The following is a 53,952-nucleotide window of genomic DNA, read 5'->3' as shown; positions in this document are numbered from 1 at the left end:
CGGTCGGCCATGAAAACCAGGGTGCATACGCCGGGTGCGCTTGGGTAGCCGCGCCGCCATGGCTCCACCAACTGGGAACGACGTACACACATTCCGGTCCAGACCTGGACACACCCGGCGCTCGGTGCTCGGCGGTCTCGCCGCTCTCGGTGTGCTCGGCGCGGCGGGCTGCTCCCGGGTGGCCGAGGCGTCCGGCACCGAGGGCGGCGACCTGCTGGAACGGCTCCGTGCGCAGGGCGTCGTACGGCTCGGGATCGCCGGCGAGGTGCCGTTCGGGTACATCGACAAGGACGGCCACCTCACCGGTGAGGCGCCCGAGCTGGCCAAGGTGATCTTCAAGCGGCTCGGGGTGGACCGGGTGCAGCCCGTGCCCACCGAGTTCGGCTCGCTGATACCCGGGCTCAACTCCCAGCAGTTCGACGTCGTGGCGGCCGGGATGTACGTCAACCCGGAGCGCTGCCGGCAGGTGATCTTCGCCGACCCCGATTACCAGATGCTGGATTCGTTCATCGTCCGCAAGGGGAACCCGATGGGGTTGCACTCCTACCAGGACGTCGTGGCGAAGAAGGCGAAGTTCGCCACCGGCACCGGGTACGCCGAGATCCAGTACGCGGTCGACGCCGGCTACAAGCAGAGCGACATCCTGATCGTCCCCGACCAGGTCGCCGGGCTGAACGCCGTCGAGGCCGGACGCGTCGACGTCTTCGCCGGTACGGCGCTCACCATCCGCGCGGTGGTGAAGAAGTCGGCCAAGGCGGAGGCGATCCGTCCCTTCGCCCCGCTCGTCAAGGGCAGACCGCACGTCGACGGCGGCGCGTTCGCGTTCCGGCCGACCGAGACGAAGCTGCGGGACGCCTTCAACGTGGAGCTGCACAAGCTGAAGAAGAGCGGCGAGCTGTTCCGGATCCTCAGGCCGTTCGGCTTCACCGAGGCCGAGATGACCGACCTCACCGCGAAGGAGCTGTGCGGCGGATGACCTCGGGACTGTGGGAACTCGTACTCGAAGGCGTCTGGACCACCGTCCAGCTGCTGGTGCTGAGCGCGCTGCTGGCCGCCGCCGTGTCCTTCGTCGTCGGCATCGCCCGCACGCACCGGCTGTGGATCGTGCGCTTCCTCGCCGGCTTCTACACCGAGGTGTTCCGCGGCACCTCGGCGCTGGTGATGATCTTCTGGGTTTTCTTCGTGCTGCCGGTCGCCTTCGGCTGGCAGCTGGTGCCCCTGTGGGCGGGCACGCTGGCGCTCGGCCTGACCTACGGCGCGTACGGCTCGGAGATCGTGCGCGGCGCGCTGCAGTCGGTCGACCCGGCGCAGCAGGAGGGCGGTATCGCGCTCGGCTTCTCGCCGGCCCAGCGGATGCGGCTGATCCTGCTGCCGCAGGCGGTGCCGGAGATGATCCCGCCCTTCTGCAACCTGCTGGTCGAGCTGCTCAAGGGCACCGCGCTCGTGTCGGTGATGGGCATGGGCGATCTGACGTTCAGCGCGAACCTGGTCCGGCTGGCCCTCCAGCAGAGCGCGGAGATCTACACGTACGTGCTGCTGATCTACTTCGTGATCGCCTTCCTGATCACCCGGCTGATGCGCGGCCTGGAGAAGCGGCTGAAGGCCGGCGTCGGCAAGAGCGCGGGCACCGAGTCCGCGGCGCGTGAGCTGAAGCGGGCGCAGACGACCGGAGTAGGGGGGCGCGTCGCATGAAGTGGGACTGGAACGCCGTGAGCGGCTTCATGCCGCACTTCTGGGACGGGCTGCTGGTCACCCTTCAGGCCCTGGCCCTCGGTTCGCTGCTCTCCTTCAGCCTGGGCCTGGTGTGGACGCTGCTGATGCGGACGCCGACGCGCTGGGTGCGCTGGCCGGTCGGGGTGCTCACGGAGTTCGTGCGCAACACCCCGCTGCTGGTGCAGCTGTTCTTCCTTTTCTACGTGCTGCCCGAGTGGGGCGTGACCTTCTCCGCGCTGACCACCGGCGTCTTCGCGATCGGCCTGCACTACTCGACGTACACCATGCAGGTCTACCGGGCCGGCATCGAGGCGGTGCCGGCCGGCCAGTGGGAGGCGGCGACCGCGCTGAACCTGCCCCGGCGGCGGACCTGGACCGCGGTGATCCTGCCGCAGGCGATCCGCCGGGTGGTGCCCGCCCTCGGCAACTACGTGATCTCCATGCTGAAGGACACGCCGATGCTGATGACGATCACCGTGCTGGAGATGCTCGGCCAGGCCCGGCTCTACTCCCAGCAGCACTTCCAGTTCACCGAGCCGGTCACCGTGATCGGAGTCGCCTTCATCCTCATCTCCTACCTGGCCTCCCTTCTCCTGCGAGCCCTGGAGCGTCGCCTTGTCCGTTGAGACCCGTCCCCAGCCCTCCCCGACCGACGCCGGGCCGGCCGAGCTGGTCCGCCTGGAGAACGTCACCAAGCGGTTCGGCTCGAACACCGTGCTGGACCGGCTGGACTTCTCCGTCGACGCCGGGAAGCACGTCACCCTGATCGGCCCCTCGGGGTCCGGCAAGACCACGATCCTCAGGCTCCTGATGACCCTCACCAAACCGGACGAGGGCACGATCACCGTCGACGGCGAGCAGCTGTTCCCGGCGCCGGAGAAGCAGGTCCGGGAGGTCCGCAAGAAGATCGGCATGGTCTTCCAGCAGTTCAACCTGTTCCCGAACATGAGCGTGCTGCGGAACATCACCGAGGCGCCGGTGCGGGTCCTCGGCATGTCCAGGGACGAGGCCGAGGAGCGGGCCCGGGAGCTGCTGGAGCTGGTGGGGCTCACCGACAAGTGCGACGCGAAGCCGACCCGGCTGTCCGGCGGGCAGCAGCAGCGGGTGGCGATCGCCCGCGCCCTGGCGATGCGGCCGCAGGTGCTGCTGCTGGACGAGGTGACCTCCGCGCTCGACCCCGAGCTCGTCGCGGGCGTGCTCGACCTGCTCAGGGACATCGCGCGCAGCACCGACATCACGATGCTGTGCGTGACCCACGAGATGGGTTTCGCCCGGGACATCTCCGACCAGGTGCTGATGTTCGACGGCGGCCGGGTGATCGAGTCCGGCACCCCGGACAAGATCTTCAACGAGCCGGAGCAGGAGCGGACCCGGGAGTTTCTCAGCGCGGTGCTGTGACGGCGGGACGCGGACCGGGAAGATGCCGAGGTCCGGCCCCTGGGTCAGGACTCTGGCATATGCCAGAGGGCCTGCGTCCCAGTTGGGAGGGGACCGGCGGCCGAAACAAACTCGCCAACCCCCTCTCCCGGCACCGGGTTTGCCCGTTATCGTGGGACCGCAGGACCGACCCTACGGCCCAGTAAGCGAGCGCAGGGGGAGATCACCGTGGCACTGACGCACGAGCCGACCGCCCCGTACCACTCCGCCCAGGACGCGCTGCGCGTGCTGGAGATCGTCGCCCGCCGCTCCTGCGGTGTCACCGACGCCGAGCTGGCCCGCCGCACCGGGCTGCGCCCCGAGCGGCTCACCGCCCTGCTGCGCATGCTGCGCCGGGAGGGCTATGTGGAGCAGATCACCGGCGGGGCGTACGTCACCGGGGACACCCTGCGCCGGCTCACCTCCGCGCACGACCGGGAGCGCGCCGTGCGCGAGAAGCTCCAGCACACCCTGGACCGGCTGCGTGACTCGGTCGGCGCGGCGGTCTACATGAGCCGGTACGTCGACGGCGAGGTCAAGGTCACCCAGTACGCGGCCGGACCCACCACCCCGGCGGTCAACGAGTGGGTCGACTTCCGCACCGCGGCGCACGCCACGGCGGTCGGCAAGAGCCTGCTCACCCAGCTCGACCACAACGCCCGCCGCGACCATCTCTCCCGGCACAAGATGGCCCGTCTCACCTCGCGCACCATCACCAGCGACAAGCTGCTGCTGTCCCGCCTGGAGTCCCAGCCGCCGACGGTCCCGGTCCTGGACCTCCAGGAGTACGCGATCGGCACGGTCTGCGCGGCGGTCCCGATCACGGCCGGCTCCTCGGTGGGCTGCCTGGCGTTGTCGCTGCCCGTGGAGCACGCGCACCGGCTGAAGCAGGCGGCGGACGCGCTCAACCGCAACGCCGCACCGGTGCTGCTGTCGCTGACGATCTAGGTCCGACCGAGGATGGTCACGAGCACCCCCGGGGACCAGGTAGTATTTTCTTCGTCGCCAGCCGCGGAACGAGAAATCCACGGAGGGCGGGAGTCATGCGCCGCTAGCTCAGTTGGTTAGAGCAGCTGACTCTTAATCAGCGGGTCCGGGGTTCGAGTCCCTGGCGGCGCACTTTGACGAGGGCGGGGCATTCTGCGGAATGCCCCGCCCTCGATGGTTCTGCGCGGCTTTCTCACCCTTCCGTGAACATCATGTGGGCGGTCACCAGGAAGACGACGCAGAAGGCGATGGCCACGCCGAGGAAGGCCACCGCGAAGCCGGTGCCGGCGGCGAGCCGGGCACGGGCGGGCGGCAGCGCGGTGGCCCGCTCCGGCCGCTCGGGCAGGTACCGCACGGTGACGAAGTCGCCCTCCAGGACGGTCGCGGGCCCGTTCTTCTCCTCGAACCGGATGCTGCGGCCGTCGTGGGTGGTGAACTCGTGGACGTGGTGCACGGTCGTGTGCACCGAGGTGTCCCCGCCGCCCCCGCTGGTCGTGGTGAACATCCTCAGGCACCGGCCCTCGGCGGTCAGCCCGCGGGACCAGGTCCGGTTGATCCGCCAGGCGCGGCGCAGCAGCCCGGCCAGGGCCGCCGCGAAGCCCGCGATCATGAGGGTGGGCACGGCGTAGAAGAACAGCTCGAACATGAGGTCCCCCGAGGTCCGGTACGCCGTACCGCTCGGCCGGCGTGGGGGGAACGTACCCGGCGGCGGGGGCGGCGGCCCTCAAGGGAACCTCAGTTTCCGTGCTGTGACGCGACGGCCCTCAGAAGGTGACGTCCGAGCAGGCGTAGAACGCGTTGCCCGTGTCGGCGATCGTCCACACCGCGAGGATGACGTGGTGCCCGCTCAGCCCGGTCGGCAGGGTGCCGCTGTGGCTGAGGGTGGCCGGCGGGCGCTGGCCGTTGTACGGGACCGTCAGGAACGGGGTGAGGTTGAGGTCCGAGCGGGACAGGGGGTGGTTCTGGTTCCAGCCCTGCTTGGTGACGTAGTACTTGAAGTCGGTCGTGGCGTGCATGGCGGTGAACTGCCAGCGGAAGGTGTACGTCCGGCCGCCCGTCACCCTGGTGGTGGGCCACGCCCCGCCGGAGGGGGTGGTCGGCGAGCTGAGCTGGGCGAACCGGCTCAGCCCGCCGTTGCAGATCTGGCCGTCGGCGGGCCCCGCGGCCGGGAAGCCCTTGGGGCCCTCGACGCTCTGCGGCTCGTACTGGATGTCGCCGCAGCCCGTCACCGTGCCGTTGGCGCACAGTTTCTGCCTGCTGATGGGGAGGTCGGTGTAGCCGTGCCCGCTGGCGCCGCCGGTGGAGAGCGCGAACGCTCCGGCGGTCACCACGCCCAGCACGACCGCGGACAGCTTGGTCCTGGTGTGCATTCTGCCGCTCCTGAGAACGTGGGGAGTTCGATGAGCTGTGCAGGTACGTAGGTCTAGACCAAGTGTCAGGTTATTGCCGCTAGTTGAACATGTCCATACCAATCACAGGCCTTCCCGCGACGGCTCTGCCGCGCCGCTCACGCCGGCTCACCGCGCCCCGAGCAGAACGCGACCGTCAGGTCCCGCACCAGCGCCTTGCGCTCGTAGTCGTCGAGCTCGACCAGGCCGCGCGCGGACAGCCGGGTCACCGTGTCCTCCACCGCGTCCACCACCGCGCTGAGCATGCCGGCCCGCTGCCGGGCGTCCAGCCGGGCGATCCGGCCCCGCCGCATCGCGGCCGCGACCTCCGGGGCGTACTCCGCCCGCACCGGCTGCACCGAGAACACCTCCAGGCCGGCCGGCGCCGCGTCCTCCGCCACCAGCCGGGTCAGCGCGTCCCCCGCCGCCGACACCCCGCCCTCGGCCGCCGGCTCCACCGGCACCCGGGCCAGCGCCCCCTCCACACACGCCCGCAGATAGGCCTCGTGGTCGCCGACGCCGAGCAGGGCCCGCGCGGTGTCCCGCACCCGCCACACCACCAGCACCACCACCCGCAGCGGCAGCCCCTCGGGATCCGCGGCCGGCACCGCCTCGCTGCGCCAGTGCCGCAGCCGCACATCGGCCGGACGCCGCTGCAGCAGCGGGTTCACCCAGAACAGCCCGGTGCGCCGTACCGTCCCCCGGTAGCCGCCGAACAGGCCGAGCACCCAGGCCCGCCCGTCCCGCCCCCGGCCCAGTCCGCCGAAGCCGATCAACCCGAGGATCCAGGCCCCGGCGTACGCCGCCCACTGCGCCGCGCCGAGCCCCGCCCGCGGGGACACGGGCAGCCGCAGCGCGTGCACGACGCCCGGCGGCAGCACCCCGGCCCACCACGAGGTCGCCAGGCCGGCGGCGATCCCGGCCATCCCGGCCAGCATCCCGAACGCCCCGGGCAGCACCGGCGCCGGGCGTTCCACCAGCTTCGGGTCGGGCTGCGGCAGCGGCCGGCGGCGCACCGACTCGGCGCCCTCCGCGCGCGGCTGCTCACCGGTGCCCTGCCGGGCGGGCACCACGGCGGGCGGCAGCGGCGCCGCGGGGTTCACCGGGTCGGGGCCGTCACGGTAGAGCAGATGGGCCGGGATGTCGGTGGTGTCGTGGTGGATCAGCCGGGCGTTGCGCCCGCCCTCGTCCACGGCGCCCTCCGGGTGCCCCTCGGATTCGGGCGGTGTGTGTGACGTGGTCGTCGTCATGAGTGCCTCCAGCCTCCGCGCCAGATGCGCCGTGAAATGGGAATGGGATGTAGCCGTGAACGGTCGTGGGGAACAGGGGTGGGACGTGGCAGTGGGGTGCCGTGACGGGCGGGGCGGTCAGCGGCCGGCCGCCCGGTCCGGGGACGCCTCCAGGAAGAGCCGGCGCCAGGTCTCCGGACCCGGGTGGCCGTCCGCGGCGCCGCCCCGCCAGCCCTGGGTGCGCTGGAAGGCCTCCACCGCGCGCCGGTCCGCGTCGCCCCAGCGCGGCCCGGGACCGGTGGGGTAGAACCCGCCGAACCCCTTCTCCACCAGGCGCCGGCCCAGCTGCTCGATGAAGGCGTTCTCCGCGCCCGGACGGAAGTGGTGCCGGCCGGGGTATCCGGGCACGCCGTGCGAGGCGGGCGCCCCCTGCGCGGCGTACCCGGCGAGCCGCTCGATGTCCGCCGCGCCGGGGACCGCCGTGTCGGGCAGCGAGTCCTTGCTGGTGCCCGTGGTCAGGCCCTTGTAGCGGTAGGGGACGTACTTGTCGGCGTTGCTCCAGTAGGGATAGGGGGTGGGCTGACTGCGGGCGTGCGGGGGTGTCTGCTCGTAGACGGTGTAGGTGGTGTGGTCGTCGTCCGTCCAGCCGCCGAAGATCACCACGTGGGAGCCTTTCTCGGGGTTGTCCCGGTTGTGGTAAAGCAGGATGTCGCCGGGCTCCAGCTCCGCCTTGGTGATCTTCACGCCGAACCCGCCGAGGCTGCCCGTCCACTCGTTGCCCGGCAGCCCCCAGGCCATGGAGACATAGCCCGAGCAGTCCTGCCGGTAGCCGTCGGTCCAGTACTTGTCCATGCTGTACGGCACCTTTGCGGCCACCCAGGTCTTGGCCCGCTCGATGATCTCGGCCCGGGTGGTGGCCGGGATCGGGGCGGTGCCGGGCCCCGCCGGTGTGCCCTTGGGGCCGTGCAGCGGGCCCCTGGCGCCCTGGGGGGTCGCGGGGTCGTCGCCGGGGGCGTGCGCGCGCTGACCGGCGAGGTGGCCGACGGGTGCCGCGGCGGCCGGGGCGACCGCGCCGAGGACCGCGGACGCGGTGGCCACCGCGACGATTCCGCAGGCCGCGGCGGGACCGCCGAGGCGACCCGCCGACGGGCGGGGACGTGTCCGCCGGCCCTCGGCGCAGCCGGGGCAGTCACAGTCGGCGGCGGGGTGGAACTCCTCGAACGCCGGAGCCGTCATGCGATCCGCCTCACATTCGGTGGTGGTTTGTCCGCGAGTGTGCACGTTGATCAGTCTGCTAACTGGCCAGCGGACCGCCACTTTGACGGTCCGAATGATGTACACGGCCCCTCCCGGCCCCCGGGCGATCACCCGGGGGTGGTCAAAGGCACCCCCCGAGGTCGGGTAGAGTTCTCCACGTCAGCAGGCGCCGCTAGCTCAGTTGGTTAGAGCAGCTGACTCTTAATCAGCGGGTCCGGGGTTCGAGTCCCTGGCGGCGCACGATGACGATGGCGAGCCATGTCCGCACACAGCGCGGAGCTGGCTCGCCATCTCTGGTTTTGCGCGGCTTCGCCGCGCGCTGTGGGGGCTTCGCCACCCGCGCCCCCGAGCCGCGGTGAACGGATATCGAGAAGCCGAACCGGGCCGGATACGCTCTCGCCATGGCAGCCCGGGACCTGCAGGAACGGATCAAGAAGCTGATCGTCGACCGGCGGCTGCCCTCGGGCGCCCCGCTGCCGACCGAGCCCGAGCTGATGGAGTACCTCGGCGCGAGCCGGAACTCCGTGCGGGAGGCCCTGAAGGCGCTCCAGGCGATGGGGATCGTGGAGATCCGGCACGGATTCGGTACGTACGTGGGATCCATGTCGTTCGCACCGATGATCGAAGGCCTGGCCTTCCGCACGGTCGCGGGGCACTACCGGGGCGAGGACTCGCTGCTGCAGCTGCTGGAGCTGCGCGAGGCCGTGGAGACCGGGCTGGTCTCGCGGCTGGCCGGGCGGCTGCCCGCGGCGGACCTCGTCGAACTGGACGCCCTCGTGGACCGGATGGAACGGGAGGCCGCCGAAGGGGCGGGCCTCGCCGAGACCGACCGGGCCTTCCACGCCACTCTCTACCGGGGGCTGGACAACGCGCTGCTCAGCGAGGTGCTGGAGGCGTTCTGGGACGCCTTCCACCGGGTGCAGCGGGACCTGGTGGACGTCCCGCAGGACCCCAGGGTCACCTGCCGGCAGCACCGGGAGATCCTGGACGCGGTCCGGTCCGGCGACTCGCTGCGGGCGGAGAAGGCCATAAGGGACCACTTCGGCAACATCCGTGTCCGCCTCTCCACCACCGGCACGCCCCGGGCGTCCGGGACCACCGGCGCGTCCCAGCCTCCCGAGCCCCATGCGCGCCACAATGAACAGGTTTGAGCGGTAAACACCGCGTTTCGCGTCTTGCGATCATGCAGAGCACCGTAGAACCCTGGATGTCCAAGCTGCCGCCCTTTGACGGCAGTTGGGGGGAACCGGTAGCGAGACGGCGGGGAGGGGGCCCCGCTCCCGAATCGACGCCGAGGGGGGCGTCGCGCCACCGGAAGGCCGCCGTCGCCTGTCTCCGAGGTGGGGACGGCAGGGACCGCGGACCAGCACTGATTCCGCACGCGCGGGCGTGAGGGGAAGCCGGCCGGGCGGAAAGGAACCGACGCGACACGCGGTGACCCGCGTGTGGGGGGAATGACTCATGACGTCGACGCCGACCGGCGCCGGACAGAGCCACGTTCACGACGACTCGTCACAGACCACGCAGCTGAGGATGACCGACCACCGGACGGGCCAGTTACGCCGGATCAGGAGGACCCTGCCGAGATACGACTACGAGCACTACAGCCGGCTCGCCGGCCCCCTCACCCAGCCCGACCCGGCCACGCCGTACCGGGTGCGGTACCGGTCGCTGCTCTCGCAGGAGCCGCACCGCGTCCGTGCCGCGCTCATGCTGGGCGCGGCCCCCGTGCTCTCCCTGGTCCTGCTGTTCTGGCTGCTGCAGCCCGAGCACTGGACCGAACGCGACTATCCCGCCTACGACTTCCTGCCGGCCCTCGACGTCGTCATGCTCGTCTCGATCGGTCTGATCGAGTTCTTCCGCTGCATGAACGTGCTGTCGAACGCGCACGCCACGCTCGTCGCCCGCGACCCGGTGCCGGTGGTTCCGGAGACCGGCACCAGGGTCGCCTTCCTCACCACCTACGTGCCCGGCAAGGAGCCGCTGGAGATGGTGACGAAGACCCTCCAGGCGGCGGTGAGGCTGCGCCACCGGGGCCTGCTGCACGTGTGGCTGCTGGACGAGGGCGACGACCCGGCCGTCAAGGAGGTCTGCGCCCGGCTCGGCGTGCACCACTTCACCCGCAAGGGAGTGGAGAAGTGGAACCAGCCCAAGGGGCCGCACCGCGCGAAGACCAAGCACGGCAACTACAACGCCTGGCTGGAGGCGCACGGCGACGACTACGACTTCTTCGCCTCCGTCGACACCGACCACGTGCCGCTGCCCAACTACCTGGAGCGGATGCTCGGTTACTTCCGCGACCCGGACGTCGGCTTCGTCATCGGCCCGCAGGTCTACGGCAACTACGACACGTTCGTCACCAAGGCCGCCGAGTCCCAGCAGTTCCTCTTCCACGCCCTGATCCAGCGCGCCGGCAACCGCTACGGCGCCCCCATGTTCGTCGGCACCTCCAACGCCGTGCGCGTCAGCGCCATCAAGCAGATCGGCGGCCTGTACGACTCCATCACCGAGGACATGGCGACGGGCTTCGAGATGCACCGCGCCAAGAACCCGGCGACGGGACGGAAGTGGAAGTCGGTCTACACCCCGGACGTGCTCGCCGTCGGCGAGGGCCCGGCCGCCTGGACGGACTTCTTCACCCAGCAGCTGCGCTGGTCCCGGGGCACCTACGAGACGATCCTCAAGCAGTACTGGAAGGGCCTGTTCACCCTGGGGCCGGGCAAGCTCTTCAACTACACGATGATGATCATCTTCTACCCGATGTCCGCCCTCAACTGGATCCTCGCGGCCCTCAGCTGCGCCCTGTTCCTGGGCCTGGGCGCCTCGGGCGTGAACATCGACCCGACCGTGTGGCTGATGCTGTACGGCAACGCCTCCGCCCTCCAGATCGGCCTGTACGTCTGGAACCGGCGGCACAACGTCTCCCCGCACGAGCCGGAGGGGTCCGGCGGTGTCGCGGGCATGGTGATGTCGGCGCTGTCCGCGCCGATCTACGCACGCTCCCTGATGGACGCCGTACTGCGCCGCAGGAGCACGTTCGTGGTGACGCCCAAGGGCGAGTCGGCGAGCCCCGACACGCTGTTCGGGACGTTCCGGGTGCACTGGTTCTTCATCCTGGTCTTCGGCGGCTCGCTCGCCGCCGGATGCGCGCTCGGGCACTCCCACCCCGCGATGATCACCTGGGCTTCGCTGGCCCTGCTGATCACCGCCTCCCCGATCCTCGCCTGGCGGTACACGCTGCGGCGGGAACGCAGACGGCCCGCGCAGGCGGCGGCCGGACCGCAGGACGCGGTGCCCGCGGCGTACGCGGCCCATCTGCCGCTGCAGCGGCCCGCCTGGGCGGCCGGCACGGACGGGGAGCGGGCCGGGGAGGACGGGCAGACCATGCAGATCGCGCTGGGCGGACCGGGGGGACGTAAGGAATGAGGGACCAGGCCGGCCGCCGTCGCGTCCGCAGGCTCGCGATCGGTACGGCGGTGGTGCTCGCGCTGGCCGGGATGAACGGGCCGTGGGTCTATCGCTTCGGCACCGCGCAGTACCACGAATACAAGATCAACAGACCCGAGTACAAGGCCCAGAACGGCCACTGGGACATCATCGAGTTCCCGCCGCAGTACCGCCAGGACACCATCCACGCGGCGCTGCTGCACACCGGCAAGGTGCTGCTCGTCGCCGGCTCGGGCAACAACCAGGACAACTTCGACAGGAAGAAGTTCGACACGCGGATCTGGGACCCGGTCAAGGGCACGATCAAGAAGATCCCCACGCCCAACGACCTGTTCTGCACCGGCCACACCCAGCTCGCCGACGGCAAGCTGCTCATCGCGGGCGGCACCAAGCGCTACGAGAAGCTCAAGGGCGACGTCAAGAAGGCCGGCGGCGTCATGATCCTCTACAACGAGAACCCGGACAAGCCGATCACCCTGCCCGCGGGCACCAGGTTCACCGGGAAGAAGAACGGCAGGACGTTCCTCTCCCAGGACCCGGTGCTGGTCCCGCGCGCCACGAAGGTCTTCGACAAGACCGGCAAGTGGCTGCGGAACAACCCCGGTTACGGCCGGGTCTACGTCGAGGCGCAGAAGGAGGGCGCCGCGTACGAGACCGGCACCCAGGACAACTACCGCATCCAGGGCCTCACCGGCGCCGACGCGCGCAACACGTACGGGATCGCGCAGAAACTCGCCCTCGACAAGAAGGATTTCGAGGGGATCAGGGACGCCTACGAGTTCGATCCGGTCGCCGAGCGGTACATCAAGGTGGACCCGATGAACGAGGCCCGCTGGTACCCGACGCTCACCACGCTGTCCGACGGGAGGATCCTCAGCGTCTCCGGCCTGGACGACATCGGCCAGCTGGTGCCGGGCAAGAACGAGGTCTTCGACCCCAAGACCAGGAAGTGGACGTACACGAAGACGGTCCGGCAGTTCCCGACGTATCCGGCGCTGTTCCTGATGCAGAACGGCAAGATCTTCTACTCGGGTTCGAACGCGGGGTACGGCCCCGACAACGTCGGCCGTGACCCCGGCGTCTGGGACGTCGGCACCAACACGTTCACCAGGCTGCCCGGGCTGAGCGACCCGGACAGGATGGAGACCTCCGGGACCGTGCTGCTGCCTCCGGCGCAGGACGAGCGGTTCATGGTGATCGGCGGCGGCGGTGTCGGCGAGTCGGAGCTGTCCAGCAGGAAGACCCGGCTGATCGACCTGAAGGCGAAGCACCCGCACTTCGTGGACGGGCCCGAGCTGGAGAAGGGCACCCGGTACCCGCAGTCCTCGATCCTGCCCGACGACACCGTGCTGGTCTCCGGCGGCTCGGAGGACTACCGGGGGCGCGGTGACTCCGACATCCTGCAGGCGCGGATCTACCACCCGGACAGCAACAGCTTCACCCGGGTCGCCGATCCGCTGGTGGGCCGCAACTACCACTCCGGGTCGATCCTGCTGCCGGACGGGCGGGTGATGTTCTTCGGGTCCGACTCGCTGTACGGCGACAAGGCGAACACCAGGCCGGGGAAGTTCGAGCAGCGGATCGAGATCTACACCCCGCCGTATCTCTACCGGGGATCCCGGCCGTCGCTCGGCGGTGGCCCGCGGACGATCGCCCGCGGCGCTTCGGGGACGTTCACCTCGGATCACGCGGCGAGCATCAAGAAGGCGCGGCTGATCCGGCCCAGCGCGTCGACGCATGTCACGGATGTGGACCAGCGGTCGATCGCACTGGACTTCACGACGTCCGGGAACCGGATCACGGTGACGGTCCCGAAGAACCGGAACCTGGTCACCTCCGGCTGGTACATGCTGTTCGTGGACGACGACCAGGGGACGCCGAGCACGGCGCAGTGGGTTCGGGTGCCGTAAGGCTCACTTGCTGTTCTCGGCCAGGGCGAGTGCGTAACTCGCCCACCACTCCCCTGCCTTGGGCCCTCCCTTGCAGGTGCCGTCCGACTCCCCCGGGCGTTTGATCCACAGGTAGGCGTCCACCAGGGGGTCGGCCGTCCTGGTGGTGGGGGTTTCGCCCAGGGCCCGGCCCGGCGGGTTGCACCAGCGCTGGGCCGGGTCGCCCTGGGTGTAGGGGCCGTTGCCGTTGCGGCTGGTGTCGATGACGAAGTGCTTGCCGCCCACCTTCGCCGAGAGCTGCTTGCCGTAGGCGAGGGAGTCCCGGGTGGAGTAGAAGTTGGAGACGTTGACGGAGAAGCCGTCGGCCTGGTCGATGCCGGCCTGCTTCAGGGGCTGGAAGATCTGGTCGGGGTGGCCCCAGCCGGCGTTGCCCGCGTCCAGGTAGACCTTGGTGTTCCTCAGGGACTTCAGCCGGCTGACCGCGCCCCTGAGCAGGTCGTAGCGCTCCTCGTGGAACCGGTCGGAGGTGCAGCCGTCCACGAGGTGCAGGACGGCGTCCGGCTCCAGGATCACGATGGCGGAGCGGTCCTCGATGCCGCGGGCCACGGCGTCGATCCAGGCGCGGTAGGCGTTGCCGTCGGCCGCTCCGCCCTGGGAGTACTGGCCGCAGTCGCGGTGCGGGATGTCGTAGAGGACGAGCAGGGCCGTGCGGTCGGACTTCTCGGCGGCCTCGGTGAAGCCGCGGGCCTCCTGCTCCGGGTTCTCCGGGCCGATCCACTCCCCCACCGGCTGCTCGGCGATCTTCCGGATCTGCGCGGCCTCGGTCTTCTTGCCGGCTTTCTCGTAGGCGGCGAGCCGGCGGGCCGCGGTGCCGTCCGGGTTGACCCAGAACGGGTCGACGGCCTTGGGCTGCTGGGTGACCGGACCTCCCGGGTCCGGGGTGTCGTGCCCGCCCCCGCCTCCGGATGAGCATCCGGCGAGCAGCAGTGCCGCCCCCAGCACCAGCGCCGCCGACGCCCGCGCGGACGCACGGGCCCCCCTGCTGTCCTCCATGCGATTCCCCCCTGGGCGCACCGGTCCAGGTGTCCAATCGTGGCATATCCGGCGGCCCGTCACGAGGTCGCGCGGGGGCGCGGCGGGGCGCGCGGGGCGGGGGGTACGGCGGTCAGCCGGTGCTTCCGGTGAGGCAGGCGGAGACGCGCGTCTTTGCCCCCTGGACGCACCGGCCCAGGTGCCCGATCGCGGCACATCCGTCGGTTGCTCATGCGGTCACGCGAAGGCGCGGTCGGGCGCGCGAGGCGACGGGCACGGCCGTCAGCCCGTGCTTCCGGTGAGGTAGGCGGAGACCACGACGTTGGCCGTGTAGCGGTGGGCGGCGCGGTCGAAGGGGCCGCCGCAGGTGATGAGGCGGAGTTCGGCGCGGCCGGGGTGGTGGGGGGCGTAGGCCTGCCGGGCGTCGAAGCCGGCGCGGGGCAGGACGCGGACGTCGTCGATGGTGAACCGGGCGACCTTGCCGTCCGAGCGCACCACGCGGACGGTCTCGCCGGGCTTGAGGGTGCTGAGCTTGTAGAAGACCGCGGGCCGGGTCTCGGTGTCGACGTGCCCGACCAGGAGCGCCGCGCCGCGGGCGCCGGGCTTGGTGCCGGCGCCGTACCAGCCGACCACGCCCGGCTGGTCGTAGGGGGGCGGGTCGATGGCGCCCTGGGCGTCCAGGCCGCGGCTCACCACGGGGGCCTGCACACGCAGTTGGGGGATGTCGAGGCGCTGGGGCAGGGCGTCGCCGAGCGGCTGGGCCGGGCTGGGCAGCCGGGGTGCGACGGCGAACAGGCCGCCGGTGGCCGGGCCGTGCGGTACGCCGGTCACCCCGCGTCCCCACAGCCAGAGCCCGAACAGCAGCACGGCCCAGGTCAGGCCGGTGGTGAACCGCCCGGCGCCGGTGGTGTGCCCGCGGTCGTCGGTCATGGGGCGGCGGTCAGCGCGGGCCGCGGCCGACGCGGGCGCGCAGCGCGACGGCGAGGGCCGCGAGGGCGGCGAGGACCAGCCCGGTCACCGTCTGGACGGTGTCGGGGCCGGACTCGGTGGTGGCCACGGTCGCGAAGTGCGCGGTGCCGCCGCCGCCCGCGGGGACGGGGGCGACGGGCCAGGGGGCGTCGGTGGGCTCACGTCCCGGCAGCACGGCCGGCCCGGTGCCCGGGCCCGTGGCCCGGCCGGTGACCGTGAGGCGTCCGGTGATCACGTAGTCGGCGCAGGTCACCCTGACGGCGTAGGCGCCCGGCGTCAGGGTGGTGCGGACGCGGGTCTCGCCGGACAGGGTGTCCTGGCCGCCGGTCAGCCGGGCGTCGGAGACGAAGGCGTCCGAGACGGCGGTGCCCTGGGAGCCTGGGCAGCCGTGGACACGCACCGAGACGTCGGTGCCGGGCGCCGGGGAGGCGGGGGTCACGGAGACCGAGCCGGCGTCGGCGGCCTGGGCCGCCGGGGCGAACGCGGTGGCGGCCAGGATTCCTGTACAGACAGTGAGGCGTAGTGAGCCCATCGTGAACCTCCAGTTACCAGGAGGTTCCCCCGCCCCGGGCGCCCCCGCATCCTCGGGGGGCGCCAGATTACTCCGAACGGGTGGGTCAGGAGTTCATCACCGCAGGTCAGAGGACCAGGTCGACCAGGTCCGCGATGGAGTCGACGACCTGGGAGGGCCGGAAGGGATAGCGGTCGACCTGGTCGGGCCGGGTGACGCCGGACAGCACGAGGAAGGTGCGCATCCCGGCCTCCAGGCCCGCGAGGACGTCGGTGTCCATGCGGTCGCCGATCATCGCGGAGGTCTCGGAGTGGGCGCCGATGGCGTTGAGCCCGGCGCGCATCATCAGCGGGTTGGGCTTGCCGACGAAGTACGGCTTCTTGCCGGTCGCGGCGGTGATCAGGGCGGCGACCGAGCCGGTGGCGGGCAGGTCGCCCTCGGTGGAGGGGCCGACGTTGTCCGGGTTGGTGGCGATGAACCGGGCGCCGGCGTTGATCAGCCGCACCGCCTTGGTCAGGGCCTCGAAGGAGTAGGTGCGGGTCTCGCCGAGGATCACGAAGTCGGGGTCGTGGTCGGTGAGGATGTAGCCGATGTCGTGCAGTGCCGTGGTCAGGCCGGCCTCGCCGATGACGTAGGCGGTGCCGCCGGGCCGCTGGTCGTCCAGGAACTGGGCGGTGGCCAGCGCCGAGGTCCAGATGTTCTCCACCGGCACCTCCAGGCCCATCCGGTTCAGCCGGGCGTGCAGGTCGCGGGCGGTGTAGATGGAGTTGTTGGTCAGCACGAGGAAGGGCCGCCCGGACTCCCGCAGCTTCTTCAGGAAGGCGTCGGCCCCGGGGATCGGGACGCCCTCGTGGATCAGGACGCCGTCCATGTCGGTGAGCCACGACTCGATCGGCTTGCGGTCTGCCATGTGTGCGTCTCCTGGCGTGCGTACGGTCAAGAAGGGCGGGGGCGCCGGAACCACGGCGTACCGACGCCCCCAGCCTAATCAGCACGGCCTGATCCTGACCCCGGCCTCTCGCCGGCGGCCGGCTCAGCTTCCGGTGGCCGACTTCCCGTCCTCGACGTACCCCGTGAGGTTCTTCTCGATGTCGTTCCAGTCGGGCTGGAAGACCCCGACGCCGCCCATGAGTTTCGCGAGGGCGACGGCGTGGGCGGGGCAACCCCCGGTGCAGCCGGGCCGGTTCGGCCAGCATGCCGGAGCGCAGCCGGGCGTCCAGCGCGGACAGGGGCCCGTCCAGCAGGAGCACGTCCGGCCGGATGGCGAGCGCGCGGGCGAGGGCGGTCCTCTGCTGCTGCCCGCCGGACAGCTCGCGCGGGTACCGGCGGGCGTAGCCGGCCATGCCGGTCGGCTCCAGCGCCTCGGCGACCCGCTCTCGTGTCTCCGCCCTGCCCGCCTTGCGGGCCCTGAGCCCGAAGGCGACTGCCCGTCTCACCGGTCTCCGAGCAGCGCGGGCAGGCCGGCGACGGAGTCGAGGACGTGCGTGGCGCCGGCGGCGCGGAACTGCTCGTCGCCGTGGGCGCCGGTGCGCACCCCGGCGACCAGCCCGGCCCCGGCGCGCACTCCGCTGAGCACGTCGTAGGAGGTGTCGCCGACGACGGCGACCTGCCGGACGTCGTCGGCGGCCCGGGTGCGCAGGAACGCCTGAAGGACCATGTCCGGGTACGGCCGCCCGCGCCCGCCGGCGTCGGCGGGGCACAGGGTGAGCGGGACGAGGTCCCGCCAGCCGAGGGCGTCCAGGATCGCGTCCTGGGTGACCCTGGCGAAGCCGGTGGTCAGCACGACGGTACGGCCGCTGCCGGCCAGCTCCTCGACGGCCTCGCGGGCGCCGGGCACGGGTGCGGTCAGACCGGCGTCGACCAGTTCGCCGTACGCCTTCTCGAAGGCGGTGTTGGCGCGCCGGGCGCGTTCCTCGTCGCCGAACAGGTGCCGGAAGACGGAGATCTTGGACTCGCCCATGGTGGCGCGGACATGGGCGAGGTGCTCGGCGTGCCGCGCCGAGCCGGGCTCGACGCCCAGTTCGCGGGCCGCCGCCTCGAAGGCGCGCTCGACCAGGCCGCCGTCGGCGACGGTCGTGCCGGCCATGTCCAGGACGACGAGCCGGATGCCGGGGGTGTCGGGTGTCATGGGGTCGCTCACCAGCCCAGTTCGTTCGCGGTGGTCTCGGCTATGGCGGGGGCGCAGGTCATGCCGCGCCCGCCGGGCCCGGTGACCAGCCACACTCCCTCGCTCACCTGTTGGCGGTGCACCACCCGGCCGGGCTCGGTGCACTGGGCGTACACGCCGGCCCAGCGGCGCCGGATGCGCGGCAGCGGCCTGCCGAGCAGGGACTCGACGACTCCGGTGAGGTGCTCGTAGGGCTCTTCGACGGTGTCGAAGGCGAAGGGGTGCGCGTATTCATGGGTGTCGCCGATGGTCAGTCCGCCGTCGGCGCGCTGCACCATGAGCAGCTGCATCCGGTGCGCGGCGGCGGTCTCCGGCTGCGGCTGCCGGGCGTTGAGCTCGTCCAGCGCCGGGGAGGCGTAGGCCGGGTAGTAGCGGAAACTGTCGGCGTCGGCGACGGACGTCGGCAGCGGCTCGCCCAGCGGGGCGGTCTGCATCATCTGCAGCCGCACCCGGCGCACGGGCAGGTCCGGTCCGGCGAGTTCGCGGACCAGTCCGCCGAGCCAGGCGCCGGTGCACAGCACCACCGCGTCGGCCCGGTGCACGTCGCCGTGGTCGTCCCGGACGGTTCCGGGGCCGGTGACCTCGCGGACCTCGCGGCCGGGCAGGAAGGTGTAGCCGGGGGACCTCGACAGCTCGGCGCGCAGGGCGAGTTGGGCGGTGCGGGGCTCGACGGCCGCGTCCCGCTCGCAGTACAGGGCGGCCGTGAAGTCGCCCCGCAGGGCGGGGTTGAGGGCGCGGGCCTCGCCGGGGCCGATCAGCTTGTAGCCACGGTCGGCGGCGTCCGCGCGGGCCACGGCGGCCTCGGCGACGGCGAGCTCCAGGGGGCCCCGTACGGGGGTCAGGGAGCCGTTCGCCCGGAAGCCCAGCGCCGGTACCCGCGCGCCGGTCTCCTCCCACAGCTCCCGCGCCCGCAGCGCGGTCCGAAGCTCTTCTCCGCCCGCGCGGCCGCTGACCCAGATCTGCCCGAAGTTGCGCAGCGAGGCGCCGCGCGCCTCGGCCTCGCGCTCGATCTGGACGACCTGGTGGCCGCGGCGCACTGCCTGCCAGGCGTGCAGGGTGCCCACCACGCCTGCTCCGACGACTGTCACTTTCACGGCGCCCACGCTCCTCGTGACCGGGCAACCGGAGACATCCGGCTGTCGACGAGAGCGTGAACGACCCATCAGGGTTTGGGCTAGACCCGTTATCTTTCCGTGACACGTCAGATGGTCGATACGCGGTATTTCGTCAGCCTTTGAGATGCGTGGTGAAGGAGAACCGGTCGCCCCGGTACAGCGAGCGCACGCGCTCCAGGGGCCGCCCCTCCGCGTCCCGGGACACCCGGTGGATCAGCAGCATCGGCAGAGCGGGCGGGGTGCCGATGAGCAGGGCCTCGCGAGGCGTGGCCAGCACGGTCTCGATCCGTTCGTCGGCGTCGCCGAAGGCGATGCCCTGGGCGGCGAGATAGCCGTAGAAGGAGGAGTCGGGGTCGAAGTCGGAGTCCAGCCGGGGCACCCGCGCCACGGCCACGTACGTGCTCTCCAGGCCCACCCGCTCCTCGTCGGCGAGCAGCACGCGCTCCAGGTGCCAGACGGGCTCGCCCCGGGTGAGACCCGTCTCGGCGGCGAGGGCGTCCGGGCAGGGGAAGCGGTCCAGGGTGACGAGCGTACGACCGGGAGTGCGGCCCTGCCGCCGCACGCCCTCGGTGTAGCTGGCGAGGGACAGCGGCTGGGCGAGCTTGGGCCCGGCGACCACGGTCCCCCGCCCCTTGCGCCGCAGCCGCCCCTCCAGGACCAGCTCCCGCACGGCCTGCCGCACCGTCTCCCGGGCGACGTCGTACCGCTCGGCGAGATCCCGCTCGGTGGGGATGACGCTGTCCTCGCCCAGCTCCTCCAGCAGGGCGGCGATCCGCGCCTTCACCGCGTAGTACTTGGGGATGCGCCCGTGCTCGGGGATGCCGGAGCGGACGGGGGCGCCGGGGGCCTGGTCGTTCGGGTAGTCCACGCAGGGATCGTCGCAGACGGCACGGGCGGCGTCGTACGCCGCCCGGCTCAGCGGCGCCTGCGGGCCAGCACCAGCGCCCCGCAGACCACGGCGAGGAGCGCCGCGCCGGCCGCGAGCAGCCCGTGGGCGAGGCCCGGTCCGGTGTCCGCCAGCTCGCGGGCCCGCTCGGCGGCCTCGGCGAACGGAAGGGAGGGCCCGGAGCTGGAGGTGCCGGTACCCGTGCCGGGCGTGGCCCGCGGGCTGCCGGAAGGGCTCGGCCCTGCGCTCTCCCCGGTCGCGTCCGGCTGCTGCGGCGGCTCGTCGCCGTACGGGCCGATCGCGAACCGGTAGGCGTTGGACTCGCCGACCCAGTCGCCGTCGTCGCCCCGGCGCTGGACGACCGCGGCGTTGACGGTGACCTGGTCGGAGGGGGTGTCGGAGGGAAGCGCGAGCCTGAGCTTGACGCTGACCGTCTTCCCGGGGGGTACGGCGAACCCCTCGAACCCGGCGCCGTCCAGGACGCCGACCAGCTCCTGCTCGTCGGTGCTCTCGAACGTCACCGGCAGGGGCCGCGAGCCGTCGTAGAACTCCAGTCGGGGCTGGTCGGGGCGCAGTTGGTGCTTGTCGTCGACGAGGACGACCACCGGGTGGATGCCGGTGCAGGTCTCGTCGGCGGTGTTGGTGAGGTCGAGGTACCAGGTGCCGTATCCGCCGCCCGCCTCGTAGGAGGGCGGGCCGCCCCGGATCCGGGCGGCCAGCGGGAAGGCCCGCGCGTCCGCGCCCGCGCACGCGGGCGGCGGGGCGGCGGCCGCGGCGGCCGGCGCGGTGGTGACGACCACGACGACGGAGGCGGACGCGGCGGCCGCCGCGAGCCGGAGCGACGGGGGCAGGGGCGGGGGCAGTCTCATGAACACATGACCATGCCGGTCGGCCGGCGCGTCCGGGCCCGCCACTCCGGCAGGGGGCGCGAAGTCCGCTCGATCAGCGGGGTCGGAGCGAGCGGCTGGTGCCGGTGGAGCGGTCAGCGCGTGACGGTGGAGCGGTCAGCGCGTGCCCCGGAGCGGTCGGCTCATGCCGCGGAGGCATCAGCTCGTGACGGTGACGTCCACCGTGACCACGGTGCCCGGGTCGGAGGCGCAGGCCATGTAGATGTGCTGGACGCCCGGACGCGTGTTCCGCTCGATCCCGGCGACCCCGACGAGCACGCCCTTCTCCGTCGGCCTCAGCTCGGTGGTGCGGATGGGGGTGCGTTCCGAGGTGTGCGCGCCGACCTGCTCGCCCTCGGCGCGGCCGCCCTTGGCGGGGTCACTGCATCCCCGGAGCGTGAGGGAGACGGTCTGGCCGGGCTTCACCTTCGCGGGACTGACGGTGCCGGCCGGGGAGGCGGCGGCGGTCCCGGCGAGGGCGACGACGCTGACGCCGGCCAGGGTGGCGGTGGTGATGCGGGAGCAGCGCATACTCACTCCTCACCGCGCCGCGAGGCGCTTGATGCGATGGATGCGCTTGATTCAGGCGATGCTCTTGGTTCCATTGTGGGCACAGGTACGGGTCCGTGTCGAAGGAGCGGTGGGATGAGGATCGAGTCGTCGCAGAAGATCACCACGTTTCTGATGTTCGAGGGCAACGCCGAGGCCGCGATGACCTTCTACACCTCGCTCTTCGACGACGCGGAGATCGTCCACGTCACCCGGTACGGCGCCGGCGGGCCCGGCAAGGAGGGCAGTGTGCAGCACGCGACGTTCTCGCTCGCCGGGCAGCAGTTCATGTGCGTCGACAGCCCCGCGCAGCACGAGTTCACCTTCACGCCGGCGATCTCGCTCTTCGTCCAGTGCGAGAACGAGGCCGAGATCGACCGCCTCCACACCGCCCTCTCCGACCAGGGCACGGAACTCATGCCCTTGGGCGACTACGGCTTCAGCCGGAAGTTCAGCTGGGTCAACGACCGCTTCGGGGTGTCCTGGCAGCTGAACCTGCCAAGGGCGTGAACGGGGCTGCGGGCAGCCGACGACAGCACAGGGCACCCGGAGAACACCGGCCCCGTCACGCCTCCCCCCTCCCGAACACCGGCGCCAGCAACAGCTGCGCCGCGCCCTCCGCGACCACCCGCTCGCCCCGCGGAGCGCGCCGCACCGGCACCGCCCCGCCCGTCGCCCCCTCGCGCCGGGCCCGGGCGTCGAGGACCTCCCCGACCCCCCGCACGAACACCTCCGGCGCCCCGGCGACGGTCCGCCCGCCCAGCAGCACCGCGTCGATGTCCAGCAGCCCGACCAGGTTCGCCGCCCCCACTCCGAGCACCCGCGCCGCCTCCGCCGTCTCCCCGCGCCGTACGGCGTCCAGGCACAGCGCCTCCACGCACCCCCGGTCCCCGCACTCGCACACCGGCCCGCCGAGCTGGATCACCTGGTGCCCGAACTCCCCCGCCCCCGTCCGCGCCCCGCGGTGCACCCGCCCGCCGATCACCAGGCCCGCGCCGAGCCCCGTACCGAGGTGCAGGTACGCGAAGGACCCGCCGGCGCCTCCCTCACCGCCGACCGACAGCCCGAGCGCCGCGGCGTTGGTGTCCTTGTCGACCACGACCGGCACCCCCAGCCGCTCGGCGAGCGCGTCCCGCAGCGGAAACCCGTCCCACTCGGGAAACCCGGTCACCCGGTGCAGCACCCCGCGCGCATGATCGAGCGGCCCCGGCACCGCCACCCCCACCCCGAGCAGCGTCCCGGCGCCGGAAAGCCCCGCGCCGCCGCGGCCCAGGCTCTCCCGCGCCACCGTCTCCACCGCGTCGACGACCACCGCGGGTACGGCGTCCACCCCGGCTCCGAGCCCCAGCCCGGCCCGCCGCTCGCCCACCACGGCCCCGTCGAGATCGACCAGCACCACCCTCAGCTCGTCGCGGTCCAGATGCACCCCCACCGCGTGCCCGGCCTCCGGCACCAGCCGCAGCACGGTCCGCGGCTTGCCCCCGGTCGACGCCCGTCGCCCGGCCTCCGCCGCGAGCCCCTCCTCCCGCAGCCGCGCGGTGATCTTGCTGACGGCCTGCGGGGTCAGCCCGGTGCGCTCGGCCAGTTCCAGCCGGCTGATCCCCTCCGCCCCGGCGTCCCGCAACAACGCCAGCACCAGCGCGGCGTTGTGACTGCGCACCGCCCCGAGATTCGCCCCCGTACGCCCCGCGGCCCCACCAGGCCCCATCGCCGCCGCGCTCGACCCCGTACTCGCCCTGTTCACGCCACCCATTCTCTCCACCACTTGCACTTTGGCAACAGCGTTGCGAAAGTGGACGGCATGACAGGACGCACGACTGCCACCCCTCTCCGCGTCGGCCTGATCGGCTACGGCCTCGCCGGCTCCGTCTTCCACGCCCCGCTGATCGCCGCCACCGAGGGCCTCGCCCTGGACACGGTGGTCACCTCCAGCCCGGAGCGGCAGCAACAGGCACGCGCCGAGTTCCCGGACGTGCGGCTCGCCGCCACCGCCGAGGAGCTGTTCGACCGCGCGGACGAGCTGGACCTGGTCGTCATCGCCTCCCCGAACAAGACGCACGTCCCGCTCGCCGCCACCGCCCTCAAGACCGGCCTGCCGGTCGTCGTCGACAAGCCGCTCGCGGGCACGGCGGCCGAGGCCCGCGACCTCGCGGCCCTCGCCGAGGAACGCGGCCTTCTCCTGTCCGTCTTCCAGAACCGCCGCTGGGACAACGACTTCCTGACCCTGCGCAAGCTGATCTCCCAGGGCGACCTGGGAGACGTATGGCGCTTCGAGTCCCGCTTCGAGCGCTGGCGCCCCCAGCTCAAGGGCGGCTGGCGCGAGTCCGGCGACCCGGCAGAGATCGGAGGTCTGCTCTACGACCTCGGCAGCCATGTCGTCGACCAGGCGCTGGTCCTCTTCGGCCCGGTCACCGAGGTGTACGCCGAGACGGACGTCCGCCGCCCCGGCGCCGAGACCGACGACGACACCTTCATCGCGCTCACCCACGCCGGCGGCGTCCGCTCCCACCTCTACGTCTCCGCGACGACCGCCCAGCTCGGCCCGCGCTTCCGGGTCCTCGGCTCCCGCGCGGGCTATGTCAAGTACGGCCTCGACCCGCAGGAGGCGGCGCTGCGCGAGGGCCTGCGCCCCGGCCCGCAGTGGGGCGCCGAGCCGGAGTCCCTGTACGGCCGCATCGGCGCCGGGGAGTCGCCGCTGACCGGCGGCGGCACGGCCGTACCGACCGTCCCCGGCGACTACCCCGCCTACTACGCGGCCGTCGCCCGCGCCCTGACCGGCGCCGGCCCCAACCCGGTGACCGCCCTGGAGGCGGCCGCCGCCCTCGACGTACTGGAAGCGGCCCGCACGTCGGCCCGCGAGAAGGTGACGGTGACCCTCTGATGCCCCACCAGCAGCACCACCCGCAGCTCACGCCCCGCACCACCCCCGAACTCACGCCCTCCGTCGAGGAACTGGAGGCGCAGGAACGCCGGCTGGTGTTCCGGCAGTTCACCCACGACGACGCCTGGGCCCTCGGCTCGCTCCTGGTCGAGCTGGCCCGGGAGCGCCAGGCCCCGGTGGCCATCGACATCCACCGGGCGGGCCAGCAGCTCTTCCACGCGGCCCTGCCGGGCTCCACCCCCGACAACGACGCCTGGATCGCCCGCAAGCGCCGGGTCGTCGAGCGCTACGGCGCCTCGTCCTACCTGGTCGGCGCCCGCTTCCGCGCCAAGGGCACGACGTTCGAGGACTCCTCCCGCCTCGACCCGGACGCCTACGCGGCGCACGGCGGCTCGTTCCCCATCACCGTGGAGAACGTGGGCGTCATCGGCGCCGTCACGGTCTCGGGCCTGCCCCAGCTCCAGGACCACCGGTTCGTCGTGGAGGCGCTGGAACAGTTCCTGAAGGTGTGACACCCACCGGGATTACGTGAGGGATCCCTCCGGTTGGGAATGGCTGCAGACGTCGAGGATCACGGCCCCACCCGGAGGGACGGCCCCATGAGCACCCCGAGCACCTTGAAGGACAGGATCGGCCGGTACGGCATCTGGAGCATCGGCCTGCGCGCCGAGGATCCCGCGCGGCGCGGCGAACTGGCGGAAGCGGCGGCCGAGTTGGAGCAGCTCGGCTACGGAGCCGGCTGGCTGGGCGGCAGCAGCGCCGCCCGGCACGCCGTACCGCTCCTCGAGGCGACCCGCACCCTCACCGTCGGCACCAGCATCCAGAGCATCTGGGACTACGACGCCGAGACCAGCGCCGCGTCCTTCGCCGAGGCGGACGCGGCCCACCCCGGCCGCTTCCTGCTCGGCCTCGGCGTGAGCCACGCCAAGCTCGCCGACCAGTACCGCCGGCCGTACTCGGCCCTGGTCGCCTACCTCGACGCCCTCGACACGGCCGGCGTCCCCGCGGACCGCCGCGTCCTGGCCGCCCTCGGCCCCAAGACCCTCGAACTCTCCCGGGACAGGGCGGCGGGCGCGGTGCCGTACCTGGTCACCGCGGAGCACACCGCCCAGGCCCGCGAGATCCTCGGCCCGGGCCCGCTCCTCGCCCCCGAGCTGAAGGTGGTCCTGGAGACCGACCCGTCCCGCGCCCGCTCCCTCGCCCGCGAGACCCTGGCGATGTACCTCGCCCTGCCGAACTACACCAACAACTTCCTGCGCCTCGGCTTCACCGGGGACGACCTGACGGACGGCGGCAGCGACCGCCTCGTCGACGCGGTCTTCGCCTGGGGCGACGAGAGCAGGATCCGTGACCGCATCCACACCTTCCACGAGGCGGGCGCGGACCACGTGGCCCTCCAGGTCGTCACGGGCGGTGACAGGGACACCCTCCCGAGGGAGGAGTGGCGCAGGCTGGCTTCTCTGCTGGGCTGAGCGGGAGCGACCAGCCACCAACCACCCGCACCCGGCGACGAACCCGCAGTTGCCCGGCGCTCCCCGGCGGAGCGCCTACGCGTCCTTCAACTCCTGCCGCTGCCGGCCGAGTCCACTGATCTCCAGCTCCACCACGTCACCGGCCCGCAGGTACGGCTTCGGCTCGGGGCGGCCCATCGCCACTCCCGCCGGCGTCCCCGTGTTGATGACGTCGCCGGGGTAGAGGGTCATGAACCGGCTGACGTAGCGGACGACTTCGCCGACCGGGAAGATCTGCTCGGCGGTCGTGCCGTCCTGCTTGAGTTCGCCGTTGACCCACAGCTTCAGCGAAAGACTCTGCGGATCGGGCACCTCGTCCGCCGTCACCAGCCACGGGCCCAGCGGGTTGAAGGTCTCGCAGTTCTTGCCCTTGTCCCAGGTGCCGCCGCGCTCGATCTGGAACTCCCGCTCGGACACGTCGTGCGCCACCGCGTACCCGGCGACATGGGCGAGGCCTTCCTCGGCGGAGCCGAGGTAGCGGGCCGTGCGCCCGATGACGACCGCCAGTTCGACTTCCCAGTCGGTCTTGGCCGACCCCCGCGGGACGAGCACCGTGTCGTTGGGGCCGACGACGGTGTCCGGCGCCTTGAAGAAGACGACCGGCTCGGCGGGCGGTTCGGCGCCCGTCTCGCGGGCGTGGTCGTGGTAGTTGAGCCCGATGCACACGATCTTCCCGATGCGGGCCAGCGGTGGCCCGATCCGCAGTCCGGTCGCGTCCAGCGCGGGCAGCTCGCCGGACTCGGCCGCCGCCCGTACCCGGCCGAGCGCGGCGTCGTCGGCGAGGAGTGCGCCGTCGATGTCGTCCACGAGGCCCGACAGGTCCCTCAGGGTCCCCCCGGCGTCGAGCAGCGCGGGCCGCTCGGCCCCGGCCGTACCGACTCGCAGCAGCTTCATGAGCACCATCTCCCTCGATCGCGGACGCCCGGACCGATGGGTGCAGCCATCGGAGGACTGGTCGATCCTCCAATGCCCCGGTCCACCGGGCAAGACCCTGTTCACGTACTGGACCGTGGCCCTGTCCTCTACCGGTACAGCACGGCCCGCTCGACCGCGCTCCACGCCGTGCTGGTGACGACGTAGAGCGCGGCGGCCAGCGGGACGACCGCCACGGTGACGAGCGTGAAGAAGGACAGGAACGGCATCGCCCTGGTGACCGCGCCGAGTCCGGGCACCCGCTCGCCGCCCCCGCCGACCGCCGCGACCGGGTTCTCCGCCGTCATGCGCTGGGCGCGGCGGTAGTTGAAGGCGGCGACGACGGCGACGACGGCGAACAGTCCGAGGTAGACCAGCCCGGCCGGGCCGAACACCCCGCCGTCGGCGAGCGCGTCGGCCCAGCGCCCGCCCAGCGGCGCCGCGAACAGCCGGTGGGCGAGCAGGCCGTTGCCCGCGCCGCCGATCGTGGTGCTGGAGAAGAGGTGGTAGAGCAGGAAGAAGGCGGGCATCTGGAGCAGGCCGGGCAGGCAGCCGGACAGCGGCGAGACGCGTTCCTCGGCGTGCAGTTCGAGCACCGCCTGCTGCAGCCGCCGCGGATCCTCGGCGTACTTCCGGCGCAGCTCGGCGATGCGCGGCTGGAGTTCGGCGCGGGCCCGCTGCCCGCGGGCGGCGGCCCGGGACAGCGGGTGGACGAGGAGCCGTACGAGTGCGGTGAACAGGACGATCGCCGCGGCGGCCGCGGAGGCGTGGAAGAGCGGCTGGAGCAGGCCGGCGAGGCGCTCGACCAGCTGGGCGACAACGGAGAAGACAGGGGAGACGGACATGGGTGAGCCCTCCGGGGGTCTCGTCGTGCCGGAATGACGCGGAAAACGGCATGACGACCCGCGCGGGGTCACCTACGGGAGTGCAGGTGCCCTACGCGGCGGTCGCCGGAAGGCCCTGCCCGGGCGCCCTGGGCCGTCGCCGGCCGGGTGCGTCGGGATCGCGCTGCGGCAGGAAGGCCGTACGCCGGGCCCGGTCGCGGATCGCCGTGCGCACCCGGGTGGGCGGTACGGCGGGCGCGGTGCGGGCGGCGATCAGCACGCAGGCGGCGAAGGCGGCCCCGGCCGCCGTGGTCGCGGCGAGCGCGACGGTCGCGGAGAGGTTGCCGGCGTCGAGCAGCAGGACCGGCAGGAGCAGGAGCAGCAGCGGGGCGAGCGCACGCGACCGTACGAGACGCCGGATCACCCGTCTCCCCCTCCCCGCGGTCTCAACCCCCAAGGGCTGCTTGCCCTCTGTCTCCTTGTATACCTGATGTCCGACACGGGAAGGGCACCGCATGCCTCGCATTCCCACCTGCGTCCTCACCGACGCCTCTGCCGCACGCGTCACCGACGGCCACGCCGTGGACCGGTTCGTGGAGATCGGCTCCTTCACCAAGGTGCTCACCGGTACGGCGCTCATGCGCATGGCCGCCGCGGGCCTGCTCGACGCCGACGACCCCGTCGAGCGCTGGCTCCCCGCCGTACCCGGCACCGGTATCACCCTGCGGCACCTGGCCGCGCACACGTCCGGACTGCCGCGCCTGCCGCCCGGAGCGGCCCGCCGCCGTGATCCGTACGCCGCGTTCGACGCCGACGCCCTGCACCGGCTGCTGGGCCGTCTGGACTCGGTGGCCGTCCGCCCGCCGGGCCGGCAGGAGGAGTACTCGAACCTGGGGTACGCCGTCCTGGGCGCCGCGCTGTCCGGGGCGGCCGGCGCGTCGTACGAGGAACTGCTCGCCGAGTACGTGCTGCGCCCGCTGGACGTCCACGAGGTGAGCGCACGGCCCGACCGGGACCGGCGGCTGCTCGCCCCGGGGCTGTTCGGCAGGGGCCGGCGGCCGTGGACCATGGACGGGGCGATCCTTCCGGCGGGCGGGCTGTGGGCGACGCCGCGCGCGGTCGCCGACCTGCTCGTCCGGCTGGTGATCGAGCGCCGGCTGGGCGATCCCGCGCCCTCGTGGCAGACGGCGGGGCCGGTCCACTGGCACAACGGCGCGACCCGCCACGCGTCGGTGTTCGCCGCCGCCCGCGCGGACGGCCGCTGGGTGGTCGTCCACCGGCTGGGCGGCGACTCGGACGCCACCGACCAGGCAGGCATCGGCCTGCTCCGGGACGCGGGCGCCGCCTGAGGGTCGGACGGGCTCCGGCTCCGGCTCCGGCTCCGGCGGCAGGGTCAGGCGGGCTCCGTCTCCAGCGGCTCCAGCAGCCGTTTCGGCTTCAGCAGGGCCCGGCTGACCGGATCCGCGGGGTCCGGGTCGAGGCCGGGCCCGGGCTCCATGACCACGTCCCCGACCGGTACGACGGCCCCGCACGCGGGACATTCGCCGTACGGGCCGAGTTCCGTGCCGCACTCCGCGTGCCGGAAGTACCGCAGCGGCCCCTCGGTGAAGTGCTGGCGCCCCCACAGGCCGAGGGCGCGCAGGGTGGGCCACAGGGCGATGCCGCGCTCGGTGAGGACGTACTCGTCGCGCGGCGGCGACTGCTGGTACCGCCGCTTCTCGAGGATGCCCTCGGCGGTCAGGGTCTGCAGCCGGGCGGCGAGGACGGCGCGCGGGATGCCGAGGTGGGCCAGGAAGTCGTTGTACCGCCGGACGCCGTAGAGGGCGTCGCGGACGACGAGCAGCGTCCAGCGCTCGCCGACGATCTCGAGCGCGCGGGCGATCGAGCACTCCTGCGACGCGTAGTCCTTGCCCAGTGCCATGCCGTCCACTGTAACCACTTTCCCAGCCTAGGTTCACTGACCGAACCGTGAGTGCTACGGTGGTGCGGTCAGGTCGGTTCAATGAATGAACCGCCAATCGCCCAGCCGCTCACCCCGGCCGCAGCCCCGGAAGGACAGGACCACGCCATGACCGGGCTCGACTCCGCCACCGCCCCCGCGTCCGCCGCCCCCGCCGTACACGGCGCCACCACCCGGGACGCCCCCGCCCGCCCCCGGGCCACGCTCGCCCTGACCAGCGCGGCCACCGCCGTCACGCTGATGACGTACACCGCCCCGATGGTCACGCTGCCCGGCACCGCGACCGCCCTGCACACCCCGCTCTCCGCCCAGGCCTGGCTGCTGAACGGCACCCCGCTCGGCCTCGCCGCCGTACTGCTCGTCGCCGGCAGCCTCGCCGACGACTACGGCCGCCGCCGGATCTTCCTCGCCGGCACGCTGGCCCTCGGCCTCACCACCGCGCTCGGCGCCTTCTCGACGTCCACCTGGCAGTTCACCCTCGCCCGCATCGCCCAGGGCGCGGCGAGCGCGGCGATCCTCGCGAGCAGCCTCGGCCTGCTGGTCGCCGCCTTCCCGTCCCCGCGCGGCCGGCTGCACGCGACCGGCGTGTGGGGCGCCTTCGTCAGCGGCGGCATCGCCGTGGGACCACTGGTCGCGGGCGCGCTGCCGAACTGGCGGGTGGCGTACGGCGTGCTGGGCGCGGCGGCCGTCGTCCTGGCCGCGCTGGGCACCCGCGCGCTCACCGAATCACGCGCGCCGCGCGGCGGCCGCCCGGACATCCCGGGCGCCCTGACCTTCGGCCTGGCCCTGGTGGCGCTGGTGGCGGCCCTGACCCTGGGCCGCGACGGCTGGCTGCGCGCCCCGGTCGGCCTGCTGCTCGCGGCCGCGGTCGCCCTCCTCGCGCTCTTCGCCGCCGTGGAGCACCGGACGGGCACCCCGATGATCGAGCTGAGCCTGCTGCGCCACACACCGTTCCTGGCCTCGGCCGCGGGCGGCCTGTTCACCGGCCTCGCGGTGATCGGCATGTTCAGCTTCCTGCCGGCCCTGTTCCAGCAGGTCCTCCACCTGTCCCCGATACGGACGGCCTGGCTGCTCCTGCTCTGGTCCGGCCTGAGCTTCCTGGTCGCCCTCCAGGTCAAGCACCTGGCCGGCCGGATCGCCCCGCGCGCACAGCTCGCCGTCGGCTTCGCCCTGCACGCCGTCGCCGTCCTGACCATGCTCGGCGCCCTCGCCTCCGGCTCCTGGACCCGGCTGCTGCCCGGCCTGATCGTCAGCGGCGTCGGCAGCGGCCTGCTCAACGGCGCGCTGCCGCTGCTGGCCGTGGACTCGGTTCCGCGCGAACGGGCCGCGATGGGCTCCGGCGCCCAGCAGACCCTCCGCTACATCGGCTCCTGCGCCGGCGTCGCCCTGACCATCGCCGTCGCCACCTCCTCCCGCACCCTGGCGAGCGGCACGAACACCGCCCTGCTGGTGTCGGCGGGTCTGGCAGTGGTGGGCGCGGCACTGGTGGGGGTGCTGCGGGAGCGGCGGCGGTAACGGACCCGGAAGGGCCGTGACCGGCCGCCCGGGGAACGCGTCCACGAGCCCGGGCCTCCCGAGCCGCCCGCAGGTGGACGGGGTGACGGTGTGAGCGCGGGCGGAGTGAATGCGTGAACCACGTCGTAAGGGGACCCTGACCTGCGCGTACTCCCCTGAGTCAGTGCTCGGCAGTACGGTGTCCCCCATGCGCCCCGACACGCCTGCCGAGAACGTCGACCACACCGCCGAAGCGGCACGCCTGGAGCGGACCGCCGGACTGTATCCCGAGGACGCCGAGGCCCTCCTCCTGCGCGCCGCGGCCCACCTCGAACTGTCCGGCGACCGCCCCGCGGCCACCGCGCTCTACGACCGCCTGCTGTCCTCACCGGACGGCCTGGAGAACCCCGCGCTGGTGCGCGCCCTGAAGGCCTCCAACCTCTGGGAGTACGACCACGAGGCGGAGGCGAGGGCGATCATCGACGGCATCCGCACGACGGCCCCCCGGGACCCGGCCCCCTGGGTGATCGTCGCGGAGTCCCTGGAGTCGCACGACGAGCTGGAGGCGGCGGAGGAGACGTTCACGGAGGCGGCGCGCCTCCTCCTGCCGGCCGAGGAGGAGCCCCCGCCCGCCACCCACCCCCTGCTCTACGGCCGCCACCGCGTCCGCCGCATGCGGGGCCTGCCGCACGACGACTGGGACACCCTGGCGGACACCCTGCACACCTCGCCGGTGTCCCTGGACGAACTCCACGACCCCAAACGCGTCTGGTCCCTCGGCTCGGACAACCCGGCGGAACTGGTCGCGGAGATCTCCCGCCTCCGCGCCGAACTGGGCGCCTACCGCGAGGCCCTCTCCCGCCCCTTCCCGGTCGCGATCCTCCACTGGTCGGCAACGGAACTGTCGGAACTCCTGTCGGCCTACCCCGCTCTGTCCTCGGAGTACCCGTCCCACGAAACCCACCTCGCGACCATAGAGTCCTCCCTCCGCGAGCTGTCCTCTTCCGGCACCCCCAACCTGGGCATCGTCACCGGCACGGTGCCGTCGTACGAGGCGTTCGCGGCGTCGGAGGGCTCCTCCCCGGCAGACCCGACCCTGCTCCCGCAGTACGCGACGACGCTCGCTGCGCGGGGCCGGGCCGTGGCTTGGCCGCCGGGGAGGGGGGCGGAGTGCTGGTGCGGCTCGGCCCAGCCGTACGAGGGCTGCCACGGCGCATAAACCCGCCACCCGCTACGACACGCATTCCGCCGCAAGCCGCTAACCCGGCGAGGTGCCGCCACCGGCGTATGGGCGCCCAGCCCCGCTCCACTGCAGAGTCCACCTGAGGCCACCCCACTTGGTCCGCCCGCTCATGCGGGCCGCTCGCTCGCTTCCTCCCCGTGCTGAAGCGGGCAGGGTCAGGGGGGTGCCTCGGAGAGCCATCGGCGCAGCCGACGCGGAACGCAGCGCAGCGGAGTGGAGCGCCCTTGACGCGGCCGACGGAAGCACGACACTGATCAAAAAGCGAGTGACCTACGCCCACACTTCTGGCATGCACAAGACCACACCTCCGCTCGGTGCCGGGCTAACCTCTTCGGTGTGTCTGATGCTCCTGAGTGGAAAGCCCCTGAGGGTTCCTGGGCCTCGTCAGCGGCGCGCCGACGCAACATGCAAGCGATCCGTAGCCGTGACACGAAGCCCGAGAGACTGATCCGTCGGCTTGTGCACGCTCAAGGACTCCGATACCGAGTGGCCACCCGACCCATTCCGGACCTGCGTCGAACGGCAGATATGGTGTTCCGTCGGGCTAAGGTCGCCGTCTTCATCGACGGCTGTTACTGGCACGGTTGTCCCGAGCACTATGTTCCGCCTAGAACCAACTCTGGGTACTGGTCAGAAAAAGTCCTGCGCAACGTACGGCGCGACCGGGACACTGATCAGCGGCTTCAGGAAGCTGGATGGCTCGTTCTCCGCTTCTGGGAGCACGAGCCATCCGAGGCATGCGCCCGACAAATCGCTGAAGCAGTAGCTCAGCGCCGAGCGCACCCATAAATCCCTAGACCGGAATCATCATCTGCTCAGAAGGCATGGAATCAGTGTTGCCGTCGCAGACATCCATGACGTAGTCCTTAAGCAGTTCACTGCGGGACTCCGGGCGCAGAACAGCAGCGATAGCCCTTCCCACTGCTTCCGCAACCGGCGGGGGAAAGGCGTTGCCAACCTGCCGGTAGCGAGCTGTCTTCCTTCCCTGGAATTTCCAGTCTTCCGGGAATCCCTGAATCCTGGCAGCCTGCTGGACGGTCAGCATCGGACCAGTCGGCCTGAAGAGATCACGCTTAGGGTCACATTCGTGCGGATCGTTAGCAACGCCCATCGCATCTACACCAAGCGCCTTCCAAGCTCGCTTGGCGCGGGTAGGGCCGAGATCCGCACCGCCATGCTTCCGCGACCCTCCCACGAGAGTGGGAGCGATCCCTCTGCCTGCTTCTTCAGCCTCCAGAGCAGCCTTGCGCCACTCTTTGTACACGACCTCACCCGTCCGCTCGCCTGGCTGAGCGGGATTTCCGTCCTCGTTCTTGTCCCAGAATTCCCGACAACGCTCCTCCATGCTCTTGTCTAGAGCATGGAACACTGTCGCCCCTCCTTCATCAAGCCTGAGCGGCCACTGAAATTCGACAGGGCTCTCAGCAAGAGCATCCTCGTGGATCGCCACCAAAATGGCACGAGGGCGCAACTGGGGGACCCCAAACCACTTTGCATCCATCCTGCGCCAGACACTGCGCATGACATAGTCCTGCTTCTCTGCGGACCAGTGTTCTTCAATCCTGGGCACGACATACCCAAGGGATCGCAGCGTGTTCAGAATATCCCTGCGATAGTCGATAAAAACCTCAGGAGGCTCGAGGATGCCACGCACATTTTCAATCATGACAGCCCTGGGCCTCAACGCATCAATAATGTTCAGCGCATCGGGGAAAAGATCCCGCTCATCATCCTTCCCCAATCGCTTTCCAGCGAGGGAAAAAGGCGGACAGGGTACGCCGCCCGCCAGCAGGTCAAGTTCCCCCTTCTTCACAGGAAGCCCTTTATGAACTGCTGACCCCAGAAATTCTTTCACGTCCATCGGCGTGAGACTCTGGGCTCGCTGCTCGCCCCATCCAGGCCAGCCTCCAATGTTGGCCTTCAGGGTCTCCACGGCATGCGCATCCCACTCAACGAGAGCCAAGTGATCAAAGCCTGCCGAATGCAGCCCAACAGCTTGCCCGCCTGCCCCCGCACAGATCTCGACGGAGGTCAGTGGCGAGGTGAACTGCGGACGCTCGCGACCGCTGGGGCGCATGGCGCTCCTCCCGGGAGTGACTCAAAACCGACGCCAAGTGTCCCAGAGTCACTGCTCATGTGCAGACCCCTGGTTCTCTTGGTCCCAAGAGTCTCCCATTCCTCAGACCTTCTGGCCCCGCCCCGTACGGCCCGAGGCCAGCAAGTCCGATCACCGGCGTCAGCGGTTACCTATGTGACGCAGCAATGCCTCCATGTCACTCGGCGCTAGTCCTGCCGCGACTGCCGGTTCCTCCTCAAGGTCCGCAAGCTGCTGAACCGTAGGATCGTCAAGGATCTTGCCCATGAACTCCAGCTTCTGATCAAGTCGTACCTCAACTACCTCGTCAATCGTGTCCCGGGCTGCCAGCACTGTGACGCGGGTCTCCGTGTCCGGTGCGAGGCCCAGGCGATGGATCCGGTCGAGGCTCTGCAGGAAGCGGCCGGCCATGAAGTCCCTGTCCACGTAGATCGCGTCGTGGCACACGTGATGGAGGCTGATGCCTTCACCCAGAGTCGCCGGGTTTGAGATCAGTACCAAGCAGCTGGGATCCTCGCGGAAGCGTCGCAGCTGCTCTTCTCGGTCAGGCGTACCTCCGTACACGACTGCTGGGCAGTACTTCTCCAGCATCTGCGCCAGGGTCGTCAGGCTGCGCACGAAGGTCGTCCAGACCAGTGTCTTGCGACCCTGCGCAGCGTTCCCAGCGATGATCGCCAGCGCTTCCTTGTACTTCGGAGACAGCTCGTAGTCGGGGAGATTCTGCATCAGTGAATACAGGGAGCTCCCGGCCGGGATCTCAAGTGGGGGCAGCTGGTAAGCCAGCGGCTCGTACTTGGTGGCGCCTTCCAGCAACAGAGCTGGACTGGTCGCCGCCATCAGCAGACGCAACGCCGTCTTACCGAGGGCGCTGAGGTCATCGCGAGCAGCGCCGTTAGCGATCCCGCCCACAAGAGAGCTGTAGATCTCGGCGTGTAGGTCCGGCATGTCGACGTAACGCATGCGCAGGGTCATGGGCGGAAGGCCGAGTTCCTGCTTGGTCGTCCGCGTGAACAGCGGTCGCAGGACCGTACTTGCGTAGGCGAGGTCTCCGCCGGCCACCGCCCGGGTCACTGTGCGCTGGCCGTGGCCCGGCCAGACGAAACCCAGGAGGTTCTCCAAGTCCTTCGATCCGTTCGGGGCGGGCGTTCCCGTCAGGATCAGCCGACGCCGCGCGAGGGGGCCCAGCGCCATGCACGCGGCACCATACGTGCCGCGCGCGCCAAGCTTCATGCGGTGGGCCTCATCGAGAATGATCATCGAAGGAGCGGACTTCAGCCAGTTCGCTAGCAAGGGCAGTGAGCGGTCCAACCGTTCATAGTTAACGATGAGAACCTCGGCCCACTCATCCAAGGAGCCGTCCAGCACATGGGTGCGCAGCGGGTAGCTGAAGCAGACGGCGGTCTCATAGCGCCAGGACTCGTAGGCCGACTTGGGGCAGACGACCAACAGCCTGCTGGCGGCCCCCTGAGCCCGCTGCGCGGAGTACACGGCAAGCGCCACACGGGTCTTGCCTGCGCCGGGGACGCTGAAGTTGGCCCCATGACCAAGTGAGAGAAGTTTGGCCACATCTCGACGCTGGAAGGCGTTGAGGTCCGCCTTCCACATATCGCCGAGCATGTCTAGCACATCGCCAGCGGCAACCTCCGGAGGTGCGCCAGCGCCAGATAGCCGTTCCTCAACCAGCCTGGCGTCCTTGACCACACCGGACACGAGGTCCAGAAGCTCTGGAGCCCAAACAACACCCGCAGGGTCCGGCCAGCTGCTGAGGACCGTCAAGTCCGCGAGAAGGTCATCGAGCGCGACCGACACAGAGAGCGGGCCCAGCTGGCCGCCGGTACGGAACCGGGCGGCCAGCTGGACGAGGTCCTGCCGGTACTGGTCGGTGGTGCGCAGAACCACACGGGTACGCGAGTCGTCGAACCTCAGGTGCAGGGACGTCTCCGTCACCGGGTGCCCTCCGCAGTGACGGCGGCGAGGAGCCAGGAGACACCGTCGCCGGGATTCGGGATCCCACGACCGGCCTGCTGCGCAAGCTTCCGCAGACTGCCCCGGAGCCTGAGCACGGCCTCGTCGAAGGCCTCCTCGTCCAGGCTGTTCGAGGTGCGCGCCTGGACCAGCTCGATAACGCACTGGTCGATGTTCGCGCACGCGTCCGCGAGCCGGGCCGGCGCGAGCTGCTTGCGCTTACGGAGCCGGGCATCCCGGCCAGAGCTTTCGATCGCCCGGTCGAAGGCATCCTTGGCCTGGTCGAGTAGCGCCTGAGCGGAGGCCCTCTCGCTGTCGGGCAGGTCCGCCGTCGTGTTACGGACAGTCGCCGCCGCCCGGAGAATACGGTCGTTCAGCGCACGGGCCGCCGATACGGCCGACGAGGCCGCCGGCACCTCCAGGCCCAACCCTGGGATGGACACCGACGCGGGCTGAGCAGCCGTCTGGAAGTCCGCCAGTTCCGTCGGCAGCTCCTTCTCCAGGTACCCCTCCGTCAGGAACGTCTCATCGATCAGACGGACGTCCGTCTTCGAAAAGTTGAGAAGGATCGCCGCCAGACGCCGCTCCTTCAGGATTTCGGCCTGGTCCTTGTCCAGGCTCTCCAGCTTCGTGTAAAGCCGCTGGAGTTCCTTGAGCCGTTCCTGTGCCCCTTCCCAGTCAACCAGTCTCAGCCCGACGCCTCCGCCGCTCGCGCTGCGGTCGTTCAACTCCTTGATCGTGCTGAGGATCCAACGCTCCTGGTGGTACGTCGCCGTCCGGATACGGAACTCCTTGGCGATCTGCTCCGGCGTTCGGCCCATCGCCGCCTGCTCCTCCATGGCGATCAACCGGTTGATGTAGGAGTAGTCCCGCCGCTGGTCCTGGCGGAGCTGGAGTGCCAGCTCCACAGCGTCGATGTCCGCCTGAGTGAACGACGAGGGAAGCACGCCCACTCTCATCGACTGTTTGCCCAGCTCCCGTAGCGCGACGGCACGGGTATTACCGTTCACCAGTACACCGTGGTACGTGACCAGCCCAGGCTCGTTCTGGCCGAACTTGTCCAGATCTTCCTTGAGCTTGTCGAAGTCGGGGTCCCGCAACTCCGGGTCGGACGGCTTGGCCTGGAGCAGGCTGCGCAGGTACTCCTGGCCGGCTTCCCCGTAGGGTTCCTCATCCAGGTTCCGGTCCTGATCCGGCTTGTGGGTGCGCTGGGCACGAATCCGGTGGGTACGCGGATTGAGGTAGAGGTCGTTCAACGGGAGGTCGATCACATCGACATGGATCTGCTGCCCGTTCAGGTCGACTGTGACAGTCTCCCGGGTACCCCCGGCAGCTCTCACCTCTTCAAGCCTCTTTTTGATCAGCTCACTGAACTGCTCCGCCCGCGGCGGCAGCGGGTATTCCCGCAGCATTCTTTCCCCGTCCTTTCTGTCCGGTGCTGTCAGCTTCTGTTGCCGGTCCTGGATCAGTCGGCCATGCCATCGATGGCCTGCGCCAGTGCGAAGCGCGACTCCTGCGGCAGCGTCCGGTAGATGCCCCAGATTTTCTCGATCGGGCTGAACGAGCGCCGGTCGGACTCAATCCACTTGGCGAACAGGCGCCTCTCCACCGGAGAAAGGTTCTCTACAAGTTCCAGCAGGGCACCAAGGTCAACCTCACGGTCAGTGCCGCCTCCCGTCCCGCACCTCTTACACTCGGTAACGAGCTGGTGGTCAACCGTCCCATCGGGGTGGAGCACCCTACGACGGGAGACGTTGAGCTTGGCAAGCTCAATTCCGGCGCCGTCCTCGTACGCCTCGCCGGCCCCAATGCCGCAGGACCGGCACAGGTGGTTGTCGTCCTGAAGAACCTTCGCACGCTGGGCGGCGGTCAGGCTGGCCTTGTGCTTCGGCGCCTTCGACTTGCCAGGGATCCAGACGTCAGCACCCCTGGTCACGAACCGCTGTTCCTGCTGAAGCAGGGAAGGGTCGTCGCGGCTCGTGTCGATACGCCAACCGTGGTCACGCAGGCCCCGCAGCCTGCGGTCGATCTGCGCGACGTCGGGAAACGCTTCGCGCAGCTGGGCCTTGGTGAAGATGTTTCCCTCCCCTACCACCGTGACCAACCACAGCGCTGCCCGCACCATGCTGCCGAACTTCTTGTCCCGAAAGGATGGGATTTCCTCCACTAACGCCTCCGTGAACTCGTGCCAATGGCACGCCCTCTATTTCGGAGAGTGCGGCAACTGCAACTGACAGTACACAGTGCTGGACTCCGCGTTCCCCCCGCTTCTCAGCGGCTTATCCAGCTGACACCACTAGACGGTCTGGCGTCCAGCCCCTTCTCAGCTTGCCCGGGTAAAGCAACTCCGAGGGGTTGGACTTGCTCGCAAATAGCAAGTCCAACCCCTCGAGGAAGCAGGAATTACAGGAGCAGCGGCGCAGCCCTTGAGGCACAATTGCCCAGTCGCAGGCAGAGGTTGGGCTGACACCCATCCCTTGCCTGAGCAGCCAAGGGATGGGGTAACCGCATGTCATTCGCCGGAAGCAGCACGGCCTGGCCTCGTTGGCTCGACCCCACGAAGGGGTTCTCCGACGACATACCTCCCAGGAAACGGCAACTCGCCCTGGCGCTGCGGGCACTGTGCCGCCTACTGGACTCCGAAAACCTGGACAAACCAGCAGAAAGCTGGCTTACGCAGGCGCAGGCGGCGAAACGACTGGGTTGCACCGCGGATATGTTGTCGCGGTACCTGAACCGCGACAGGGTTCCGAGTCGAAGTTTCGTCGAGCGTCTGTACAAGGAGGCTTGCGCTGACGCAGCCGCCAGCGGCCAGGACGTCAGCATCAGTTCCGAGACACTGCTCGCCCTCCATGCCAGCGCCGCTGGCGAGCGGCGAGGCTGCGAGCACTGCACGGAACTGGGCGGACGAATCGATTCACTCACCCAACAACTCGACGCCCCCTGTCCCGCATGCATGGCACACCAACGCGAACAGGAAGCCTGTCAACGGCAGCGGAAACAGGATGCTGCGCGGCTGCGGTCGGCCAGGAGAGAAGCCGCACGACTGCGGGCAGCAGTGGCGGCTTTGAAGGCTCAGCAGGCTGAAGGGCTGACCGCTGAAGCCGGCCTACGAGATCGTCTGGAAGCGGCACGGAATGCCAGGGCTCTGCTGCCGGTCCCCCCTCAGCGAAGGGACCGGCAGCAGAGCATGAAGGATCTGTCGGCGGCGCGACAGCTGGTGACGCAGGCTAGAGAGCTAGACAGCTCCGGCCGAGAGGACCTCGCCTTCACCCTTCTCCGGCAGAGCGCAACAGAGCTGCTGACCCCGGCCGAGACCGCGCATGTCGTGGTAGGGCTCCGGCAGTTCGAGCGGGACCGGCTGGCCGATGACCTCATCCATGTCTACGGCCGGGACCAAGAGAAGCAGGATGTTATGGCAGTAGCCCTGGAACTGCACGAGGAAGGGGCGGCAGATGATGCCGGCGCTATACTGCGAGCCGCGCTTAAGTAGTGCGCCGGCAGCGCGCTCTGCGTATCAGGCCGCCTCCGCTTCGGCCTCGTAGTGCATGAGAGCCCGGTCGAGGATGTCGTCCGGGTCGTGCCCACGGACAGCAGTCCAGTGGAGCAGGTCAGCGATCAGCTCGACCGCTGACTCATCAAGGCCGGCATCGCGGCTCCGCCCGTGCCGGCTTGCGCCGCTTTCGTCGCACTGGTACCTCTCCAGAACCTCGGCGGCCCGCTCGATGCGACGGCAGCCCGCCTCCACGGTGAGCGGCACCTCGCACCAGACCGCCTTGCCGGCAGCGGTGAGAACCGCACCCCAGTCAATGGCCAGGCCTGCGATGAGATGCAGGCCTCGGCCGCACTCCTCATAGCAGTCTGCGCCCCGGGGAGACGGCAGGGCAGGGCTCCTGTCGTGGACCTCCAGCCGTAGCCGGTCGCGCCTCCACTCCAGCACCAACGTCGCTGAGGTGCCCTCACCCACGTGCTTGACGACGTTTGTCGCCAATTCTGTGACGATGACTTCGGCCTCGTCGACAGCGACCGGCATGCCCCACCTACTCAGCTGCTTTGCGGCAGCTCTTCGCAGGAGCGTCACCTCGCCGGGCAGGGCCTCGAACGGCAGGACGCAGCGGAGCCGGCAATCAGTCGTTTCGGGGACGGACATGGCCAATCCTCACTCCCGGGGCACGCACATGCCTGCGCCCGCCGTATCCGAACGGCTGCTGTGCGTAGCGGTCTGCTGTCGAGCATGGCACACGAGAAGTCTTGCTGTGTAACTTCTCACGAGAATCGATCGGGTGAAGCTGATGGTGGGCCTGCATTGGGCTACCTAGCCTGATGAGCGTCTTCCGGGCCGCCGCCCGGCACACGGCGAAGGAGCCGCATGTCCGAACGGACCACAACACGGCGTCGGCAACTGGGTGCCATGATGCGCAAGTTGCGCGCCCGGAAGGGGCTGACGCTTGAGGAGGCCGGACTGCTCGTCGGCGTATCGAAGGCGACGGTCAGCCGATATGAGACCCAGGCGGGGCCGGTCAAGTGGATCGTTGTCGATGCCCTGTGCCGGGAGTACGGCGCAACCGAGGCGGAACGGCGGGCCGTTGTCGGGCTCGCAAAGGATGCGAAGCAGCAGGGGTGGTGGAACACCTTCGCCGACTCGATCCCGGAGAGTATGAACTTGCTGCTCACCCTTGAGGACGAGGCGGTCGGGGAGAGCCACTTCTCCTGTGTCTACGTCCCAGGGCTGCTTCAGACCCGCGATTACAGCACCGCTCTTCAGAAGGCCAACGAAGTGCCCCTGGAAGCGGAGGAGATCGAGCGGCTGGTCGACATCCGTATGAAGCGGCAGGAGATCCTCTCGCGTCCCAAGCCGCTGCGCCTGTGGGCCATCCTGGACGAGTCCGTCATCCGGAGGGTTGTCGGCTCCCCGCAGATCATGAGGCACCAACTCGACCGCCTGCTTGAAGCCAACGAGTCTCCGCACATCACGCTGCAAGTGCTGCCTTTTTCCAAAGGCGCTCACGCCGCGGCACTCGGCAGCTTCGTCATCATCGGCGGCCGGGAGCCGACTCTCGATGTGGTCTACGTCGACTTCCACACGGGGTCCCTCTTCCTGGAGAAGGACGAGGAACTTGAGCGATACAGACTTGCGTTCGAGTACCTGCGCGCACAAGCGTTGGACATGGAGGCCTCCTCCAGCCTGATCCACCGTGCCCGCAAGGAGCTGTAAATGACCGCCGGCCACCAGCCCCACGCCGATCTCGTCTGGTTCAAGTCGTCGTACAGCGGCGGCAACGCGACCGAGTGTGTGGAGACGGCCCTCGTACCGGGGGGCGTGCTGATACGGGACTCGAAGCGCCCTGACAGCGCCCGTGTCGCCGTCTCAACGTCTGCGTGGACGTGGTTCATCACCAGTGCCGTGCAGCGTTCTCAGTCTGCAATGCACCAGTAGCCGCCGGAGGCGAGCCGCAGCCCAGCGCAGGCGGCCCGCTCCCGGATCACGCCCCCTCGCGGAATCGGTGCCTTGTGAGGCGTAGGTGAGGCGGAGCTTGCCCTAGGAGGCTGCCGTGGGACCGCCCGCTTCCTTGTTCAGCGTCGTGCCTCCGCGAGCAGGCGGCCCCTGGAAAGTGGGCGGCCTGGCGGAGTTGGGCCCAGGGGCGCGGCGTTCGCGTCGTTGGCTGAGGGGGCGCGGTTGCGGTGGGGGTTTGGCGGGTGGATTGGCGGACTTGCTGGGGAGGAGGGGGGGACGCGGCGGGCGCCGCACGGTGGTGTGCGGCGCCCGGTGCCTTGTCAGGCCGTGGGGACCAGGTCCGCGCGGCCGAAGAGGAGGGCGTAGCCCGGGGGGAGTTGGGCGAGGAGGTCGGTGGTCAAGGGGTCGCCCACCCAGTCCGCGAGGACGCTGAGGACGGAGCTGACGTCCCAGCGGGCCGTCGCCGGGGTCGCGCCCTCGATGCGGGTGGCTACCGAGTCGACGAACTCCCTGGCGGTGAGGGGATGGGTGGCGGGGATCTGGGAGGCGACCACGCGGCCCGCCTCCTGGGGGAGGGCCTGCACCAGAGCGACGCGTTCGTCGCCGGTCACATGGCCGCCCAGGGCCGAGAGGACGATGCGTGTCACGCGTTCCGCCTCGGCCCTCGTGGTGTACTGGCCCGCCTCGCGCACCTTCTCGGTCAGTTCGTGCCAGCGCGTGGTGTCGGTGTCGCGGTCGCGGGTGACCAGGGGGGACGGGGTCGGGATCGTCGTTCTCGGCTGCGGGGTCGTCACGGTCATCGTGGTGGCTCCTCCTCCGGACGCTTCGATACTGCGGCGGATCGGCAGATCCAGAGATCGGCAGGTCGCGCCGTGAGGTATCGGGTGTGGACCCCGAATACCCCGTTTTGCTGTTGTTATAGGTGCGATTCGGGCCAACGCGTGGCTTGATTGGCCACGGTGGCCTGATCGTCCGCCGTGGCATTTGTGGCGCCGGTGGCATTGGAGGCCTCGTGGCCTCGGTGGCGCCGACGGCTGTGGTAGCAGGCGGTCCCGGTGACTCGGCTGGTCGCGGTGACTCGGCCGGCCCTCGTGGCTCGACCGGCCCCCGGTGACTCGGCCGGCCCCGGTGGCTCGGTTCGGCTTGGTGGCCTGGCGGCGGCAGCCGGGGGCGCGCAGGGCGGCGCGTCCCGGGGCTCGCTGGGAGTCCGGGACGCGCGGTGTCGTCAGCCGGCCGGCGGGGCCGCCGTCAGCCGCTGATCTCCTTGCGGCCCGCGTCGCCGCCCGTGATCTGGATGCGGCGCGGCTTGGCCTGTTCGGCCACCGGGATGCGCAGGGTCAGAACGCCGGCCTCGTACGACGCGTCGATGCGGTCCGTGTCGAGGGTGTCACCGAGGAACAGCTGACGGGTGAAGGTGCCCGTGGGGCGTTCGGCCACGAGCATCTCGGCGTTCTCGGGGGCAGGGCTGCGGCGTTCGGCGCGGACGTTGAGGACGTTGCGCTCCACGTCCAGTTCGATCGACTCGGGATCGATGCCGGGCAGGTCGAAGTGGACCAGGAATTCGTCCCCCGCGCGGTAGGCGTCCATCGGCATCGCGGCCGGGCGCGTGCTTTCTCCGAAGAACTGCTGCGTGAGGCGGTCGAGTTCACGGAAGGGGTCCGTGCGCATGAGCATCACAGGTCACTCCTCTCCACGGGGGCTGGTATGCGATGCCCTACGGCTCCTTCTTATATAACTCTCTGCCGGAAACTTGACAAGCCTCGACTCAGGTAAGAGGAGTGCGGTCGGCTGCGCGTTAGCCTCGGGATCGGACACAGCACAAAAGTGGAGGAAGAGGAGGCTGTCGTGGCCAGGGTTCCCAGTGCAGTCGTCGCCGCGACCGGGCTCGTCGGTGGGTACGGCGTCGCCCGTTGGACCAAGAAGCGGCAGCTGGGCGGGGCCGTCCTGGCCGCCGCCGGGGTCGCCGCCGCCCAGCAGTGGCGGGCGCAGGCCGGCGGGAAGGCCGCCGGTGCGCTGAGCGCCGCCTACCTCGCCGCGTTCGCCGGGTCCCACCCGCTGGCCAAGAAGGTCGGCGCCTGGCCCTCCGTCCTCGGTGTCGCCGGCGCCGTCGCCCTCGCCTCCTGGGCCGTCGCCGACCGCAAGGCCTGAAACCGCCAGACCTGATCGACGCCGTCGCCGATCAAGGCCCGGAACCACCAGGCCCGGAACCACCAGGCCCGAAACCTCCGGGCCTGAAAGACGCCGTCGCCGACCGCCAGGCGCGTAACCGCCGGGTCGGAAAGACTCCGTCGCCGACCAGCAGGCGGTTACGGCCTCTCCCCCGCCCGGAACGCCCTCCGGTACGCCTGCGGGCTCGTCCCCACGACCCTCCGGAAGCGTTCCCGGAACGCCGTGGGCGAGCCGAAACCGGTCTGGACGGCGATGCGTTCCACCGGGTACGGCGTGGTCTCCAGCAGGTGCTGGGCCCGCCGTACCCGCGCCCGGTGCAGCCACTGCGAGGGCGTCGTGCCCGTCTGCTCGCGGAAGCGGCGGTTGAGGGTACGGGTGCTCATGCCGGCCTGCGCCGCGATCTCGTCCAGGGACAGATCGCGGCCGCAGTGGTCCTCCAGCCAGTGCAGCAGCGGCTCCAAGGTGGCGCCCGACGGCGCGGGCGGCAGATCGTGCACGATGAACTGGGCCTGCCCGCCCTCCCGTTCCAGCGGCATGACCGACATCCGGGCCGCGTGCGCCGCCACCGCCGAGCCGAAGTCCCTGCGGATCATGTGCAGGCACATGTCCAGCGCCGCCGCCGCGCCCGCCGACGTCAGGAACTGGCCGTTGTCGACGTACAGGACGTTGGGGTCCACCTTCACCGCCGGGTACCGTGCCGCCAGTTGCTCCGCGGCCCGCCAGTGCGTCGTCGCGCGCAGCCCGTCCAGCAGGCCCGTCTCCGCGAGCAGGAACGCGCCCACGCAGACCGACGCGATCCGGGTGCCGTTCGCCGCCGCCGCGCGCAGCGCCCCGGTCACGCCCGGCGGCAGCTCCGGCGGGGGTTCCGCCACGCCCGGCAGGACGATCGTGTCGGCGTCCGCCAGCTCCTTCAGGCCGTACGGCGCCCGCATCGTGAACGCGCCCGCGCTCACCTCCTCCCGCACCGAGCACACCCGCACCCGGTACGGCTCCCGGCCGTCCGGCAGCCGCGCCCGGCCGAAGGTGTCGACGGGAGCGGACAGGTCGAACGGGATGACGCCGTCCAGCGCCAGTACGGCCACGGTGTGCATGGCGGGATCCTAGGCCTGCGACGGATTGTGGCCAGGCGCCCCAACAGCACCTGGTTGCTCGGACACCGGAACGGCGCCCCCGTCCGTCCGCCTGGCGGGAATCCGTCGGAGCCTGGCACTTTCGCCAGTTCTGCAAGATCCTCCCGGCCCCTACCGTCACCCCGTGACCAAGTTCCTCCTCGTCGTCCACGTCCTCGCCGCGATCGTCGCGGTCGGGCCCGTGACCGTCGCCGCCAGCATGTTCCCGCCCGTCGCGCGCCGGGCCCTCGCCGAGCCGGAGGACGAGGGCGCCGCCGGGGCCCTGAGCCTGCTGCACCGCGTCTGCCGGGTCTACGCCCTGGTCGGTGTCGCCGTACCGGTGTTCGGGTTCGCCACCGCGAGCGAGATGGGCGTGCTCGGGAGTGCGTGGCTGATCGCGTCCATCGTGCTCACGGCCCTCGCGGCCGTCGTCCTCGCCGCGCTGGTGCTGCCCGCCCAGAGCGCGCTGGTGGAAGGGCGCGGCACGGACACCGTGCGGCTCGCCATGCTCACCGGGGTGTTCAACCTGCTCTGGGCGGCCGTCACCGTCCTGATGATCGTGCGGCCCGGCTCCACCACCGGCGCCTGACACCGTCCCGGCCGGGTTACGTCCCGGCCGGGCTGAGGCGTGGCCGGGTTACGGCGTGCTCGCCGCCGGCGGTGCCGCGGGGCCCTCGCTCGGCCCTCGCGTCCCCCGGGTCACCGCCCTGGCGCGGCTCGCCACCGCCGTCAGCGGGCGGGCGACGTCCTCCAGGGAGCGGCGCTCCGCCCGTACCGCCAGCGCGGCGGCGACCAGGCCCGCCGCGCACATCAGGGCCGCGCCGATCGAGAACGCCAGGACCGTGTCGCCGACCCGGCCCGTGCCCGTCAGGTCCGCGAACAGCAGCGGCCCGCTGATGCCGCCGGCCGCGGTGCCGAGGGCGTAGAAGAACGCGATCGACATCGCCCGGGTCTCCATGGGGAAGATCTCCGAGACCGTCAGATACGCGCTGGACGCACCCGCCGAGGCGAAGAACAGCACCGCGCACCAGCAGGCCGTCAGCGTCCCCGCGCTCAGCGCGCCCCGGTCGAACAGCCACGCCGTGCCGAACAGCAGCAGACCCGAGAGCAGATACGTCGAGGAGATCATCACCCGGCGGCCCACCGTGTCGAACAGCTTGCCCAGCAGCAGCGGCCCGCAGAAGTTGCCGACCGCGATCACCGCGAAGTAGTAACCGGTGCGGTCCGAGGGCACGTCGAAGAACTTGGTCAGGATCGCGCCGAAGCCGAAGGTGATCGCGTTGTACAGGAACGCCTGGCCGATGAAGAGGGAGAAGCCGAGCACGGCACGCCTGCGGTACCGGGCGAACACCGTGTGGGCGATCTCCAGGAACGTCACGCTCTTGCGCTGGTGGATCTCCAGCTCACCCTGCGGCTCCGGCAGCCGCACCCCCTTCTCCTGCTCCACCCGGTGCTCGATCCCGGAGACGATCTCCTCCGCCTCCCGGTCCCTGCCGTGGATCAGCAGCCACCGCGGACTCTCCGGGACATGCCGCCGTACCAGCAGGATCACCAGGGCCAGGACGGCGCCGAGGGCGAACGTCAGACGCCAGCCGACGTTCTTCGCCAGCAGATCGGTGTTCAGCGCGACGATCGACAGCAGCGAGCCGCCCACCGCGCCCAGCCAGAAGCTGCCGTTGATGATCAGGTCCACCCGGCCGCGGTACTGCGCCGGGATCAGCTCGTCGATCGCGGAGTTGATCGCCGCGTACTCGCCACCGATGCCGAACCCGGTCAGGAAGCGGAACAGGAAGAACCACCAGGCCTCCCAGGACACGGCCGTGAGCGCCGTGGCCGCCAGATACACCGCCAGGGTGATCATGAACAGCTTCTTGCGGCCGAACCGGTCGGTCAGCCGCCCCCAGAAGAGGGCCCCCGTGCAGGCGCCGGCCACGTACAGCGCGGCCGCCACACCGGTGATCTGACTCGAGGTGATCGACACCCCGCTGCCCGGCTCGGCCAGCCGGCTCGCGATGTTGCCGACGACCGTGACCTCCAGACCGTCCAGGATCCACACCGTCCCCAGACCGATCACGATCGTCCAGTGCCAGCGGGACCAGGGCAGCCGGTCCAGCCGCGCGGGAATGTCGGTGGTGATCGTCCTGCCGGTCTCCCCGGGCCTCCTGATGCCCGGCGACGACGCCTCGGCTGCGCTCATGGGCTCCCTCCTCCTCGAAGGACGTCCCCCTGCGGCGACGAACGGGGGACGGCACAACGGGTGCCCCCGACCCGCGGAAACAGTCGGAAGCGCCTCTCACGCGCCCCTCACGCGCCCCCTGATGCGGCCCTCAAGCGCCCAGCGTCCGCGTCACCGTGTAGATCAGCAGTCCCGCCAGTGACCCCACCACCGTGCCATTGATCCGGATGAACTGCAGGTCGCGGCCGATGTGCGCCTCGATCTTCCGGGTGGTGTGCTCCGCGTCCCAGCTCGCCACCGTGTCCGTGATCAGCGAGGTGATCTCCTTGCGGTACGTCGTCACCACGTGCACCGCCGCGCCCTCCACCCAGCTGTCGACCTTCCCCTGCACCTTCGGCTCGGTCGCCATCCGCGTCCCCAGCGACAGCAGCGCCGCCCGCACCCGCATCCGCAGCTCGCTGCGCTCGTCCTCGGCCGCCGCCACCACCATCGACCGTACGGCCGTCCAGACCGACGCGATCAGGTCCTGCACCTCGCCCCGGCCCAGCACCTCCGCCTTCAGCCGCTCCACCCGCACCCGGGTGTCCGAGTCGGACTGCAGGTCGGAGGCGAAGTCGGTGAGGAACCGGTCGAGCGCGCCGCGCGCCGGATGCGAGGGCATGTCCCGCATCTCGGTGACGAACCGGAGCAGCTCCTTGTAGACCCGCTCGCCGACCTTCCGGTCCACGAACCTCGGCGTCCAGCCGGGAGCACCGCCCTCCACCGCCACCATCACGTCGTCCCGGTGCAGCACCAGCCAGTCGTGCGCACGCGCCACCACCAGGTCCACCGCGCGCCGGTGCCCGCCGTCCGCCACGATCTTCTCCAGCATCTTGCCGATGCCCGGCGCGACCTCCTGCATGTTCGCCCGCCGTGTGATCGCCTCGCTCACCACCGCCTGCACGTCCGTGTCCCGCAGCACCGTCAGCGCCCCGCGCAGCGCCGTCGCCAGCTCCGCCGTCACCCGGTCCGCGTGCTCCGGCTCCGCCAGCCACGCCCCCAGCCGGCTGCCGATGCCGACCGCGCGCAGCCGCTGCCGTACGACGTCCTCGGACAGGAAGTTCTCTCCCACGAACTCGCCCAGCGAGACGCCCAGCTGGTCCTTCTTGGTGGGGATGATCGCGGTGTGCGGAATGGGCAGCCCCAGCGGATGCCGGAACAGCGCCGTCACGGCGAACCAGTCGGCCAGCGCGCCCACCATGCCGGCCTCCGCGGCGGCCGCCACATAGCCCGCCCACGCCCCCGCCCCCTCGTGCGAGGCGAGCCTGGCCAGGACATAGACCACCGCCACGAACAGCAGCATGGCCGTCGCCGTCAGCTTCATCCGCCGCACCCCGCGCCGGCGTTCCTCGTCGGCCGGGGTGAAGGCCGTCATGGTCCGGTACGACACACCCCGCGCCGGGGCCGTCCCGGTCTCCGTAGGTCCCATCAGCTCCACCCGTTCAGCTCGGCCGTACGATGATCAGGTCCGGTGATCACGTCGGCGATCACGTCGGTGATCCCGCACACAATTGTCCCTTCCTGACCGACTCCCGGAACGGAACAACAGTTCCCGGCGTCTGACAGAACGGGGGCTCGGTCAGGGTCCTGACAGCTCGGTCCCGCCAGCTCTCCCCCGCCCATGACGCATCATGGGCTCATCACGATCGGAGCCTCGGGCTCCCATCCCCGAGGAGAACAACACAAGCATGACCAAGCGTCATGGTTATGCGGTGCTCAGCGCACTCGTCGCGCTGGTCCTGGCCGTGTCCGCCGCCATCTACCTCACGGTGGCCGCCGACGGCGGCACCGCGCGCGGCGCCTTCGCGGACGACCGCCCCCGCCACGGATCCTCCGTCGCCCCCGCCTCCACCGGCGTCTGGGTCGGCGCCTGGTCCACCTCCCCCGTCGGCGGCGAACCCGGCACCGAGACCGAAGGCCTCGCCGGCCACTCCGTCCGCAACGTCGTCCACGCCGGCACCGGAGGCACGAGTGCCCGGATCACGCTGTCCAATCTCTACGGCCACTCCCCGCTGACCGTCACGCACGCCTCCATCGCCCTCGCCACGGGCGACGGCACCGCCGCGGCCGACCCGGGCTCCATGCGCCGCCTCACCTTCAACGGCTCCACCACCGTCGTCATCCCCGCCGGCGAACAGGCCGTCAGCGACGCCGTGCGCCTCACCGTCCCGCACGACAGCGACGTCCTGGTCACCACCTACTCCCCCACCCCCTCCGGTCCCGTCACCTACCACCCGCACGCCCGGCAGATCTCCTACGTCGCCGCCGGGGACGCCACCGAGGACGCCACCGGCACCCCCTACACCGAGCAGACCCCCTACTGGCGCTATGTGACCGGCCTGGACGTCCTCAGCAACGAGGCCGACGGCACCGTGGTCGTCTTCGGCGACTCCATCACCGACGGCATCACCTCCACCATGGGCGCCAACCACCGCTGGCCCGACCTCCTCGCCGGCCGCCTGCGCACCGCCGTCGAGAGCGGACGCCAGGTGCCGCGCTACAGCGTCGTCAACGAGGGCATCAGCGGCAACCAGGTCCTCGCCGACGGACTCGGCCGGCCCGCCGAGAACCAGAGCGGCCTCGGCCGCTTCGGGCGCGACGCCCTCTCCCACCCCGACGTCAAGGTCGTCGTCATCGACCTCGGCGTCAACGACATCCTCCGCAACCCCCGCCTCGCCGACCCGAACAAGATCATCGGCGGGCTGCGCACCCTCGTCCGCGAGGCCCACGCCCACGGCCTGAGGGCCGTCGGCGCCACCCTCATGCCCTTCGAGGGCCACCGCGGCTGGACCCCGGCCCGCGAGGCCGTCCGCCGGCAGGTCAACGCGGCCATCCGCGCGGGCCGCGTCTACGACGCCGTCGTCGACTTCGACAAGGCCCTGCGCGACCCCTACGACCCCCGCCGCCTCCGCCCCGACTACGACTCCGGCGACCACCTCCACCCCAGCGACCTCGGCTTCGCCAGGATGGCCGCGGTCTTCGACCTCGGCACGCTCAAGGGCGCCGGGCAGGCGGAACTGTAGGCGCCGGGGCGGGGAAATAGGGTGGCGGGCATGACCCGCTTGATCCTCGCCACCCGCAACGCCGGAAAGATCACCGAACTGAGGGCGATCCTCGCCGAGGCCGGACTCCCCCACGAGCTGATCGGCGCCGACGCCTACCCGGACGTCCCCGACGTCAAGGAGACCGGCGTCACCTTCGCCGAGAACGCCCTCCTCAAGGCGCACGCCCTCGCCCAGGCGACCGGCCTCCCGGCGATCGCCGACGACTCCGGCCTCTGCGTCGACGTCCTGGGCGGGGCCCCCGGCATCTTCTCCGCCCGCTGGGCGGGCCGCCACGGCGACGACAAGGCCAACCTCGACCTCCTCCTCGCCCAGCTCGCCGACATCGCGGACGAGCACCGCGGCGCCCACTTCGCCTGCGCGGCGGCCCTGGCCCTGCCGGACGGGCGCGAGCGGGTGGTCGAGGGCCGGCTGCCGGGCGTCCTGCGCCGCGAGCCGGCCGGCACGAACGGCTTCGGCTACGACCCGATCCTCCAGCCGGACGGCGAAACCCGCACCTGCGCCGAGCTGAGCCCCGAGGAGAAGAACGCCATCAGCCACCGGGGCAAGGCCTTCCGCGCACTGGTGCCGGTGGTGCGGGAGCTGGTGGGCTGAGCGCGGAAGAGGGGCCGCCCGGACGGACGGCCCCTCACACGTGCGGTCGGTGGGACTCGAACCCACACGGGATTTCTCCCACGGGCACCTAAAACCCGCGCGTATCGCCTATTTCGCCACGACCGCCTCAAAACGGGCAATCGGCCTTCAGGCCGTTGTGCCTCGCCCAGTGTACGGGGCGGCGCCTTGCGCCGTGCGCCCCCTCGGCACCAGGCGCTCGCGGCTGCAGGGCAGTTGGGGCGGGGCGAACGGAGTAACGGCCCGGTTATCCGGACAGTCACGCGCGGTAGGAGAGAAAGCGGCTCGCACCACGTCCTTCCGGTGCGAGCCGCCAGCCGTTGGGGAGGGGGTCAGATGCCCAGGTCTTTGATGATCTTGGCTACGTGGCCGGTGGCGCGGACGTTGTAGAGGGCTCGTTCGACCTTGCCGTCCTCGTCCACGATGATCGTGGAGCGGATGACGCCCATGTAGGTCTTTCCGTAGTTCTTCTTCTCGCCGTACGCGCCGTAGGCCTCGGTGACCTTCTTGTCCGGGTCGGCCAGCAGCGTGACCTTGAGGGACTCCTTCTCGCGGAACTTGGCGAGCTTCTCCGGGGCGTCGGGGCTGATGCCGATGACGTCGTAGCCGGCGTCCGCCAGGAGGGAGAGGTTGTCGGTGAAGTCGCAGGCCTGCTTGGTGCAGCCTGGCGTCAGGGCGGCGGGGTAGAAGTAGACGATGACCTTGCGGCCCTTGTGGGAGGACAGGGAGACCTCGTTGCCGTCGGCGTCGGGGAGGGTGAAGGCGGGGGCCACGTCCCCCGGCTGGAGTCGCTCGCTCATCGGGCCAGCGTAACCGGGGGGCCTTGCGGTGCGCCGTGAGGAGAAGCTGACAGACTGTTCGGGACAGCATCACGAGACTTCGGCAGACTTCGGAGGCCGTACGGTGGCGGACACGGCGGACACCAGAACCCCGGCGCAGATCGAGGCGGACATCAAGCGCCGCCGTGAAGTGCTGGCCGAGACGCTCGACGAGATCGGGGTGCGGGTGCATCCGCAGACGATCATCGGGGATGCGAAGGCGAAGGTCGTCGCCCAGGTCGATCACACCGTCGGGCGGGCCTATGTCCAGGTCAACCGGGTGGTGAGCGACGTCAGGGCGCAGTTCGTCGACGAGGAGGGCGCGCTGCGGCTGGCGCGGGTCGTGCCCGTCGCGCTGGTCGCGGTCGGCGTCGTCGGGCTGCTGGCCATGGGCACGCGGCGGCGCAAGAGCTGACCCGGACGCGGACGAGCGGGTCGAAGGCAGGTAGGTTCGAGGCGTGAGCGCCAACAGAAACGAGCACAGCACCCCCCATCACGACAAGCTTCCCATCCGGATGCTGCACGACCGGGTCCTGGTCAAGCAGGAGACCGGTGAGGGCGAGCGGCGGTCGGGGGGCGGCATTCTGATTCCCGCCACCGCCGCGGTCGGTCGGCGGCTGGCCTGGGCCGAGGTCGTCGCGGTCGGGCAGAACGTGCGGACCGTGGAGCCGGGCGACCGGGTTCTGTTCGACCCGGAGGACCGGGCAGAGGTCGAGGTGCGCGGCGTGCCGTACGTGCTCATGCGTGAGCGGGATCTGCACGCCGTGGCCGCGGACCGGTTCGAGGGGTCGGAGGACTCCACCGGGCTGTATCTGTGAGTCCGCCGCGGTGAAGCGGCCGGCGGCAGGGGGCTGGTGACCACGGTCACCGGCCTCTTCGTCGTTCCTTTGTCAGCGGTGCTCGGCATGGTGGTGCTGGGTGAGCCGGTCACCGCCGACCGGATCTTCTCCGTGCGTCTGCTGCCGGTCGCCGTGGTGGACTGAAGGCGGCCTCGGGTCATTGACGGCACTTCGCTCCGACGAACAGCTTCACGGTTGCCGTGGGCACTACTTCTGCGCCCTTCTCGGGGTGCTGGTCGCAGACGTTCAGCCCGCCGAGGCTGCTCGCCTTCACTTCACTGGCTTTGTTCGCGGCAGCGTAGAAACGGATGCGCGCGGGCTGGTATCCGGCGTACAGAATTTCACGCTTGGCATCCTCGGCGCGTTTGCCCGTAACACCGGGAATCCTGGACGCCGCCCCCTTGCCGCCGATGCTGCGCGGGCACCGGGTGGAAGCCGGGACCACGTAGAACTTCACGGCCTGCATCTCGGGAACCGGCTGCTGGAAACAGATCGTGTAGCGTTCCGCGGATTCGACGTCAATGTATCGGTGTTGGTCTGTCGCATCGACCGGCGATACTCCCAGACTGGCGTCGACCGCGCCGTCGATGCCTTGTTTCAGCGTTTTACCGACAACCGACTCCATTTTGAGGAGCCGCCGGTGGCTGTCGTTTTTCGCGCCCGTCTGGTGTCCAGTGCAGGCAGCCAGCAGAAGGGACACGGTGATCAGGCTTCCCAACCGTGCGAGATGCCTTGCCTTCATTGCGCCTCTCCCTCAGTGGTCGGATACAGAAAGGTGCAGGGGCCTGAGATCATTACTCAGGCCCCTGCCGGCAGAACGCGGTACCGCGATGAGGTGAGAGCGCGTTACGAGGTCGAGACGGTCGTGGTGCTGAGGCAGGGCCAGATCAGTCCGCCCGTCGGGGTGCCCTGCCAGTCGCCGAGCATCGCACCGAGCGCGATCGCCCTGTTCTCGGGCAGGTCGAGGTCCCAGGTCTTCACCGTGCCGTTCCCACTGTGGTTCCAGTAGTAATACTGGGTGCCGTTTTCGATGATGCCCACGGCAGAGTGCCCGTCCGCCTCGATGTCGTACACCTTCAGGACGTCCCCGTAGGTCTTGAAGGTGGACTTGGCTCCACAGCCGGGTGCCGCGTACTCGGTGTACGTGGTGTCGGCATATGCGGCAGTCGAGGTCAGCGCAATACCGGCGGCGATGCCGCCCGCCAGGACGGCTTGCACGATCTTCCTCATGATTTTCCCCCTTTTGCAGGTCAACAACAGGTGCGCCACCGTTTTTGCGCGGCGGGCCTCACCATGATCTCTCATTCATATCTGTCATGACCATGATGAGGCAACTCGTTTTCCCT

General features: G+C 70.6%; 58 protein-coding genes, 3 tRNA genes and 1 pseudogene (1 of these 62 cut by a window edge). 28 read left to right on the top strand and 34 right to left on the bottom strand.

Going from position 1 to position 53,952, the window contains the following annotated elements; translation table 11 throughout:
* Positions 1–11, bottom strand: the start of a protein-coding gene (locus tag OG956_RS22420) for a DUF3830 family protein (protein WP_330339772.1). The gene continues 484 nt to the left of window position 1, outside the view; the window shows 11 of its 495 coding nt (coding positions 1–11); the start codon lies at positions 9–11; the stop codon falls past the left edge of the window.
* A gap of 47 nt (positions 12–58) precedes the next feature.
* Between OG956_RS22420 and ehuB the strand changes: the two genes are divergently transcribed.
* The 6 genes from ehuB (at position 59) to OG956_RS22390 (ending at position 4,248) form a co-directional block, all read left to right on the top strand.
* The gene (ehuB, locus tag OG956_RS22415) at positions 59–976 is read left to right on the top strand and encodes an ectoine/hydroxyectoine ABC transporter substrate-binding protein EhuB (RefSeq protein ID WP_330339771.1); all 918 of its coding nucleotides are present in this window, start codon (positions 59–61) and stop codon (positions 974–976) included.
* Positions 973–1,692 (top strand): ectoine/hydroxyectoine ABC transporter permease subunit EhuC, encoded by a 720-nt coding sequence (ehuC, locus tag OG956_RS22410; protein ID WP_330339770.1) that lies wholly within the window; start codon positions 973–975, stop codon positions 1,690–1,692. Before ehuB ends, ehuC begins: the two co-directional genes overlap by 4 nt.
* Entirely contained in the window at positions 1,689–2,339 is a 651-nt protein-coding gene (gene ehuD, locus OG956_RS22405) for an ectoine/hydroxyectoine ABC transporter permease subunit EhuD (RefSeq protein ID WP_330339769.1), read from the top strand. Before ehuC ends, ehuD begins: the two co-directional genes overlap by 4 nt.
* The gene (ehuA, locus tag OG956_RS22400) at positions 2,329–3,111 is read left to right on the top strand and encodes an ectoine/hydroxyectoine ABC transporter ATP-binding protein EhuA (RefSeq protein ID WP_330339768.1); all 783 of its coding nucleotides are present in this window, start codon (positions 2,329–2,331) and stop codon (positions 3,109–3,111) included. Before ehuD ends, ehuA begins: the two co-directional genes overlap by 11 nt.
* Positions 3,112–3,318: 207 nt before the next feature.
* Positions 3,319–4,077, top strand: coding sequence for an IclR family transcriptional regulator (locus tag OG956_RS22395; protein ID WP_330339767.1), 759 nt, complete (start codon positions 3,319–3,321; stop codon positions 4,075–4,077).
* A 97-nt stretch (positions 4,078–4,174) separates the two neighbouring features.
* Positions 4,175–4,248 (top strand) — tRNA-Lys (locus OG956_RS22390).
* Positions 4,249–4,309: 61 nt separating this feature from the next.
* Here the strand turns inward: OG956_RS22390 and OG956_RS22385 are convergent.
* The 4 genes from OG956_RS22385 to OG956_RS22370 form a co-directional block, all read right to left on the bottom strand.
* Positions 4,310–4,762 carry a DUF3592 domain-containing protein gene (locus OG956_RS22385; protein WP_330339766.1) on the bottom strand — a complete coding sequence of 151 codons (453 nt, stop codon included), beginning with the start codon at positions 4,760–4,762 and terminating at the stop codon, positions 4,310–4,312.
* 118 nt (positions 4,763–4,880) lie between these two features.
* On the bottom strand, positions 4,881–5,486 hold the full coding sequence (locus tag OG956_RS22380; protein ID WP_330339765.1) for a lytic polysaccharide monooxygenase auxiliary activity family 9 protein: 606 nt from the start codon (positions 5,484–5,486) through the stop codon (positions 4,881–4,883).
* A 137-nt stretch (positions 5,487–5,623) separates the two neighbouring features.
* Complete coding sequence (locus OG956_RS22375) at positions 5,624–6,754, bottom strand: SPFH domain-containing protein (RefSeq protein WP_330339764.1); 1,131 nt, start codon at positions 6,752–6,754, stop codon at positions 5,624–5,626.
* A gap of 117 nt (positions 6,755–6,871) precedes the next feature.
* Positions 6,872–7,969, bottom strand: a complete 1,098-nt coding sequence (locus OG956_RS22370) for a peptidoglycan-binding protein (RefSeq protein ID WP_330339763.1) — start codon at positions 7,967–7,969, stop codon at positions 6,872–6,874.
* Between the two features lie 187 nt (positions 7,970–8,156).
* On the opposite strand from OG956_RS22370, the gene OG956_RS22365 reads away from it, so the two are divergent.
* The 4 genes from OG956_RS22365 (at position 8,157) to OG956_RS22350 (ending at position 13,347) form a co-directional block, all read left to right on the top strand.
* Positions 8,157–8,230, top strand: a tRNA-Lys gene (locus tag OG956_RS22365).
* Positions 8,231–8,391: 161 nt separating this feature from the next.
* Positions 8,392–9,141 carry a FadR/GntR family transcriptional regulator gene (locus OG956_RS22360; protein ID WP_330339762.1) on the top strand — a complete coding sequence of 250 codons (750 nt, stop codon included), beginning with the start codon at positions 8,392–8,394 and terminating at the stop codon, positions 9,139–9,141.
* 310 nt (positions 9,142–9,451) lie between these two features.
* Entirely contained in the window at positions 9,452–11,416 is a 1,965-nt protein-coding gene (locus OG956_RS22355; protein WP_330339761.1) for a glycosyltransferase family 2 protein, read from the top strand.
* Positions 11,413–13,347 carry a kelch motif-containing protein gene (locus tag OG956_RS22350; RefSeq protein WP_330339760.1) on the top strand — a complete coding sequence of 645 codons (1,935 nt, stop codon included), beginning with the start codon at positions 11,413–11,415 and terminating at the stop codon, positions 13,345–13,347. Before OG956_RS22355 ends, OG956_RS22350 begins: the two co-directional genes overlap by 4 nt.
* Positions 13,348–13,350: 3 nt before the next feature.
* Here the strand turns inward: OG956_RS22350 and OG956_RS22345 are convergent, their stop codons facing one another.
* The 10 genes and pseudogenes from OG956_RS22345 to OG956_RS22295 form a co-directional block, all read right to left on the bottom strand.
* On the bottom strand, positions 13,351–14,379 hold the full coding sequence (locus OG956_RS22345; protein WP_330339759.1) for a glycoside hydrolase family 6 protein: 1,029 nt from the start codon (positions 14,377–14,379) through the stop codon (positions 13,351–13,353).
* 261 nt (positions 14,380–14,640) lie between these two features.
* The gene (locus OG956_RS22340) at positions 14,641–15,288 is read right to left on the bottom strand and encodes a class F sortase (RefSeq protein WP_330339758.1); all 648 of its coding nucleotides are present in this window, start codon (positions 15,286–15,288) and stop codon (positions 14,641–14,643) included.
* 10 nt (positions 15,289–15,298) lie between these two features.
* A complete protein-coding gene (locus tag OG956_RS22335; RefSeq protein ID WP_330339757.1) occupies positions 15,299–15,859 on the bottom strand; it encodes a hypothetical protein in 561 nt (186 codons plus the stop codon).
* Between the two features lie 106 nt (positions 15,860–15,965).
* Entirely contained in the window at positions 15,966–16,748 is a 783-nt protein-coding gene (locus tag OG956_RS22330) for an HAD-IIA family hydrolase (protein WP_330339756.1), read from the bottom strand.
* Positions 16,749–16,995: 247 nt separating this feature from the next.
* Positions 16,996–17,262: pseudogene (locus tag OG956_RS22320) on the bottom strand (ATP-binding cassette domain-containing protein); the annotation flags it as partial.
* 8 nt (positions 17,263–17,270) lie between these two features.
* Positions 17,271–17,966 (bottom strand): phosphonatase-like hydrolase, encoded by a 696-nt coding sequence (locus OG956_RS22315; protein ID WP_330339755.1) that lies wholly within the window; start codon positions 17,964–17,966, stop codon positions 17,271–17,273.
* 8 nt (positions 17,967–17,974) lie between these two features.
* A complete protein-coding gene (locus OG956_RS22310; RefSeq protein ID WP_330339754.1) occupies positions 17,975–19,099 on the bottom strand; it encodes a TIGR03364 family FAD-dependent oxidoreductase in 1,125 nt (374 codons plus the stop codon).
* 133 nt (positions 19,100–19,232) lie between these two features.
* Positions 19,233–19,988, bottom strand: a complete 756-nt coding sequence (locus OG956_RS22305; protein WP_330339753.1) for a GntR family transcriptional regulator — start codon at positions 19,986–19,988, stop codon at positions 19,233–19,235.
* A 47-nt stretch (positions 19,989–20,035) separates the two neighbouring features.
* Entirely contained in the window at positions 20,036–20,875 is an 840-nt protein-coding gene (locus OG956_RS22300) for a hypothetical protein (RefSeq protein ID WP_330339752.1), read from the bottom strand.
* 177 nt (positions 20,876–21,052) lie between these two features.
* Positions 21,053–21,424, bottom strand: a complete 372-nt coding sequence (locus OG956_RS22295) for a hypothetical protein (protein ID WP_330339751.1) — start codon at positions 21,422–21,424, stop codon at positions 21,053–21,055.
* 114 nt (positions 21,425–21,538) lie between these two features.
* Between OG956_RS22295 and OG956_RS22290 the strand changes: the two genes are divergently transcribed.
* Positions 21,539–21,952, top strand: a complete 414-nt coding sequence (locus OG956_RS22290; protein ID WP_330339750.1) for a VOC family protein — start codon at positions 21,539–21,541, stop codon at positions 21,950–21,952.
* A 55-nt stretch (positions 21,953–22,007) separates the two neighbouring features.
* Here the strand turns inward: OG956_RS22290 and OG956_RS22285 are convergent, their stop codons facing one another.
* Positions 22,008–23,195, bottom strand: a complete 1,188-nt coding sequence (locus tag OG956_RS22285) for an ROK family transcriptional regulator (RefSeq protein ID WP_443065590.1) — start codon at positions 23,193–23,195, stop codon at positions 22,008–22,010.
* Positions 23,196–23,243: 48 nt separating this feature from the next.
* Here OG956_RS22285 and OG956_RS22280 point away from each other — a divergent pair, with 48 nt between their 5' ends.
* The 3 genes from OG956_RS22280 (at position 23,244) to OG956_RS22270 (ending at position 25,795) form a co-directional block, all read left to right on the top strand.
* Positions 23,244–24,323: a Gfo/Idh/MocA family protein gene (locus OG956_RS22280; protein ID WP_330339749.1), complete on the top strand. Its 1,080-nt coding sequence runs from the start codon at positions 23,244–23,246 to the stop codon at positions 24,321–24,323.
* On the top strand, positions 24,323–24,835 hold the full coding sequence (locus OG956_RS22275) for a heme-degrading domain-containing protein (RefSeq protein WP_330339748.1): 513 nt from the start codon (positions 24,323–24,325) through the stop codon (positions 24,833–24,835). Before OG956_RS22280 ends, OG956_RS22275 begins: the two co-directional genes overlap by 1 nt.
* An 87-nt stretch (positions 24,836–24,922) precedes the next feature.
* Positions 24,923–25,795 carry an LLM class F420-dependent oxidoreductase gene (locus OG956_RS22270; protein WP_330339747.1) on the top strand — a complete coding sequence of 291 codons (873 nt, stop codon included), beginning with the start codon at positions 24,923–24,925 and terminating at the stop codon, positions 25,793–25,795.
* A 75-nt stretch (positions 25,796–25,870) separates the two neighbouring features.
* Here OG956_RS22270 and OG956_RS22265 read toward each other — a convergent pair whose 3' ends face one another.
* The 3 genes from OG956_RS22265 to OG956_RS22255 all read right to left on the bottom strand — a co-directional run bounded on the left by OG956_RS22265 (position 25,871) and on the right by OG956_RS22255 (position 27,994).
* A complete protein-coding gene (locus OG956_RS22265; RefSeq protein ID WP_330339746.1) occupies positions 25,871–26,728 on the bottom strand; it encodes a fumarylacetoacetate hydrolase family protein in 858 nt (285 codons plus the stop codon).
* 128 nt (positions 26,729–26,856) lie between these two features.
* Complete coding sequence (locus OG956_RS22260) at positions 26,857–27,591, bottom strand: YidC/Oxa1 family membrane protein insertase (protein WP_330339745.1); 735 nt, start codon at positions 27,589–27,591, stop codon at positions 26,857–26,859.
* Positions 27,592–27,682: 91 nt separating this feature from the next.
* Positions 27,683–27,994, bottom strand: a complete 312-nt coding sequence (locus OG956_RS22255; protein ID WP_330339744.1) for a DUF6412 domain-containing protein — start codon at positions 27,992–27,994, stop codon at positions 27,683–27,685.
* Positions 27,995–28,085: 91 nt separating this feature from the next.
* Between OG956_RS22255 and OG956_RS22250 the strand changes: the two genes are divergently transcribed.
* Positions 28,086–28,919, top strand: coding sequence for a serine hydrolase domain-containing protein (locus tag OG956_RS22250; protein ID WP_330339743.1), 834 nt, complete (start codon positions 28,086–28,088; stop codon positions 28,917–28,919).
* 44 nt (positions 28,920–28,963) lie between these two features.
* On the opposite strand, the gene OG956_RS22245 is transcribed toward OG956_RS22250, so the two are convergent.
* Positions 28,964–29,491 carry a winged helix-turn-helix transcriptional regulator gene (locus OG956_RS22245; RefSeq protein WP_443065589.1) on the bottom strand — a complete coding sequence of 176 codons (528 nt, stop codon included), beginning with the start codon at positions 29,489–29,491 and terminating at the stop codon, positions 28,964–28,966.
* 147 nt (positions 29,492–29,638) lie between these two features.
* Here OG956_RS22245 and OG956_RS22240 point away from each other — a divergent pair, with 147 nt between their 5' ends.
* The 3 genes from OG956_RS22240 to OG956_RS22230 all read left to right on the top strand — a co-directional run bounded on the left by OG956_RS22240 (position 29,639) and on the right by OG956_RS22230 (position 33,056).
* Complete coding sequence (locus OG956_RS22240) at positions 29,639–31,045, top strand: MFS transporter (protein ID WP_330342914.1); 1,407 nt, start codon at positions 29,639–29,641, stop codon at positions 31,043–31,045.
* Positions 31,046–31,232: 187 nt separating this feature from the next.
* Positions 31,233–32,243, top strand: coding sequence for a hypothetical protein (locus OG956_RS22235; RefSeq protein ID WP_330339742.1), 1,011 nt, complete (start codon positions 31,233–31,235; stop codon positions 32,241–32,243).
* A gap of 360 nt (positions 32,244–32,603) precedes the next feature.
* Positions 32,604–33,056 (top strand): very short patch repair endonuclease, encoded by a 453-nt coding sequence (locus tag OG956_RS22230; protein ID WP_330339741.1) that lies wholly within the window; start codon positions 32,604–32,606, stop codon positions 33,054–33,056.
* A gap of 4 nt (positions 33,057–33,060) precedes the next feature.
* Here OG956_RS22230 and OG956_RS22225 read toward each other — a convergent pair whose 3' ends face one another.
* The 4 genes from OG956_RS22225 to OG956_RS22210 form a co-directional block, all read right to left on the bottom strand.
* The gene (locus OG956_RS22225; protein ID WP_330339740.1) at positions 33,061–34,344 is read right to left on the bottom strand and encodes a DNA cytosine methyltransferase; all 1,284 of its coding nucleotides are present in this window, start codon (positions 34,342–34,344) and stop codon (positions 33,061–33,063) included.
* Positions 34,345–34,503: 159 nt separating this feature from the next.
* Positions 34,504–36,309 (bottom strand): DEAD/DEAH box helicase, encoded by a 1,806-nt coding sequence (locus OG956_RS22220; protein WP_330339739.1) that lies wholly within the window; start codon positions 36,307–36,309, stop codon positions 34,504–34,506.
* Positions 36,306–37,739, bottom strand: coding sequence for a hypothetical protein (locus OG956_RS22215; protein WP_330339738.1), 1,434 nt, complete (start codon positions 37,737–37,739; stop codon positions 36,306–36,308). The genes OG956_RS22220 and OG956_RS22215 overlap by 4 nt, the downstream gene beginning before the upstream one ends.
* Positions 37,740–37,792: 53 nt before the next feature.
* Positions 37,793–38,494, bottom strand: coding sequence for a hypothetical protein (locus OG956_RS22210; RefSeq protein ID WP_330339737.1), 702 nt, complete (start codon positions 38,492–38,494; stop codon positions 37,793–37,795).
* Positions 38,495–38,836: 342 nt separating this feature from the next.
* Between OG956_RS22210 and OG956_RS22205 the strand changes: the two genes are divergently transcribed.
* Positions 38,837–39,820, top strand: a complete 984-nt coding sequence (locus OG956_RS22205; protein WP_330339736.1) for a helix-turn-helix domain-containing protein — start codon at positions 38,837–38,839, stop codon at positions 39,818–39,820.
* A gap of 24 nt (positions 39,821–39,844) precedes the next feature.
* Here the strand turns inward: OG956_RS22205 and OG956_RS22200 are convergent, their stop codons facing one another.
* Entirely contained in the window at positions 39,845–40,477 is a 633-nt protein-coding gene (locus OG956_RS22200) for an ATP-binding protein (protein WP_330339735.1), read from the bottom strand.
* Positions 40,478–40,696: 219 nt separating this feature from the next.
* Between OG956_RS22200 and OG956_RS22195 the strand changes: the two genes are divergently transcribed.
* Entirely contained in the window at positions 40,697–41,542 is an 846-nt protein-coding gene (locus OG956_RS22195; RefSeq protein ID WP_330339734.1) for a helix-turn-helix domain-containing protein, read from the top strand.
* Positions 41,543–41,764, top strand: a complete 222-nt coding sequence (locus OG956_RS22190; protein WP_330339733.1) for a DUF397 domain-containing protein — start codon at positions 41,543–41,545, stop codon at positions 41,762–41,764. It abuts the gene before it with no gap.
* 338 nt (positions 41,765–42,102) lie between these two features.
* Here the strand turns inward: OG956_RS22190 and OG956_RS22185 are convergent, their stop codons facing one another.
* Both OG956_RS22185 and OG956_RS22180 read right to left on the bottom strand, forming a co-directional pair.
* On the bottom strand, positions 42,103–42,582 hold the full coding sequence (locus OG956_RS22185; protein WP_330339732.1) for a DUF2267 domain-containing protein: 480 nt from the start codon (positions 42,580–42,582) through the stop codon (positions 42,103–42,105).
* 448 nt (positions 42,583–43,030) lie between these two features.
* Entirely contained in the window at positions 43,031–43,456 is a 426-nt protein-coding gene (locus OG956_RS22180) for an Hsp20/alpha crystallin family protein (protein WP_330339731.1), read from the bottom strand.
* Positions 43,457–43,627: 171 nt separating this feature from the next.
* On the opposite strand from OG956_RS22180, the gene OG956_RS22175 reads away from it, so the two are divergent.
* Entirely contained in the window at positions 43,628–43,930 is a 303-nt protein-coding gene (locus tag OG956_RS22175; protein ID WP_330339730.1) for a hypothetical protein, read from the top strand.
* A 158-nt stretch (positions 43,931–44,088) separates the two neighbouring features.
* Here OG956_RS22175 and OG956_RS22170 read toward each other — a convergent pair whose 3' ends face one another.
* Positions 44,089–45,042, bottom strand: coding sequence for a GlxA family transcriptional regulator (locus OG956_RS22170; RefSeq protein WP_330339729.1), 954 nt, complete (start codon positions 45,040–45,042; stop codon positions 44,089–44,091).
* A 163-nt stretch (positions 45,043–45,205) separates the two neighbouring features.
* On the opposite strand from OG956_RS22170, the gene OG956_RS22165 reads away from it, so the two are divergent.
* Positions 45,206–45,649, top strand: coding sequence for a hypothetical protein (locus tag OG956_RS22165; protein ID WP_330339728.1), 444 nt, complete (start codon positions 45,206–45,208; stop codon positions 45,647–45,649).
* Between the two features lie 48 nt (positions 45,650–45,697).
* Here the strand turns inward: OG956_RS22165 and OG956_RS22160 are convergent, their stop codons facing one another.
* Positions 45,698–47,257 (bottom strand): MFS transporter, encoded by a 1,560-nt coding sequence (locus tag OG956_RS22160; protein WP_330339727.1) that lies wholly within the window; start codon positions 47,255–47,257, stop codon positions 45,698–45,700.
* 130 nt (positions 47,258–47,387) lie between these two features.
* Positions 47,388–48,704, bottom strand: a complete 1,317-nt coding sequence (locus OG956_RS22155; RefSeq protein ID WP_330339726.1) for a DUF445 domain-containing protein — start codon at positions 48,702–48,704, stop codon at positions 47,388–47,390.
* Between the two features lie 259 nt (positions 48,705–48,963).
* Between OG956_RS22155 and OG956_RS22150 the strand changes: the two genes are divergently transcribed.
* Both OG956_RS22150 and rdgB read left to right on the top strand, forming a co-directional pair.
* Entirely contained in the window at positions 48,964–50,298 is a 1,335-nt protein-coding gene (locus tag OG956_RS22150) for an SGNH/GDSL hydrolase family protein (protein WP_330339725.1), read from the top strand.
* A gap of 30 nt (positions 50,299–50,328) precedes the next feature.
* Complete coding sequence (gene rdgB / locus OG956_RS22145) at positions 50,329–50,931, top strand: RdgB/HAM1 family non-canonical purine NTP pyrophosphatase (protein WP_330339724.1); 603 nt, start codon at positions 50,329–50,331, stop codon at positions 50,929–50,931.
* A 41-nt stretch (positions 50,932–50,972) separates the two neighbouring features.
* Here the strand turns inward: rdgB and OG956_RS22140 are convergent.
* Positions 50,973–51,057: transfer RNA gene (locus OG956_RS22140), tRNA-Leu, on the bottom strand.
* A 224-nt stretch (positions 51,058–51,281) separates the two neighbouring features.
* On the bottom strand, positions 51,282–51,749 hold the full coding sequence (bcp, locus tag OG956_RS22135; protein ID WP_330339723.1) for a thioredoxin-dependent thiol peroxidase: 468 nt from the start codon (positions 51,747–51,749) through the stop codon (positions 51,282–51,284).
* Between the two features lie 103 nt (positions 51,750–51,852).
* On the opposite strand from bcp, the gene OG956_RS22130 reads away from it, so the two are divergent.
* The 3 genes from OG956_RS22130 to OG956_RS22120 are packed head-to-tail and all read left to right on the top strand — an operon-like array spanning position 51,853 to position 52,750.
* Positions 51,853–52,182, top strand: coding sequence for a DUF3618 domain-containing protein (locus OG956_RS22130; RefSeq protein WP_330339722.1), 330 nt, complete (start codon positions 51,853–51,855; stop codon positions 52,180–52,182).
* A gap of 43 nt (positions 52,183–52,225) precedes the next feature.
* On the top strand, positions 52,226–52,585 hold the full coding sequence (locus OG956_RS22125; protein ID WP_330339721.1) for a GroES family chaperonin: 360 nt from the start codon (positions 52,226–52,228) through the stop codon (positions 52,583–52,585).
* Positions 52,586–52,621: 36 nt separating this feature from the next.
* The gene (locus tag OG956_RS22120) at positions 52,622–52,750 is read left to right on the top strand and encodes a hypothetical protein (RefSeq protein WP_330343060.1); all 129 of its coding nucleotides are present in this window, start codon (positions 52,622–52,624) and stop codon (positions 52,748–52,750) included.
* Between the two features lie 13 nt (positions 52,751–52,763).
* Here OG956_RS22120 and OG956_RS22115 read toward each other — a convergent pair whose 3' ends face one another.
* Positions 52,764–53,348: a PASTA domain-containing protein gene (locus tag OG956_RS22115; RefSeq protein ID WP_330339720.1), complete on the bottom strand. Its 585-nt coding sequence runs from the start codon at positions 53,346–53,348 to the stop codon at positions 52,764–52,766.
* Positions 53,349–53,452: 104 nt separating this feature from the next.
* The gene (locus OG956_RS22110; protein WP_330339719.1) at positions 53,453–53,836 is read right to left on the bottom strand and encodes a hypothetical protein; all 384 of its coding nucleotides are present in this window, start codon (positions 53,834–53,836) and stop codon (positions 53,453–53,455) included.
* Positions 53,837–53,952: the final 116 nt, after the last annotated feature.

The sequence above is a fragment of the Streptomyces sp. NBC_00557 genome, from assembly GCF_036345995.1.
GTDB lineage: Bacteria > Actinomycetota > Actinomycetes > Streptomycetales > Streptomycetaceae > Streptomyces.
The sequence above is the reverse complement of the archived record's forward strand: the minus strand, read 5'-3'. Positions and strand labels throughout refer to the sequence as shown.

What these genes read in the sequence shown, in the direction of transcription:
- OG956_RS22160 (WP_330339727.1), bottom strand. Translation starts at nt 47,257, where the DNA reads ATGAGCGCAGCCGAGGCGTCGTCGCCGGGCATCAGGAGGCCCGGGGAG.
- OG956_RS22245 (WP_443065589.1), bottom strand. Translation starts at nt 29,491, where the DNA reads ATGGCACTGGGCAAGGACTACGCGTCGCAGGAGTGCTCGATCGCCCGC.
- OG956_RS22315 (WP_330339755.1), bottom strand. Translation starts at nt 17,966, where the DNA reads ATGACACCCGACACCCCCGGCATCCGGCTCGTCGTCCTGGACATGGCC.
- OG956_RS22375 (WP_330339764.1), bottom strand. Translation starts at nt 6,754, where the DNA reads ATGACGACGACCACGTCACACACACCGCCCGAATCCGAGGGGCACCCG.
- OG956_RS22265 (WP_330339746.1), bottom strand. Translation starts at nt 26,728, where the DNA reads ATGAAGCTGCTGCGAGTCGGTACGGCCGGGGCCGAGCGGCCCGCGCTG.
- OG956_RS22330 (WP_330339756.1), bottom strand. Translation starts at nt 16,748, where the DNA reads ATGGCAGACCGCAAGCCGATCGAGTCGTGGCTCACCGACATGGACGGC.
- OG956_RS22355 (WP_330339761.1), top strand. Translation starts at nt 9,452, where the DNA reads ATGACGTCGACGCCGACCGGCGCCGGACAGAGCCACGTTCACGACGAC.
- OG956_RS22195 (WP_330339734.1), top strand. Translation starts at nt 40,697, where the DNA reads ATGTCCGAACGGACCACAACACGGCGTCGGCAACTGGGTGCCATGATG.
- OG956_RS22360 (WP_330339762.1), top strand. Translation starts at nt 8,392, where the DNA reads ATGGCAGCCCGGGACCTGCAGGAACGGATCAAGAAGCTGATCGTCGAC.
- OG956_RS22190 (WP_330339733.1), top strand. Translation starts at nt 41,543, where the DNA reads ATGACCGCCGGCCACCAGCCCCACGCCGATCTCGTCTGGTTCAAGTCG.
- ehuC (WP_330339770.1), top strand. Translation starts at nt 973, where the DNA reads ATGACCTCGGGACTGTGGGAACTCGTACTCGAAGGCGTCTGGACCACC.
- bcp (WP_330339723.1), bottom strand. Translation starts at nt 51,749, where the DNA reads ATGAGCGAGCGACTCCAGCCGGGGGACGTGGCCCCCGCCTTCACCCTC.
- OG956_RS22350 (WP_330339760.1), top strand. Translation starts at nt 11,413, where the DNA reads ATGAGGGACCAGGCCGGCCGCCGTCGCGTCCGCAGGCTCGCGATCGGT.
- OG956_RS22345 (WP_330339759.1), bottom strand. Translation starts at nt 14,379, where the DNA reads ATGGAGGACAGCAGGGGGGCCCGTGCGTCCGCGCGGGCGTCGGCGGCG.
- OG956_RS22170 (WP_330339729.1), bottom strand. Translation starts at nt 45,042, where the DNA reads ATGCACACCGTGGCCGTACTGGCGCTGGACGGCGTCATCCCGTTCGAC.
- OG956_RS22205 (WP_330339736.1), top strand. Translation starts at nt 38,837, where the DNA reads ATGTCATTCGCCGGAAGCAGCACGGCCTGGCCTCGTTGGCTCGACCCC.
- OG956_RS22110 (WP_330339719.1), bottom strand. Translation starts at nt 53,836, where the DNA reads ATGAGGAAGATCGTGCAAGCCGTCCTGGCGGGCGGCATCGCCGCCGGT.
- OG956_RS22385 (WP_330339766.1), bottom strand. Translation starts at nt 4,762, where the DNA reads ATGTTCGAGCTGTTCTTCTACGCCGTGCCCACCCTCATGATCGCGGGC.
- OG956_RS22235 (WP_330339742.1), top strand. Translation starts at nt 31,233, where the DNA reads ATGCGCCCCGACACGCCTGCCGAGAACGTCGACCACACCGCCGAAGCG.
- OG956_RS22260 (WP_330339745.1), bottom strand. Translation starts at nt 27,591, where the DNA reads ATGTCCGTCTCCCCTGTCTTCTCCGTTGTCGCCCAGCTGGTCGAGCGC.
- OG956_RS22290 (WP_330339750.1), top strand. Translation starts at nt 21,539, where the DNA reads ATGAGGATCGAGTCGTCGCAGAAGATCACCACGTTTCTGATGTTCGAG.
- OG956_RS22150 (WP_330339725.1), top strand. Translation starts at nt 48,964, where the DNA reads ATGACCAAGCGTCATGGTTATGCGGTGCTCAGCGCACTCGTCGCGCTG.
- OG956_RS22240 (WP_330342914.1), top strand. Translation starts at nt 29,639, where the DNA reads ATGACCGGGCTCGACTCCGCCACCGCCCCCGCGTCCGCCGCCCCCGCC.
- OG956_RS22185 (WP_330339732.1), bottom strand. Translation starts at nt 42,582, where the DNA reads ATGACCGTGACGACCCCGCAGCCGAGAACGACGATCCCGACCCCGTCC.
- OG956_RS22180 (WP_330339731.1), bottom strand. Translation starts at nt 43,456, where the DNA reads ATGCTCATGCGCACGGACCCCTTCCGTGAACTCGACCGCCTCACGCAG.
- OG956_RS22285 (WP_443065590.1), bottom strand. Translation starts at nt 23,195, where the DNA reads ATGGGTGGCGTGAACAGGGCGAGTACGGGGTCGAGCGCGGCGGCGATG.
- OG956_RS22115 (WP_330339720.1), bottom strand. Translation starts at nt 53,348, where the DNA reads ATGAAGGCAAGGCATCTCGCACGGTTGGGAAGCCTGATCACCGTGTCC.
- OG956_RS22380 (WP_330339765.1), bottom strand. Translation starts at nt 5,486, where the DNA reads ATGCACACCAGGACCAAGCTGTCCGCGGTCGTGCTGGGCGTGGTGACC.
- ehuB (WP_330339771.1), top strand. Translation starts at nt 59, where the DNA reads ATGGCTCCACCAACTGGGAACGACGTACACACATTCCGGTCCAGACCT.
- OG956_RS22270 (WP_330339747.1), top strand. Translation starts at nt 24,923, where the DNA reads ATGAGCACCCCGAGCACCTTGAAGGACAGGATCGGCCGGTACGGCATC.
- OG956_RS22275 (WP_330339748.1), top strand. Translation starts at nt 24,323, where the DNA reads ATGCCCCACCAGCAGCACCACCCGCAGCTCACGCCCCGCACCACCCCC.
- rdgB (WP_330339724.1), top strand. Translation starts at nt 50,329, where the DNA reads ATGACCCGCTTGATCCTCGCCACCCGCAACGCCGGAAAGATCACCGAA.
- OG956_RS22335 (WP_330339757.1), bottom strand. Translation starts at nt 15,859, where the DNA reads ATGGGCTCACTACGCCTCACTGTCTGTACAGGAATCCTGGCCGCCACC.
- OG956_RS22340 (WP_330339758.1), bottom strand. Translation starts at nt 15,288, where the DNA reads ATGACCGACGACCGCGGGCACACCACCGGCGCCGGGCGGTTCACCACC.
- OG956_RS22215 (WP_330339738.1), bottom strand. Translation starts at nt 37,739, where the DNA reads ATGCTGCGGGAATACCCGCTGCCGCCGCGGGCGGAGCAGTTCAGTGAG.
- OG956_RS22225 (WP_330339740.1), bottom strand. Translation starts at nt 34,344, where the DNA reads ATGCGCCCCAGCGGTCGCGAGCGTCCGCAGTTCACCTCGCCACTGACC.
- ehuD (WP_330339769.1), top strand. Translation starts at nt 1,689, where the DNA reads ATGAAGTGGGACTGGAACGCCGTGAGCGGCTTCATGCCGCACTTCTGG.
- OG956_RS22200 (WP_330339735.1), bottom strand. Translation starts at nt 40,477, where the DNA reads ATGTCCGTCCCCGAAACGACTGATTGCCGGCTCCGCTGCGTCCTGCCG.
- OG956_RS22250 (WP_330339743.1), top strand. Translation starts at nt 28,086, where the DNA reads ATGCCTCGCATTCCCACCTGCGTCCTCACCGACGCCTCTGCCGCACGC.
- OG956_RS22295 (WP_330339751.1), bottom strand. Translation starts at nt 21,424, where the DNA reads ATGCGCTGCTCCCGCATCACCACCGCCACCCTGGCCGGCGTCAGCGTC.
- OG956_RS22370 (WP_330339763.1), bottom strand. Translation starts at nt 7,969, where the DNA reads ATGACGGCTCCGGCGTTCGAGGAGTTCCACCCCGCCGCCGACTGTGAC.
- OG956_RS22280 (WP_330339749.1), top strand. Translation starts at nt 23,244, where the DNA reads ATGACAGGACGCACGACTGCCACCCCTCTCCGCGTCGGCCTGATCGGC.
- OG956_RS22300 (WP_330339752.1), bottom strand. Translation starts at nt 20,875, where the DNA reads ATGAGACTGCCCCCGCCCCTGCCCCCGTCGCTCCGGCTCGCGGCGGCC.
- OG956_RS22155 (WP_330339726.1), bottom strand. Translation starts at nt 48,704, where the DNA reads ATGGGACCTACGGAGACCGGGACGGCCCCGGCGCGGGGTGTGTCGTAC.